The sequence below is a fragment of the Burkholderia sp. AU4i genome, assembly GCF_000466765.1.
GTDB classification, from domain to species: Bacteria; Pseudomonadota; Gammaproteobacteria; order Burkholderiales; family Burkholderiaceae; genus Burkholderia; species Burkholderia cepacia.
Map to the genome: position 1 here is coordinate 1 of NZ_ASSI01000042.1, position 57,671 is coordinate 57,671.

Here is a 57,671-nt window from a genome sequence, read left to right on the forward strand (position 1 = left end):
CGCTCGACAGCAGGTCGGCGCCGGTGAGCGCCGAGTTCGCGCTCGCGCTCACGGCGTCCCACGTGCCGGCGTTGATCGGTGCGCCGGCGTCCATCGCGTAGAAGCCGAGCTTGCCGTCGATGAAAGCGGGCGGCGTCGCGGCGGCCGGCATCGCGCGCACCGGCCACACGAGCGGCAGCGCCTGGCAGGTGCGGCCCGTCGCGGCCCACTCGTCCCACGCGCCGGCGAGGAAATCGACGTAGCGCGCGCTGTGCGCGGCCGCATAGTGCGCGCGATCGAACGGTTTCGGCGCGATGACGTCGCCCAGTCCTGCGGCACGCACCTGCGCGAGCACCGTCTCGGCGCGAAGGGGGTTTTCGAACGAATCGGTGATCGCGCCGTCCTTCAGTTCGACGCCGCGATGCAATTGGTGATCGCTGCTGTAGACCGTGAGCATGGTTGACTGTTGCGGTGAGGGTGGCAACAGTTTATTGACCACAGGCGGCAATAACTTTGCTTTCGACGCGCGCGTTTCGTACAATTTTGAGAAAACCGCCTACGGAATCCCGGAAATGAGCAAAATTCGCGCTTCGGCCGAACTGGATGGCGTGGACCGCGCCATGCTCCGCCTGCTGCAGGACGATGGCGCGCTGTCGAACGCGACGCTCGGCGAGAAGCTGTCGCTGAGCGTCACGCCCTGCTGGCGCCGCCGCAAGCGGCTCGAGGACGAAGGCGTCATCACCGGCTACCAGGCGAATCTCGACCGGCGCGCGCTCGGCATGAACGTGTTCGCGTTCGTGCAGGTGACGTTCAACATGCATTCCGACCAGGATTCCGATCACTTCGAGGAGGTGATGCGACGGCACGACGAAGTGACGTCGTGCCACAAGATCACCGGCGCGGCCGACTACATCCTGCAGGTCGTCGCGGCCGATCTCGATGCGTACGCCGAATTCGTCGAGCGCGTGCTGCGCAAGCAGGCCGGGGTTTCGTCGATCCAGTCGAGCCTCGCATTGCGCGAAGTGAAGTTCTCGTCGCGCGTGCCGGTGCCGGGCGCCTGAACGACGCGGCGAACGCAGGGGCCGTCAGCCGATTCTCCGAATACTCATCCCATGGAGCACCACCTATGACGCGTTTCGTCCCTTCCCTGTCGCTGGCCACCACGCTGGCCTGCGCGTTCGCCCTGAGCGCCTGTGCCGCACCATCCACGCCGCCGGCCCAATCGTCGGCGCCGCCCGCACCGCCGATGGTCGGCAGCGATCGCGACGCGCACGGCTGCATCGGCTCGGCCGGCTATTCGTGGTGCGAAACGACCCAACGATGCGAGCGGCCGTGGGAACTCGCGAAGCAGAAGGGTTTCGCGAATTCGGCGCAAGCGTACGACCAGTTCTGCCGGAACGCTGCCGCCAGGTAAAGTGACGTGACGTCGCGCGATCGTGTCGCGGCACGCTGCCGCGACACGACGAGATACAAACAAGACGCTCCCGAAAAACCGTCACGATCCCGCGCAGTTATCCACACGTTTCCCGGTTCCGCCGACCGTCATTCCGGAAACCCGGACACGCAAAAAACCCCACGAAAACAACGGTATTTTTCGTTTGTGACACAGCAAACGAGTTCGGTTACATTACGCGCCCCTTGCCACCCCGCCCCCCGCAAAACGCGTCGCGCGCGGCCTCTTTCCACGCAGCCTGAAGCGCCTTCCGCCCAGGCTTGCCGCAAGGGCCCGGGCGCGTCGTGCGCCACTGTGACGCAGGCGCTTGCCTGCCCGCGGGAAGCCGATCCGAAGGTGTCCTTCCCGATGGTTTCGCGTGCGCAAATGCAACGCGGCGCGGTGTCGATCCGGAATTCCGGATTCGCGATCCGGATCTCCGGATCGACGTTTCACCGCGGTCGACACGCACGCCGGGCGGCTTGGCAAACCGATGCATCCAAGTTGAAAAAGGGATCTGCTGTGATCAAAACGTTACGGGTAATACTGTCGGCGCTCGCGCTGTGCGTCGCCGCGTCGTCCGCGCACGCCGCCGATACGAAGAAGGTCGACGTCCTGCTGGTGGGCGGCGGCATCATGAGCTCGACGCTCGGCGTCTGGCTGCACGAGCTCCAACCTGACTGGTCGATGACGATGGTCGAGCGCCTCGACGGCGTCGCACTGGAAAGCTCGAACGGCTGGAACAACGCCGGCACCGGCCACTCGGCGCTCGCCGAACTCAACTACACGCCGGAGAAGGCGGACGGCAAGGTCGACATCTCGAAGGCCATCGAGATCAACGAGTCGTTCCAGATCTCGCGCCAGTTCTGGGCGTGGCAGGTCAAGCAGGGCGTGCTGAAGAACCCGCACTCGTTCATCAACTCGACGCCGCACATGAGCTTCGTGTGGGGCGACGACAACGTCCGCTTCCTGAAGAAGCGCTACGAGGCGCTGCAGGCCAGCCCACTGTTCCGCGGCATGCAGTATTCGGAAGACTACGACCAGATCAAGCAGTGGGTGCCGCTGATGATGGAAGGCCGCGACCGCAACCAGAAGGTCGCGGCAACGTGGACGCCGATCGGCACCGACGTGAACTTCGGCGAGATCACGCGCCAGTTCGTCGGCTACCTGAAGACGCAGCCGAACTTCACGTTGTCGCTGTCGAGCGAAGTGCGCGAGATCACGCGCAATGCCGACGGCACGTGGCACGTGACGTGGGTCAAGCTGCACTCGGATGAACCGGCGCAGTCGGTCGACGCGAAGTTCGTGTTCATCGGCGCGGGCGGCGGTGCGCTGCATCTGCTGCAGGCGTCGGGCATCCCCGAGGCGAAGGACTACGGCGCGTTCCCGGTCGGCGGCTCGTTCCTCGTGACGGAGAACCCCGAGGTCGTGAAGCAGCATCTCGCGAAGGCGTACGGCAAGGCGTCGGTCGGCTCGCCGCCGATGTCGGTGCCCCACCTCGACACGCGGATCATCGACGGCAAGAAGATCATCCTGTTCGGGCCGTTCGCGACGTTCTCGACCAAGTTCCTGAAGAACGGTTCGTACTTCGACCTGGCGAAGAGCACCAACCTGCACAACGTTGCGCCGATGATGCGCGTGGGCGTCGACGAATTCCCGCTGGTCCAGTACCTCGCCGGCCAGCTGATGCTGTCCGACGACGACCGTTTCAACGCGCTGAAGGAATACTTCCCGAACGCGAAGAAGGAAGACTGGCGCCTGTGGCAGGCCGGCCAGCGCGTGCAGATCATCAAGCGCGACCCGGTGAAGGGTGGTGTGCTGAAGCTCGGCACCGAGATCGTCAGCTCGCAGGACGGCAGCATCGCGGGCCTGCTCGGCGCGTCGCCGGGTGCGTCGACGGCCGCGCCGATCATGCTGAACCTGATGAAGAAGGTGTTCAAGGACAAGGTCGCGACGCCCGAGTGGCAGCAGAAGATCCGCCAGATCGTGCCGAGCTACGGCACGAAGCTGAACGACAGCCCGGCGAAGGTCGTCGAGGAATGGACCTACACGAGCGACGTGCTGCAACTGGCGCCGCCGCCGAAGATCGACATGGCGACGCCGTCGCAGGCAACGGGCACGGTCCCGGCACGCCCCGCGAAGGCGTCGGCTGACATGGCGCTGTGATGCGCTGAGCGGCAACGCGTGATTTGAACGGCTATCCGCGAGGATGGCCGTTTTTACGTGCGCGGGCCGCGCCTCCTGCATGGTGGTCCTTGCCGCAGGACTCCAGGACGTTGGCGAACGTGACCGACTCAGGCTCGATCAGTGCGAGGAAGGCTTCGCACTGCGGCGGCCCCCGCCAGCCGTCGCAGATGTCCCAAACAGACTGCTGGCTGGTAGCGAACAGAAGGTCGAGATAGGTGCCGTCTCGCAGCGTCACCAGATGACGCGACAGGAATCCCGGTTGATGCCGCAAGTTGCAGGTATCCGAATACGCCACTTTCCACGAAATGCATGGTATGCGAGATCGTGTCGTGGATCTGCACGACTTCGTGGCGTATAACCTGGCGCAGGTCATCGATTTGCACACGGCGGATCGCCGGGACATTCCCACTCATGTTGCCTGACTCCGAGACGAGTACCTGCTCGCCATCGGGACCTTCGAACAGATAACTTCCGACTGCTTTCAACAGCCGCTGTCACTCCACCTGCCATCCTGCTTCGCCCTCGACCAGAGTGCCGCCATGGCTCGTGGTGTCGCCTTCGCGCGCCACCGGCTGGCCTTCGATCTCCGTGCCGGGCGAGCCGGTTTGAATCTCCGCACCGCAACTGATGCGATCGCCGACGCGCGCGATCGCTCGGCCGTTAATGGCAGCGGACTCGGCGCCGCTGACAACGGTTCCGTCGCCGTGGATGGGACAGCTGTGTCGGTGGCCGACGAGTACGATAGGTCGCATATCAAGCTCCTTATGGTTTGTACTACTTTTGAATATCCTGGCGCCTACTAGCGAGCAGGCGAAGACCACCGAAGATGCCGATCGCCAAGGCAGGTAACGAGGCCAGGGCGAGCTTCATAGTCACGACGGTGATGGTGAGACCGACGCAACTGACCACGATCAGCGCGCCGAGCACCTTGGCCAGCCTCGTGCCGTGGAAATGGCTCTGCTTGATCGGCACCGTCGGGTGGTGCGACCGCCACGTCGCCATGGCTGGGCCAAGCGCCGCCTGGAAGTCCTTGTAGCCGGGTGTCTTGCGGTTACCGAGCAAGGTGAGCGTTGGCTGCTCCCGGCGCGTGAGTCGGATCAGTCCGTCCAAGGTATACGCGGTGATACTGTCAAAGGGGACTGTTCCATAGCGCTTGAAGACCAATGAATCGGGTGTGACGTGCACCACGTCTTTGGCAGGCGGGTACACCACGTGGGCCAGGATCAACGGAGTGGCGATACAGACGACTGTCAGCGCCGCGATGGCAAGAAGAGATACTTCGGTGAGCGATGGGAATAGCGCGAGTATCGCCACGACGAACAGGGGAGAAAAAAGCGCCGACAGCGGGGCGACCTGGTGCCACTTGGTGTAGATAACCACGTTAGGTAGGTCGTTGACTCCGTTGGTGTCCGTTTCGAGGCTGGGGTTGTTCATGCAAGCGCACTCCAGAAAATATTTGATCGGCAGCTTCGAGACCGTTGGGGTGTGATGTTGTGTTTCCGGTCGTTCGATAGAGTGGATAATCGCGTCGCCTCACCTCGTGCAGCGCGTCGGCTCTCCCCCATTCAGTGCTTCCGAAGGTGGCGGTGCGCTGCGCACGTTGAACACGCGGCACACCACATACCAGCACAAGGCGGAGAACAGGTTGTACGGGAACAGGATCAGCCACATCGGCAACAGCCAATTCTTCTTGCCTTGCCACTCGCCCGGCTCGCCGCTGCGCCATGGCGCATAGTGGCGCCAGGCTTCGGCCGGGGTCAGGCAGATGCAGTGTAGCGGCACGTACCACCAGTTGGGCTCGCCGGGCGGCGGCAAGTGGTCCAGGCCCTTCTCCATGAACTGGTAGATGTATTCCCACACCTCAGCGATGTAGCGCGGGTCGGGGTCATTGGGCGCATTGCTGTCGACCCAGAGTACGGTGCGATCTTGCTCGTCACCCGGTGCCGGCCGTGGGCCGAAGGCCAATGCGAAATTCGTGCTGAAGGATCGGCCGCCGAACTCGTTGCGCACGAATTCGGCGCCTTCGGTCCGTGCCCAGTCGAACGCAATCAGGGTCTTGTTGCGCTGGTAGTAGACCTTACGCGTTTTGCGATTGAAGTAGAAGTTGGATAACCGCTTGATAAAGAAGATGCGGTACCAGACAAGAATACAAACAAACGCGGGAAACACCATGATTATCGAGTAACCTATCAATAGATCGGCACTGACATTCCCCGTGAAAAATACCAAGTACGTAATGACAAAAACGCCAGCCAAGGTCATGGAGATATACATCTTTCCCATGAATATGGAATCCGCTACCGACGGATTCCGTAGACAGAGGACATCCCGATCAACGCTGACCAACTGATCGCGGATGGCCTGCGCCACACCGGTACGCGTCTGTCGAGAAAATCGCCATGTCATCGCCATCGGTTCAACGCTCCAATTGAAATTGCTCGGTGGCCTGTGCGCTTTCATCCAGGCCCTGATTAGGCATGTAATAGATGCGCAAAGCCATCCGGTAGACCTCCGTAACTTCCTTCTTGAAATGGATGACCAAGCCACTGCGTGTGTCATAGCAGGTCGGGTTACCGACAACGCAGATGTTGCCTTGCTCCAATATCTCGGACCAATGGCTTTGCCCCATGACATAGCCGCGTAGCAGGACCGCGAATTCCACAGTGGTCGTGGTTTGTGGTACCTGGTTTGTCGCGATCCTGCCCCAATCCGGGTATGACCACTCCAACAGTTTGCGGTGCCAGGTGCTGTCGATGCCTTTGATCCCGATGGCCTCGGCGTCTTTCTTGGTCAGCAGCACAGGGGCGTAATAGGCGGCGTACCAGGCCTTGATTTCTTCGTGGACGCCGGGAAACGGCGGCAGTTTCCCGTTGGCGTCCAGCTTGATGTCATCGCGTTTTTCACCATCGTTCAGGCGCTTGCCAAAGATGCCGCGTGCCGCCCAGAGTTCGATGGGGCTATGAATGCGGGCCGCTGCTTGCGCGTGGAGCCAAACCCCGCCGGCAAGAACACCTGCCCCAAAAAGCACAATCGCGGCGGCGGCCCAGCCAGCTACCGGAATCACCGCCGTCGGGGCAGCGATAGCCAAACCGGCCTCTAGGATTAAGGCAGACCCTGCCGCCACTGCTATTCCACCTGTAGCGGTATAGAAGCCAGCAGTACTATCACCGTTCCGGATCTGTCGGACCATCTTCGCAGAGTCCGAAAGGAACCCGGAGACAATCGTCGGATACCCCAACAACCGACTGAACAGATTGCCGGTAATAAAACTCATCACGCCGTTACCGAACGCCATACCAGGCGCGTTGGCGGTGTAGCGCAGCACGATGATCTTATAGGTGGAGCGAGCGCTGGCGCCCGTTGCCACCAACGCTCCAGTCACACCCAAGATGGCGGAAGCGAAGCCCGCCGCGTTTTCGAAGGACGGGTCGCTGCAAAGGCTGGCATAAGCGCTCTTGAGAGCGATGACGTTGAAGTAAAGCATGGCGACGTTCAGTGCGCCGCCACCGGCGGTGGTCGCCAGCGCAGCGATATTAGGGCGTACCCGCTTGATCAACGTCGCTTCGACGGTGACGGTGCGGCTGCCACTGACACGTACGCGCTTGATCTCCTCGAAGTCCGCCATGCCGGACTTCACGAACTTGTCCACCTCTTTGCTGAGGGGATCGGTGAGCGACTTCGTATTGGTGACGCCGTAGCGTGCGCTTAGCAGACCCAAGGCCTTCTCTGCATTGGCTTCGGCAGCGGCGGCGAGCACCTGCTGACGCAGGTTGCGGCTGGCGTCCCAGCGGGTCTTGCCCTGCAGGCGCTTGAGCGTCACGGTGGTCACCGCTTCGGCGGTGAGATCGGTGATGCCGGCGGCGGCCGGGAAGCGCCCGGCCAGACCCTCGATGACGCCATCGGCAGCGCCCAGCAGCACGCCCACCGCATCGGCCTTCTGCTTGAACGGGTTGTATGGGGCGAGCGCGAGATAGAGCGGACTGTCGGGCTGGTCCAACCAGGCGCTCAGCCGTTGAAAGCGGGCGTCCTCGTCGTCCGTGCCCGGCAGGGCCTGGCTCATGGGATGGACCATCAGGGCCAGGGTCATTTCCAGGCCCCGGGCGGACGACTGCTCATCGCGGTCATAGGTGGCCAATGCAGCAGCCAGACTGGTGGGCTCGTTACGATGGCGGGATTCGGCGGTAGCCAGCCATTGGTCGTGGTCGGTGCAGGCCTGGAGCGCGGTGCGCAGGTGGTTGCGTAGTTGCGCTTCGCGTTGATCGCGTTGGGCCAGGAACTGGTGGTATTTGGCGGTATCGATACGATCGCCCAGGCGGTTGCCGATGGGTGACACCCCCTTGTCGGTGAGCACCTGGTAACGCAGTTCGGAGGGCGTGGCCCGGCGCTGCTTGCCCCCCACCTGCTTGTGCTGATACTCGTCGCGTAGCTTGACCAAGTCGTCTGGCTTAGGCTTGTTGACGGGGTACATGCTTTGCAGCGTTTGATCCAGCACCGCGGCGACCAAGTTCTTGTGGTGGTAGTCCTTGCTTTGGGCGCTGAGTTTTTCCACGTCCAGGCGGAAGCAGGTGGGCACGCTGGGCACTTGGGGCTGGTCCTTGCCTTGGCCCGCGGCAGCCTGACCCTGCTGCGTCGGCAGAATGTCGCGCAGTTGATGCTGATAGGCGGCAACCGACAGGCCGAGATCCAGGCTGATGCCTTCGGCGTCGTTGAGCACGACCACCACGGGCACGCGCGGCTGGGTGAAGCGATAGTGCTGGCCCTGGGCCAGGAAGGTGCTGACGGGCAAGTCGTCCTTGCCGGCGTGGCTGCTCCAGTTCAGGGCGATGCGCTGGCTCTTGGGCTTGCAGTCTTCAACCCACTTGCTCAGGGCACTGGCGGGCAGCACGTGCGGCTGGCTGGACGGGGCCTTTTCACCGGAGGTCAGCTCGGCCATGTCGAGCCGGCGCATATGGCGCTGGCGCATGGCCGGGTCGGACGTGATCCTGGTGGTCATGGCGTTGGTCCACAGGTGCGGGCTGTAGCCGATCCAGACCTCTTTGGCCTTGTCCTGGCAGGTGTCGGCCCACACCCAACCCATGCTGTTTCCGGTTTTGTAACGATCCTTGCGGTGATACTGCTCGAGGCTGCCGTACTTGAGTTCCTTGTAGCGCCCTTCACCGTCGTATTCGTGGATGACCAGCTGTTCGCCCTTCGTTCCTTTCATGAACACGTAGACGTAGCCCGGTCGCAGGGCGCGCAGGGTGACAGCGCATGCTGGACGTCCGGCAGCGATAGTTATCTATTGCCACACTCGCGTCTATGGGACAAATTCGAAAACAGTTGCATTCGAAACTAAACCACGGCCAGTCGAATGAAAGGTCACAGACAAAGAACGGTGGCGAGACGAGTATCTGAACGGATTCGGGCAGAAGCGCCGCAAGATCGCCAATTTCGTACCGCGTGGTCAATGCGAATCCGGCATCGGTCTCCGCCGAAAGCCAATGCCGGCACCCAGTGCATGCTGTTCTCGATGCGCCAACACGCTCGCCGGCCTACGCAACTCGCGCTGCGCCGGAACGCAAGTTCGACACGTAGTAACGCCGCACGCCGTCGCGAAACAGCCTGCGCCACCACGTATCCGCTAGAATTGCGCCACGCGCGTTCCTGTCCTGTGATCGCGCCCCGATCCATCACCATCCCGACGAACCATCACGCGAACGGCTGCACCGCGCCCCGCCCTTTCGCGCGGACGCCGCGCGCCACGACCGCGCAATACCGGCGCCCTTACCCGACATGCCGGGGCGCCCAACCGAATTCAGCTGGAGAAAAATCCGTGTTTACCTGCCGAAACCAGAGCTGCGGCACGCAGTGGGAACAGTCCGACGTCGTCATCAAGGACGAAGGCCAGGGGCTGCTGTTCCGCTGCCCGCTGTGCGGCGCCCGCAACTACCTCGAGCGCTTCGAGGACGATGAAGGCAACGTCGCCTACGAACAGATGGAAGGCAAGCCTTACCTCGGAGACCTCGAATGACCCAGCCGACCGCCACGCCCTTCAGCGCGCTGCCGCTGACGCCGGCCACGCTCGCCAACCTCGCCCAGCTCGGTTATGTCGACATGACGCCGATCCAGGCCGCGAGCCTGCCGATCGCGCTGGCCGGCCAGGACCTGATCGCGCAGGCGAAGACGGGCAGCGGCAAGACCGCCGCGTTCTCGCTCGCGCTGCTGGCCCGCCTCGACGCGCGCCGCTTCGACGTGCAGGCGATGATCCTGTGCCCGACGCGCGAACTCGCCGACCAGGTCGCGCAGGAAGTGCGCCGCCTCGCACGCGCCGAGGAGAACGTGAAGGTGCTGACGCTCTGCGGCGGCACGCCGATGCGCCCGCAGGCGCAGAGCCTCGAGCACGGCGCGCACATCGTCGTCGGCACGCCGGGCCGCATCATGGATCACCTCGATCGCGGCAACCTGAAGCTCGACGCGCTGAACACGCTGGTGCTCGACGAAGCCGACCGGATGCTCGACATGGGCTTCTTCGACGACATCGCGAAGGTCGCACGGATGTGCCCGACCACGCGCCAGACGCTGCTGTTCTCCGCGACCTATCCGGACGGCATCGTCAAGCTGAGCCAGCAGTTCCTGCGCAATCCGAAGGAAGTGAAGCTCGAGGAGCGTCACGACAACAGCAAGATCCGCCAGCGTTTCTACGAAGTGACGGAGAACGAGCGTCTGCATGCGGTCGGCCAGTTGCTGAACCATTACCGGCCGGTGAGCACGATCGCGTTCTGCAACACGAAGCAGCAGTGCCGCGACCTGCTCGACGTGCTGCACGCGCAGGGCTTCCATGCGCTCGCGCTGCACGGCGAGCTCGACCAGCGCGAACGCGACCAGGTGCTGATCCAGTTCGCGAACCGCAGCTGCTCGGTGCTGGTGGCGACCGACGTCGCCGCGCGCGGGCTCGATATCGCGCAGCTCGAAGCCGTGATCAACGTCGACGTGACGCCCGATCCCGAAGTGCACGTGCACCGCATCGGCCGGACGGGCCGCGCGGATCAGGACGGTTGGGCGCTGAGCCTCGCGAGCATGGACGAGATGGGCCGCGTCGGTGCGATCGAGCAGGCGCAGAAGCGTGACGTCGAATGGCATCCGCTCGCGGAACTGAAGCCGGCCGACGACGGCGTGCTGACGCCGCCGATGGAAACGCTGCAGATCCTCGGCGGACGCAAGGACAAGATCCGCCCGGGCGACGTGCTCGGCGCGCTGACCGGCGACGCCGGGTTCGACGGCAAGCAGATCGGCAAGATCAACGTGACCGAGTTCTCGACCTATGTCGCGATCGAGCGCGGCGTCGCGCGCGACGCGCTGCGCAAGCTCAATACGGGGAAAATCAAGGGCAAGCGGGTCAAGGTCCGGTTGATGGACGAGGAGTAATGCCTGCGCGCGCCGTGCGACTTGCGCGGCGCGCGCCCGGCATCGTCGGATACTGACGCCTCCCGTTGCGCGTCGATCCGGTTGAGCGCGGCGCAGCGGTGCTCACAACGCTCATGCCGCTCACATCGTTCACGCCAGCGCGGGATACCCGTGCGCGGCGGCCTCCTGCGCGAATCGCTCGATCGTGTCGTAGTCGTTCGGCAACAGCCGCTCGAATCCCTTCAGCCGCAGCACGCGCGCGCGTTCCACATCGGCCGCGACCGCGACGTCGAGCGCATCCTGCAATGCGGCGACCCGTGTGTCTTCCAGCGCCCGCGATGCGACGAACGGCAACCCCGGCGCGGCGGCAGTCATGCCGATGACCCGGATGTCCTTGAGCAACCCGGGCAGCGCGTCGCCCACATACGCGAACGTCACGCAGTCGATCGCCGCGCAATCCGCTTCTTCCGCAGCCAGCGCACGCAATACGTTAAGGTGCGAGCCGAGCGCGGTAACCGAGCCGAAGAAGCGTCCGTCGAGCGCATGCGGTGCGACCGCATGCCGAAGCGCGTTCATCCCGCTGTGAGAGTCGTCGCCGTTGAACGCGGCCCGCAGCCCCCGGCAGGCGGCGAGCGTCGTCGCGCCGCCCGCATGGGCGCGTGCCGACACGACCAGCATGCTGCGGTATCGCGGGCCGTCGCAGCCGTCCGCATCGAAACGCGGTGTCGCGATCAATCGCACGTCGTCGCGCAAGCCCAGCATCCGGTACGGAAAGCCGCAAGTCTGCGACAGCAGCAGATCACCACGCCGCCACAGCGCGTGCAGGTCGCCGAACGGTTCGTCGGGCAGCGCGACGTCGGTAGGGCCGCCTGCGTTCGCGAACGCAGCGAGCGCGTCGCGCAGTAGCGCGCGCCACAGCACGGCATGGCGCGGCGTCACGTTGTACATCGGCAGGGCGGCGATCCATTGGCTCATGCAGGCATTCTACGCAGCGACGGCGGCACAGTGGAACCCGGTTCATCGCGCCGGAACGGGGCACGACCGCCAGGCCGCGCGCCCGAAGCTTATCGGCCGCGCGGCGATAAGCAAATGCGAATCGATTGGTTGGCCGTGCCGGGCGATCCCGGTACCGTCGTGATGCCTGCCCGAGCATCGCGATCGCCGCAATGCCGGACAGGCCGACCGTGATCCGCGAGACACCTGCGCACCGGGCCGAGCGCACCGGTTCCATCGCTCGTTCCCCGCACTGCCCGTTCAATCCTGCCTCAACGCCATGGCCGAATACTTCGACGTCGACCACGCGCGTGCGATCGCCGCGCTCCACGCCCGCTTCACCGCCCGCACCGAATGGCCGACCTGGCTGCTGGTCGCCGTCATCTACGGCGGCTGGCTGGCCGTGCTGCTGCTCGTGCGCAACGGGCACCTGTCGCTCGCAGCCGCGACGCCGCCGCTGATCCTGCTCGGCGCATGGCACATGTCGCTGCAGCACGAACTGCTGCACGGCCATCCGACGCGTTCCGCGTTCGTGAACAAACTGCTCGGCTATCCGCCGCTGACGGTCTGGTATCCGTACACGCTGTATCGCGACACGCACCTCGACCATCATCGCGACGAAGACCTGACCGTGCCGGGCGTCGATCCCGAAACGAATTACGTGACGCGCGAACGCTGGGCGCGGCTGCCGCGCTGGCGTCGCGCGCTGACGGTCGCGCGCAAGACTTTCATCGGACGAATCGTCGTGGGGCCGCCGCTCGCCATCGCCGCGACGGCCGCCGATGCGGTCGCCAGGTTCCGGCGCGGCGACTTCCGCCATCTGCCGATGTGGATCATGCACGTAGCCTGCGTGGTCGTGCTGCTCGCATGGCTGCAACGCGAGATCGGCGTGCCGTGGTGGTACTACCTGCTGGCCGTCACGTGGCCCGCACTGTCGCTCGCGATGATCCGCTCGCTGTACGAGCACCGCGCCGCGCGGCACCCGAAGGCACGCATCACGATCAACGAGGCCGGCTTCGCGATGCGGCTGCTGTACCTGAACAACAACTACCACCTCGTTCATCACGACCTGCCGAAGCTGCCGTGGTACGACCTGCCGCGCGCGTACCGGATGCGGCGCGACGCGTATGCGAAGAAATGCGGTGGCTTCGTGATCCGCGGCGGGTATCGCGCGTTGCTCGCGCGCCATGCGTGGACGCCGACCGATACGCCCGTGCATCCGTTCGACCAGGGCACGGCGTCGCTGTCGACGGGGAGCGGGGTGAAGGTGGCGGTGGTCGACGAGGTGCTGCAGATCAGTACGTGACGTGCGGCGGCGCCGCACTTCTTCGTGAAGCAGCCGGATTCAGCGACGCGGGCGTCAGGCCGTACGGCCGCCGATTCGTCCGCCGCGTCGCATTTTTCTTACGAAATGCCGACGATGCTGCTCGTGCCCGCGCATTGCCAATTGCGCCGCCAATGCCCAGAATGACGGCTCATCCGGGGCTTCCAACAATCATTTGCCCCGGCTCTGCCTCGCGGCCGCGCGCCGCATTCCCCGACGACGATGCAACCGAACTCCCCGCCCGGCGCAATCCGCGCGATCGGCAACGACTGGTCCGTTTCCGCGATCACCGCGGGCTTTCTCGCGGTCCTGATTTCCTACGCGGGCCCGCTCGCGATTTTCTTCCAGGCGTCGCAGGCCGCGCACGTGTCCAATGAAATGGTGTCGTCATGGGTCTGGGCGATCTCGATCGGTGCGGGCATCTCGGGCCTGTTCGCGAGCTGGAAGCTGAAGGTGCCGGTCGTCACCGCATGGTCGGCACCCGGCACCGCGCTGCTCGTCGGCCTGTTTCCGCAACTGACGCTCAACCAGGCCGTCGGCGCCTACATCACGGCCGCGCTGATCATCCTGCTGATCGGCGTGACCGGCTATTTCGACCGGCTCGTGCGTCACATTCCGCGCGGCATCGCATGCGGGATGATGGCCGGCATCCTGCTGCCGTTCGGCACGCACGCGTTCGCCGCCGCATCGGAGCAGCCCGCGCTCGCGTTCGGGATGATCGCGGCCTACGTGATCTTCAAGCGCCTGCTGCCGCGCTACAGCATCGTGCTCGTGCTGCTGACGGGCGCCGCGCTCGCGACGGCGCTCGGGATGACGCATCTCGGCAACGTGTCGCCGAGCATCGCGCGCCCGATCTTCATCGCGCCCGAATGGACGCTCGGCACGACGCTCAGCCTCGCGCTGCCTCTCGTCGTGGTGAGCCTCACCGGCCAGTTCCTGCCGGGCATGACGATCCTGCGCGTGTCCGGCTATCACACGCCCGCGCGCCCGATCATCACGGCGACCAGCGTGATGTCGCTCGTGGTCGCGTGCTTCGGCGGGATCACGATCGTCGTCGCGGCGATCACCGCGGCGCTGTGCACCGGCAAGGACGCGCACGAGGATGCGGGCCGGCGCTACGTCGCCGGGCTCGCGAACGGTGCGTTCTACCTGGTCGGCGGGCTCTTCGCGGGCACGATCGTCACGGTGTTCTTCGCGCTGCCGAAGGCGTTCGTCGCGATCCTCGCGGGGCTTGCGTTGATCGGCGCGATCGGCGCGAACGTGCACGGAATCTTCGAGGACGAGAATCACCGCGAGGCGTCGGTGATCACGTTCCTTGCGACGGCGTCAGGCATGACGTGGCTCGGGCTCGGTTCGGCGTTCTGGGGGATCGTGATCGGATCGTTTTCGTATGCGCTACTGAACAAGGTGCGGCGACAGGCGTGATGCGCCACGCGCGCAACGCTCGCCGCCGCGTCGCTCAGCGCGCGTGCTGGCGCAATAGCTGCACGAGTGCATCGGCCGGCGCCGTCGCCCCGTAAAGCCGCTCCGACACGCCCTCCTCGACGTCGATCTGTCCGGCGTTGTGCACGTCGTAGAGATCGACGATCAACTGCGCATGGCGTTCGCTGAGGCCCGCGCGCAGCAACGTCGCGGTCCAGGTGTCGCGCGGCAGCTCATGCGCGACGATGGCACGGCCGGCCGCCGCGCCGAGCGTATCCGCAATCGTCGTCACACTCACCCGCTGCGGCCCTTCGACGCTGACGATGCGCGGCCCGTTGCCGCCCTCGGGCGCATCGAGCAGCAACCGCGCCGCGACGACGCCCACATCGGGCGCCCAGATCGTCGGGAACACCTTGCCGACAGGATGGTGGAAGGTCGGCAGCACGCCGGTGCCGAGCGCCACCGGCAGGATGCGCGTCCAGTTCTGCAGGTGCTCGGCCGAACGTAGCAGCGTCAATTGCGTCGGGATCGTTCTCAGCCGTTCCTCGAGGTAATGGAACAGACGCGTGATGCCCGTGTTGCCTTCGCGCTCCGCGCCGTAATCCGACAGGGCGAGCAGCGCAGGCGGCGGGTTGGCGGCGAGCGCGGCGGTCGCGACGTCGATCGTACGCATCATCGTCGCCGCCGGATCGGGGTCGGCGACCGGCACCGGGCACAGTATCTGTACGGCCTGTGCGCCGTCGATTGCCGCAGCTATCGCGTTTGCGTCCGTCAGCTCGGCGATCACGACATCGCAGCCGAGCTGCGCGAAGCGTTCACGATGGCGTGCGTCGCGCAACACCGCGCGCACGGGATGGCCGGCGTTGCGCAAGGTCGTCACGGTCGACTGGCCGACGTTGCCTGATGCTCCGAAGATCACGAACACGATCCGCTCCTGGGGGGATGAAGGTGGGGTGATTGTCGGGTCGGGCGGAGGGAACGGCGCGCAGGGAGGGATGAATACAGCAGGAAAGGATGACGGGATGCGGGGCCGCGCACGGATCGCGCTGCGCCCCACCCACCCGTCACGCCGCCGAGGCTAGCGACGCGAGGGCTTCGCGTCCCCCTCGCCGTCATACGCCAGCCTCAACCCACCCCGCTCCCCCGATCGCGCAATCTCCGTCGGTGTCGCACCCACCACGCGATTCATCCAGTTCGCCATGTGACTCTGGTGCGCAAACCCGGCTTCGAGCGCGATCTGGCTGATACTCAGCCGACCTTCGAGCAACAACGCCTTCGCCCGCTCGACGCGGCGCCGCACGACATACTGGTGCACGGGCATCCCGAGCGTTTCGCGGAACAGCACCTTGAAATGCGGGACGCTGATCGACACGAGCGCCGCGAGTTCGGCAAGCGTCATGCGCCGCTCGAGATTCGCTTCGACATAGTCGATCACGCGTGCGGCCGCCTTCGGCGCGAGCGTGCGGCGGCGCTCGCGAAACGCCGGCTGGCCGTCGACCAGCCGCGCGACGAGCGCCGTGCACAGGCTTTCCGCATAGAGCGGATCCGACGCGTCCTCCGCTTCGAGTTCGGCCGCCATCGCCCACGCAATGTGCTGAAGGCGCGGGTCGCGCACCTGCAGCCGGCGGCGGATCTGCCCCTGCGACGGCTTCAGTTCGAGCTGCTCGACGGTGCGCCGCACGAACGTGTCGCTGAGCATGATGTGCAGGATCCGGCAGTCGGCGCTGTCGGTCCACTGGCCGGGCAAGCCGGCCGGAATCACGTCGACGTCGCCATGCGCCTGGATACGCGATACGCGCTCGCCGTCGCACACGCAATCCGCGCGAACGGGCCCGCCGATATGCACGCCGATCCGGTGATGCTCGGCCGCCGGAATCCGGTAGGTGCCCGCGCGGATTTCCAGCAGCGACGCGCCGAAGCCCTGCCAGCCGAGCCCGCGGCTGGAGCGCAGGCTGACCGGGACGCCGTTGTCCGTCGGCGCCGCGAGAATCGCATCGCTCATGGCCTTCCTCCGGTTGATGGGGATGTCGAACGCGCATTGTGACGCGTTTTTGGCCCGCCTGCCGGGCCTGCCGGCGGCTCACGCGGGCCGAGCAGAAAAAGATCATCCGTTTCTGCTCGGGGCCATCCTTGCGTGTGCGCCGGCCGGCGCCGTGCCGCTTACGATGGCCCCATCCGACACCTACGGAGACCGTCATGCCTCACTGCCTCGCGCAACGCACCGCGCTCACCGCGCCGTCGCCCGCCGCCACCCGCCCCTCGTCCGGCCCCCGCTCCCGCAACGACCGCACCACGCTCGCCGCCCGGTGCCTGCGCGTCGTCGGCTGGTACCGGCTCGAACGGCTGCTCGCGTCGATCCCCGACAGCAACGACGACTTCGGGCTCGTCTGACCGGCCGCGCGGCCGGTGTCGGCGCGGCCGGCATCGTCTACCTACTTGCGCCGCCGCTCGTGCGGTGCCACCGTCGCGCCGTCGATCACCGGCGCGCCCTGCTTGATCAGGAAATCGCGGAACAGCCCCGTGACCTGCGAAATGCGCCGGTCGGCGAGCGTGACCACATACCATTCGCGTTCGATCGGGTTGCCGGGGAACGGCAGTTGCCCGAGCAGCCCGGTGCGCAATTCGAGTGCACACGCGTGCAACGACAGGAACGCGACACCGAGCCCGGCTTCGGCCATCTGCTTGATCGCCTCGTTGCTCGACAGTTCGGAGCCCACATGGAAGCGGTGGCCGGCCGTCTTGAACAGGTTCTCGACGGTCGAGCGCGTGCCCGCGCCGCGTTCGCGCACGAGCAGGTGCGCGGATTCGAGATCCTTCAGCGAGATGCGCTTGCGCTGCATCAGCGGATGGCCAGGCGCCGCGACGAACACCATCGGATGCTTCGCGAACTCCACCGCATGCGTACGCAATTCCTTCGGCGCGCTGCCCATCACCGCGAGATCGATTTCATGCGTGGCGAGCATGCGGATGATGTCGTCGCGATTTCCAACCTTGAAATAAGTCTTCACATGCGGACGTGTCGCGGTGAATTTCACGAGCAGCGGCGGAATCAGGTACTCGGCCGTCGTGATCGCGCCGATCCGCAGCGTGCCGCCGAGATCGCCCGTCAGCGCGGCCACTTCGTCGCCGGCCTCGCTCCACAGATGCAGGATCTCGCGCGCATAGCGCGACACGATCTCGCCGGCCGCGGTCAGCTGTACCCCGCGCCCCACCCGCTGCAGCAAGGCGGCGCCCACCGCCTCCTCGAGCAGGCGAACCTGCAGCGACACGGCCGGCTGCGTCAGGTTCAGCTCCTCGGCCGCCCGCGACACGCTGCCGAGCCGCGCAATCATGTCCAGCGCCTTCAGCTGCCGGAACGTCGCGGTCTTTCCTATAAGTGAATACATATGAGTCGCTTATAAACATTAAATTGTTCGAGTGGGTTCGAAACTATATCGTCGGTTCTTGAGCAATGTCATCCGAATCGTCATTCAGCGGGAGCCCCACATGGACAACACCACGCCCAACCTTGCAACGGACCGCGCACCGCGCCTGCCGCGCATCGTGATCGTCGGCGGCGGCGCCGGCGGCCTGCACCTCGCCACGCGTCTCGGCGATACGGTCGGACGCCGCGGGCAAGCCGAAGTCGTGCTCGTCGACCGCTACCCGACGCACTTCTGGAAGCCGCTGCTGCACGAAGCCGCATCGGGCCATCGCGACCCGGCATCGCACACGATCGAGTACGCGGCGCAAGCAAAGCGCCACGGTTTCCGTTTCGTGCAGGGCGCGTTGCAGCGGGTCGACCGCGCGGCACGCACCGCAACGATCGCGGCCGTGCAGGACGCGGACGGCACGGAAATCCTGCCGCAGCGCGAACTCGACTATGACGACCTCGTGCTCGCCGTCGGCAGCGTGACGAACTTCTTCAACGTACCGGGTGCCGCGCGCCATGCGCTGCCGCTCGAAAACCTCGACCAGGCCGAGGATTTCCGCCGGAAGTTCCTCGCGGCCTGCACGAAGGCGAATCACCTGGCCGAGCAGCAGCCCGCGCGACGCGCGGCGCCGATCTGCATCAACGTGATCGGCGCGGGTGCGACGGGCGTCGAGCTGGCCGCGGCATTGCGGCATGCGATCCAGCAGCTGACGACGTACCGCTTCAAGGCGCTGGTATCCGCACGCGACGTGCACATCCGGTTGATCGAAGGCGGCCCGCGCATCCTGCCGGCACTCGACGCGCGGCTGTCCGGCAAGATGCACGCGCAGCTTCGCGCGCTGAACGTGGACGTGCTGACCGATACCCGCGTCGCGGAAGTCGGCGCGGATGCGGTGACGACCGCGACGGGCGAACGGCTCGCGAGCGACATCACGATCTGGGCGGCCGGCGTGGCGGGCCCCGCGATGCTGCGCGAAATCGGCGACATCGCGCTCAATCGTGCGAACCAGGTGATCGTGACCGACACGCTGCAGACGCCCGACGATCCGCACGTGTATGCGTTCGGCGACTGCGCCGCATGCCCGACGGCCGGTGCGAGCGGCTTCCTGCCGCCGCGCGCGCAGGTTGCGTACCAGCAGGCCGTGTATCTGGTCAACGCGTTCGCGCGCCGTGTCGCCGGCAAGCCGGTGGCCGGCTTCACGTTCCGTGATGCAGGCACCGTCGTGTCGCTCGGGCATGCGGGCGCCGTGTACCAGGCCGACCTCGGCGTGCGTTCGCGCTCGCTGATCGTCGACGGGCTCGCCGCGATCGGCCTGTATAAGTTCCTGTATCGCAAGCACCTGTTCAGCGTGGTCGGCGTGAAGCGCGCGCTGTTCCAGTCGCTGAGCCACTGGCTGCAAAGCCGCAACCAGCCGTCGATCAAGCTGCACTGAGCGACGACTCGCACGCAGCATCGCACAACGGCATATCGGGCGGCCATCGCTCGATATGCCGTTTTTTTATATGCATATAACGGTTGCATCCACAACGTGCGCGAGTTTGGTGCATCACATCGAAAACCGTCGATGCGAGGCTTGTCGCTCGAAAAATGTCGCGCGACACGCATCCCGCGCCGGTTCTGGCTGACACCCCGATTCATTAGTCGAATCGTATAGGTCGGATAAAAATATTAATTGGTTGTGTTTTCAGGATCGACGCTAAGGTGTGTGGCATTCCCGTCGGCGAACGGATCATCACGTTTCTGAAGAGGAATCACCGTGGTTATCGAAGCCATCGTCACCCGTCTCGACGCAGCATTCGCGCAAATCGAAGCAACACCGGATTCGCATGAATCGCGTCATCAACGCGACGCGATCATCCAGTGGCTCGACCGGGCATCGGAAGAAGGATATCGACTCGGTCTCGTCACGACGCTGCCGGCTGCACGGCTCAGCGACATGTTCGAAGGCCAGTTCGGCCGCGCGAACCTCGACCGCTTCTCGGTCGTCGTCACCGACGCCAATCAGCAGGACTCCGGATCAAACCAGCATCCTTTCGACGTCGCACTGCAGGCACTCGGCGTACCGCCCGAACGCGCGGTGGGGATCGCGAGCAGCGAACCGGAGCGCCGGGAAGCCGAGCATTTCGGCCTGTCGCGCTGCGTGAACATCACCGACACCGTGCGCTCGATCGCATCGGCCGGCCTGCACTGACCGCCGGCACACCGGCTGGCGACGGCCGGCCACCCTCGATCCGGCGGCCATCCGACGATTGCCCGACCGAATCCTGACATTCTGCTGTCAAAGTCGCTTGCAACACTTCCGGGCTTGATCGATCCCTCCCGGAGACGGGACGACGCGAAACCGCATCGTCCCGCCCGTTGCACACCACGATGACACGCCCGACCCGCACCGCCGCCGCCCTTGCCGTTGCCTGCCTGCTGCTCGCCGCTTGCGGCGGGGACGATTCGACACCGCCCGCGGCCTCGGCCGACAACAGCGGCTCGACGCCCGCACCGCAACCGCAACCCCAGCCCACGCCGGCACCCGCGACCTATTACCAGACGAAGACGCCATACCGTCCGCAGCAGGACGCCGCGACGTACGAAGCACCGCCCGCCGGCTACGCGCCCGTCTACACCGAACTCGTCGCGCGCCACGGCTCGCGCGGGCTGTCGGGTTTCAAGTACGACGGCGCGATCTACGCGATGCTGGTCAAGGCCGAAGCCGACGGCGCCCTGACCGCGCTCGGCGCACAGCTCAAGGCCGATACGTACGCGATGATGAAAGCCAATGCGCTGCTCGGCTATGGCGTGGCGGGCATCTCCACGCCCGGGTACGGCAACCTCACGCAAACCGGCATCCGTGAACACCAGCAACTCGCCGCGCGCCTCGCGCAGCGGCTGCCGGCGCTGTTCGCGGCCGGGAACCGGCAGATCGTCGTCGTCAACTCGGGCCAGGACCGCGCGGTCGACAGTTCGACCTTTTTCTCCGCGTCGCTCGTGGCCGCGCAACCGGCACTGGCCCCGGCGATCACGCTGCCGGCCGCGCCGTCCGGTTATCCCGCGAGCGCGCCGGTCGCGCAGCCGGCCGGCACCAACCGTTTCCTGCTGTACTTCCACTCCCTGAAGCCGGCCACCGACCTCGTGACCGATGCGGGCAATCCGTACTACGCGACCTACCAGGCGAGCCAGGCCTACCAGGCCTATGCGAACGACGCGACGGTGGCCGCAAAGCTCAACGCGATCAAGGCCGCGCCGCAGGCGGCCGACGTCGCGCAAACGGTGCTGTCCGCGCTCGTATCGCAGGCATTCATCGCGAAGCTCGGCACCAGCGGCTACACGTTCGCGAACACGGGCACCTATGCGTTCACGTCGGCGGACGGCAAGTTCACCAACACGCTGAAGGGCGACGGCAAGACGAAGATCGCGACGGCTGTCGATGCGGTGAACGTGCTGTACAACCTGTTGCAGGTCGCGCCCGCGATGACGGCGGAAACGGGCGGCGTCACGATGGAGAAGTACATCGGCGCGGAGCAGGCGCAGTATCTCGCGTATCTGCAGGATGCGGAGGACTACTACCAGAAGGGGCCCGGCATCCAGGAAGCGAACCCCGTCACGTACCGGATGGCGAAGGTGCTGCAGGACGATTTCTTCGGCGAAGTCGATGCGATCGCGCGCGGCGACCTGACCCACGCCGCGAAGCTGCGCTTCACGCACGCGGAGATCATGATTCCGTTTGCGTCGATCATGAACCTGAAGAACGTGTTCGTTCCGACGCCGCAAGCGCAGACGTACACGTACGCGAACAACCCATGGCGCGGCGATCAGGTGTCGCCGATGGCCGCGAACATGCAGTGGGATATCTATCGCAACGGATCGCGTCTCATCGTGAAGATGCTGTACAACGAGCGCGAAACGGATTTCCAGGCTGCATGCGACGGCGCGAAGCTCACGCCCGGCAGTCACTTCTACGACTACGCGGGGTTGAAGCAGTGTTACGGGTATCAGTGACGTGATGCAGGCAACGCCGCGCGCGACAAGCCCGTTTCGAAACCCGGACGCTGCACCTCGCCCGGGTTTCAGCATGCACGCGCCTGCCTGCTAGATCTTGCGGACGCCGTTCTGAAGCAGCGTCCGGTGCAGGAGGTCCACCTGCGACGCCGCGAGCACCCGCTTCGGGATGAGGCGGAACATCACCGCCGACTGATAAAGCAGGATCACAAAACGATCCTCGCTCCAGTGAACGAGATCCGCGAAGCGAAATTCCTCGTGCGAGGTCGGGGAATCGACCACGAAATGGTCGCTGCGCCAGATGACCGTGTGCGGCTGCTGGAGGGTCTTTTGCTGGCTGTAGATCTTGCGAGCGGCACGACGCAACAGCAGATGGTTGAGCAGCGGCACGCCGATCGTGACCACCGCCGCGATTCCCACCATCCACCAGACGTTCCGCCAATCCGGCAACGCGCCGCTTGCCACCCGGAAACCACCGAACAAAAGGACGGCATACGCTATCGACGTGATCGCGAATGCCTTGAGCAGATATTTCCAGTTATATCTGCGCCAAAGATTCAGGCGGTAAGCGTGGACCAGATCGTCCACCGTCGGTTGAAACACGATATCGGTATCGCTCATGTGCGGGCTCGGAATGTTCGCTGTTTTTATGCTTGCGCTGGATTGTTCACCGCGAGCGCCGCGATGCGGACAGTCGGCGACGCGTGCGCAGGGTGACCTGCAAACGAAGCCGCGCGAAAGCGCCGGCCATTCGATGCATGGATCGCCAATATACATGCGCAGAACGCGGACTCAGGCGAATCGCGGATCGGCGACGGCGCTCAACCGGCCCGGCATGCACTTCCGACGCTCACGCAACCCGACCGCCCCCCTGCCCGCTGAGCATCCCGGGCTCGACCAGCATGACCTCGATCCGCTCCTTGCCCTTCCCGGTATTCCGGCGCTTGAGCGTCAGCATGCCGATCTCGCCGGTCGACGCCGGATGCGTGCCGCCGCACGCCATCGTCGCGAAGCCGTCGACCGTCCAGAAGCGGCGTTGCGCGTCGACATCGCTGAAGCCGGTCACGATGCGCAGGTCGCGCATCGACAGATCGGCCGCGGCCGATTCGATCTCCGGAAGCAACGGCGACAGGCTCGTATCGCTCGCGAAGTCGATGCGTGCCTTGTCCTGCCCGATATGCGCGCCGATGCGCTCGATACCGGGCCGGAGCCGGTAGACCAGTTGCAGCACCATTTCCGCCGCGAAGTGCAGGCGCATCAGCCGGTACCGGCGCACCCAGTCGATGCGCCAGGTCACGCGATCCCCGACATTCAGCAAATGATCGTGCGGCAGCGTGTAGACGATGTCGAGACCCTGCTTTTCGGCGCGGATGACCTGATAGCCGCCGAGCGAACCCGCGTCGCTTTCCTGTCCGCCCGAAAACGCGAAGAAGATGGTCGCGTCCACCTGCACGCGTTCGCCGTCGACGTGCGTGACGACGGTATCCAGCGTGGTCCGGTAGGGATCGTCCCAGAATACTTTCTGCGTCATTGCCGCCACGCCTTTCGCCGAGAAAAGCACGCAGGTTAGCCGGATCGCGTCGGGGTGGCTTGTACGATCTTGCGCCCTTGCGCCGGCGCACCGTCCTCAGCCATGGCACGCGCTGCAGTCGCGGTATCTTCTTCACCCTTGCGTTCGACGCTCCACGTATGGATCGGCCGATGCCCCGGCCGCTCCCATTCGGGCGGCATCCACAGATGCTTCAGCCGCTGCAGGATCGGCCCCGGCGCGAATACGTCACGCCACATGTCGACGAATTCGTGCAGGTTCAGAACCAGGAAGTTGTACGAACGAATCTGCTGCGTGATCCCGTAGTCGACCGGCTCCGTTTCCTCGACGTAGGTGCCGAACAGGCGATCGAGGACGATCAGCACGCCGCCGTAGTTCCTGTCGATGTAGCGCGGATTGCGGCCGTGATGCGCGCGATGGTTCGACGGCGTGTCGAACACGTACTCGAACCAGCGCGGCAGCCGCCCGATCGCTTCGGTATGCACGAAGTACTGGTACACGAGATCGACCGCGAGCAGGAACAGCACGACCGCGGGCGGGATGCCGAACCACACGGGCGGCAGGTAGAACAGGAACACGCCGACGAACGCGTTCAGCAGAGACTGCCGCATCGCCGTCGTGAAGTTCATCACTTCACCGCTGTGATGCGGCACGTGCGCGGCCCAGAACCAGCGCACGCGGTGCGACGTGCGATGAAACCAGTAGTAGCAGAATTCCACGACGACGAAGATCGGCACGATCGTGAGGCCGTTCACCGGCACGTCGAACAGCCGGTGCCGGTAGACCCACGCGAAGATCGCACCGGTGAACAGGAGCCCCATCATGGTCTCGGCCACCTGATAGCCGGCGCCGAGCGACAGGTTCGCGACGATCTCCTTCCAGCGAAACGGCTCGCGGCGGCCGCGCCCGGTCATCACTGCGTATTCGATCGCGAACGCGATCAGGAAGACCGGCGTCATGCCGATCAGCAGCACCTGCTTCCAGTCCACGTCGTTACCCAGGAACGCATGGAGCCACGTCATCAACTCGGTCGGCATGTTCGCAGCCTCGATCAGGAACTGCCGGGCAGTATGGTCGCGCGCGGGTCGCTCCGCGTTGACACTTGCCGACGATTACTTGACACTTTCCGCCATGCCCGCCGCCTCCCCGCTATCGACGCAGCGCGTCTACTACTCGAGCACCTACGTGCGGCTGCTGTTCGACTATCTGTCCGAGCAGGGTAAAGACGCCGCATGCGTGCTGGGCGAAGCGCGGCCGCCCGAGGACGACCGCGGGCTCACGCTGTACGCGAGCGCGCACTGGCGGCGCCTGCTCGAATGCGCGGTGCGGGCGCTCGACGATCCGCTGCTCGGCCTGCACGTCGGCCAGCGGATCACGCCGGCCCATCTCGGCGCGCTCGGCTACGCGCTGCATGCGTGCCGCGATGCCGGCGCCGCGCTCGCGCGCTGGCAGCAATACGAACACCTGATCGCGAACGTCGCGCGCATGGAAGTGCGGGTCGAGGCGACGTCGGTCGCGATCGAATGGCACGATGCGCCCGAGCCGCTCGGCCCGCTCGTCGACGAAGTCGCGCTCACGGCCATCGTCCAGTTCGCACGCAACATCACCGGCACGCGTGACGGGCCCGACGAAGTCTGCTTCGTGCACCCGTCGCCCGGCGACGATCGGCCGTACGTCGACTACTTCGGTTGCCCGGTGCGGTTCGGCCAGCCGGTGAACCGCCTCGCGTTCCCGCTGCACCTGCTCACACAGCCGCTGCGCCAACCGGACGACGCGCTGCTGCAGATGATGGAACGCCAGGCAAGCGCGCTGCTGGCCGAGTTGCGGCAGACGGACGATCTCGAACAGTCGGTGCGCGAAGCCGTCGCGCGCCTGCTGACGCATGGTGAAGCGAGCATCGAACAGATCGCGTCGGACCTGCATGTGTCGTCGCGCACGCTGCATCGGCGGCTTGCCGAACTCGGGCTCAACTTCCGGACACTGCGCGAGGACACGCGGCGGCGGCTCGCGATCGACCACCTGAACGATCCGCGGCTGACCCTCGCGGAAGTCGCGTGGCTGCTCGGGTATTCGGAACACAGCGCATTTACGCGCGCCTTTCGGCGCTGGACCGGCGAATCGCCGCAGCAGTGGCGCAGCCGGCAGCCCGCGCGGACGGCGAGCGTCGCCCGCGGCTGAGCGCCACTGAGCGCAGTGCACAACCGCGCCGCCCACGAACTCGCGTCCACCCGCGCGGTCGAACGAGCATCGCCGGAGAATCCCATGAAACGCGTTGCCGCTGTCGCTATCCTGACCCTGCTTGCCGCCGTCAGCTTGCCGGCGGCCGCCGGTGCACCATCCGGCAGCGCCGGGCCGGTTCCCGTTGAAATGCATGCGAACAACTGCGTGCCCTCCCGCAGCGCCACGCCCGACGCGCGCTCGCCGTCGAAGGCGCCGCCGATCCGCGTATGCGTCGGCGATTCCAATACGCAACTGAACCTGCCGTGGTTCCTGACCGATGTGCTCACCGCGGTGGACACGCACCAGTCGGGCGGTGACCTGCTGCGCAAGATGCGCGACGATTTCTGAATCGCGGCCCGCGCGACGCGCGGGCACCGCATCGTTCACTCATCTTGGGACGCCTGCAACACCTGCGTGAACGTGCCGACCATGCCGGCCCACATCGCGGGGTCGGCAATGCTGCGCAGCAGCGCAAGCGCTTCCTTTCGTTCGTCTTTCGAAAGCGGACCATCTGCGCCGCGGATGGTGTTGTAGCGCGGCGTGCCGCGCGACGCGAGCGCGCGATCGAGCACGTAATCGCGGGCCTGCCCGTTCACGTCGATCCGGATCCACAGCGAACCGCCGTCGGCTGCGGCTGCACCATCGGTCACGATGACCGTGGGCACGGTATTTTCTTCCATCCCGAAGCTCCGGCGAGACATGCGACCGTATCGCGCGGCGACCGAACGCGGACCGCGGGCAAGTCGGCAAAGACAGCATCCCGAAAGAATGTTTCCTGTCGAGACACAATGACAAAATTACACCAATTGTTGAATAACAATATTTCGTAATCTCTCATCACATCTTATACTTGCCGCGCACCATCCTCGTGCCAAGAGACGGTGTTTTTTCGTCCCGGCCGCAAGACCATGCGGCCGGGGTTTTTTCGGTGTGCTCCGCCAGTTCATATGCGCCGAATGCGCATGTTCATGGAGGCAAGCCTCGGAATGAACGGCCCATTGCGACGCGGCGGTCACGGGTGTCCGTCGCGATCGTAGGATCGATCGCATCGAGATGGCGGCGCGCATGACGCAGGCGTGCCGTCGATGTATCGACCGGTACGACTTGCCTCTCCCAACACACAACACCAAAGGCGACCGCGGGAATGTCGGCGTTCACGCCAGGCTCGAAACCAGTGTTCCAGCGCAGCGGCGCGTGGCCGCGGGTCGTCTTGTTCGTCGCCGTTATCGTTTGCGTACTCGTGCCGGCCTTCGCGATCGCGCTTGCCGACCGCTATGCGCGCGATACCGTCATCGAACATGAACACGTCGTGGCGAACGACATCGTGGCATCGGTCGACCGCATCCTGGACGGCGCGCGCCTGCGACATGTGGACGAACTCACCGCACTCGTCGGGCGGCCATGCTCGGCGGTATTCCGGACGCTCGCCGAGATAGGCACGCGCCTGCGCTACCTGCGCGCCGTCGCGCTGGTGTACGACGGCCGCGTCATGTGCTCGTCGGCGCTGGGGGCAATCGACTTGCCGCTGGGCGCGTACACGCACGAGCCGGAGCCGGGTTCGACGCTCGTCACGCTGCTGCGCCAGACGCCGTTCCAGCAGGGCATCCCGGTGCTGCCCGTGTTTTACGCCACCGCGCCCGGCGCGGGCGTGCTCTACCTGGTCGAGGGTGACTACGTGGCCGACGCGCTCGCGCACGGCGCCCGCTACGGGACGGAAACCGCGACGCTGTCGATCGCGGGCTCGGGCCATCTCGATCAGTACGGGAAGTTCGCGCCGGAATCGGCAGCGGAACCCGCACGCGGCAGCACGATCGTGTCGCCCCGCTGGCCGTTCACGGTGTCGGTTGCGGCATCCACGCGCTACGCGTCGCAGGTTCGGCACCACTATCGGCTGATCGGCATCACGATCGTGCTGCTGGCGGATGGTCTCGTGATGGCGGCCTACCTGCTGGCGATGGCACCGCGCCGGCTGCTCCTGAAGGCCGTGCGCAACGCGCTCAGGCGCGACGAACTCCATGTCGTGTACCAGCCGATCGTCGAGGTCGGGACGCGCAGGACCGTCGGCGTCGAGGCGCTGCTGCGCTGGCAGCATCCGAAGTGGGGGGCCATCAGCCCGGCGGTGTTCATCCCGCAGGTCGAATCGAGCGCGGTGCTGCCGAAAGTGACCGAATTCGTGCTGCGGACCGCCGTGTCGGAACTCTCCGCGCTGACGCCGTCAACGCCGCTGCGCATCGCCGTCAACATCGCGCCGAAGGATCTCGAGCGCACGCGGTTCGTGTCGATCGTCGAGGATGCGATTCGCGCACTGCCGCCCGGCTTTACGCTGGTGCTCGAAGTCACCGAGCGCATCCTGCTCGAGAAGAACGCGCGGACCACCGCGATCTTCCATGCGCTGAGAGCGAAAGGCGCGAAATTCGCGATCGACGATTTCGGCACGCATCACAGCAATCTCGACATGCTGTCGCGTTTTCCGTTCGACTACGTGAAGATCGATCGCCAGTTCGTCTCGCAACTGAACGGCGGCAGCGCGGGATTGATCGAGGGGATCGCGTCCGTCGCGCATCACTACGACCTGAAGATCATCGCGGAGGGCGTGGAAACGGAAGCGCAGCATCGCGCGCTGCAGACGGTCGGGATTCAGTATGCGCAGGGGTATCTGTATCAGCGGCCGCAACGGGCAGAGCACTTGAAGCGGGATGTCGCGTGGGTGTAGGGCACGTGCGCCGATGCGCACGCTGCCGAATCGCCGCGGGTCGTCTTGTCGCGCACGCGGATCACGCCATATCCGCTTGCGGGTTTCACGCCGACGGCATGCCTTGCGACGGTCCGGCGGTCTCGCGACGCACAGCGGCATAGAACACGCGGAACCACACCCAGTAGGCCGCGCCGGTTCCGGCGAGAACGACGACCGGCATCATGCCGGACATCAGGCTGGCTATTCCGAGCACGTCGCCCACGAGGCGCAGCACCGCATAAGCCAGCAGCAGGACCGATACCATCGACGCAAGCGACGCCCCCAGCAGACGCCGGACGTGCAGCCGACCGAGATCGCGAGGCAGGCCGAGCATCGCGCCTGCGAAGACGATCGCGGCGGGCACGACGATCCCCCCGACGTAGTTCAGCATCACGAGCTTGAGATCGTCGTCGAAATGGTCGAGCAGGATCATCACGGCCTGCGTCATGAAAAGCAGCAATACGCTGGCAAACAACCAGGCCGCGAGACCCGCAATGCGCCGCCGCGCATTGCCGCGCGGCGCCCCGGGCAACGCGTCGTTGCGAAACAGGTGGGTGACGAACCACCACGCAAGCCAGGCGACGAGCGCATAGAGAACGGCATTCACCGGCGCGATGAGCGTCACGATGTGCGTCAGGCTGAGAGAACCACCGCGCAACATGCCCACGAGCGCCTGGAATACCAGCACCTGCGCGGCCTGCCAGACCAGCAGGCATAACGCAAAGGCCGTCAGCGGCAACGCGGGGCGACGGAATGCGAGCTGATCCCGGTACTCTCCGTGCCAGCGGACGATCAGGAACACCAGGCCGCTTCGAAACACCAGGCTCCCGATGAAAGTGGACAGTTGCACGGCCAGCATATTCACGGACGGCGAAGACTTCGTCGACCACACGTAGAGGCCGATCAGAAATTGCGCCGTGGTGATGACCGCCGCGATGAGCGCGGCGATACCGGGTAAGGAAATTTGCCGGGAGGAGGCGTTCATGGGGAGTCCGAGGTAAATGGGTTCATCGGCAATGCGTGCGGCGCCGCACTTCCAGGCAAATCGAACAGCCACGCCCTCCCTGCAGCAACAGGACGGCCGGGCATCCGCCGGGAGAATGCGCGTGTGCGTTTCGTGTGGTGCTTCCGGGCAACGACCCACGGCCCCGACCGGGGCGACGCACCGGTTGCGACCGTTTCCGGCGAACCGGCTGCACGGCCAAGACCCTCGAGCATGTCGCGCAGAAGGGCCCGCCCCGGCAACCCGAGGACGAGCGACAGCGAGCCGAATTCAATCGGGATCGGTGGATGCGTGCGGTTTTGCGGTCGATTGCCTTCGCTCATGTCGAGCGACAGGCCGGTCGACTGCGGCATGGAGGCTTTCACCAGCGGCGACTGGAAACGAGGCAGGCGAAGTCAGGTCGGCATGCGTCATGCGCTCCCACGCAGCTCGCGATGTGTCGGCACGTCATCGCGACCGAAGCAGGACTGCCCGGCCCTGCGGTGGCGAATCGGAGCACGATTGCCGGGCCGGAAATTGAACGCGACAAGCGATGCTTGCCGAGCCGGCCGTTCCGCAATTGCGTCCATCATGCGGTACGCATTCATGGCGCCTCTCTCAGAATGATGTTGTTCTTGACCGGCGATTCTACGAACGATGGTTCCGTGACGTCAATCGGGCGGGATTCATCAGCATGCCGGCGGATGATCGGGATCGGACACGCATGTGTCCCGATAGGCGTCGTCGACGGCACGCAGAAACGCCTTCCGTCCGTTCTCCAATGCCGTGGCCGTGTGCGCGTCCGGCGGGACGGGCATCACGCGGCCATCGGGCGACATCGAATAGCCGAGATCGACGAACGCATCGTCCGGCGCGCGCTTCGTTCCGATCCAGTAGCCGATCGAAACCGAGCTGGCAACGCCGGTCGCGCCGTTGTAACCCACTTCGAATCGTCCGGCCTTGAAGATGCGCGGCCTCATTTTTTCCGCATAGGACAGCACTTCGGCAACCGTTGCGCCATCTTTTGTCCGATGCTGCCTGACCGCCTGTATCCAGTTGGCTTCCGTGGTCGCCGGCAGTGCCTTCACTTTCGGGGAAGCGCATATCGCACGCCCGCTTCCACACAGGCAGGCCGCAACGACGACACAGCCGGCAACACGTGCGACGCGATCAATCGCGAGTTTCATTCAATGATCCTTGACGGGTTCAATCGAGCCCGAATCTTACGATCATCGACCGGATGCCGGAACGGTATCGCGCCTCCCGCGCCGGCGCAGCCCCGCGCAAGCGCTGAAATCGGCCGCCCGGGCATCCACGACGAGCGGATATCTTGACGGCGTTCGAGCAGGGTCCCATTACGGATTCCCCCGTCGATGCCGAGACACCGCATTTCGTTGACGCAAAAAAAACCGGGAACCCGATGCGCATCTGCCGTGCGCCGCTTCAGTCGAACGTACGCACCACGGCGGACGCCTTGGTTGCGATCAACCAGCTGCCGTCCACCTTGTGGATGACGAAGTGATCGTTGAACAGCCGGTTGCCGATTCGCACCCGCACCGTAGCCGTTGAAAGGCCGTCCGACACATGCGCCATCGAGAGGATCGCCTCGTCCCTGGGCGCGCCGGTCGATCGCGGACTCGGCCTCCCGTTGATGAGCGCCGCATACTCGTGCGACGCCAGCGTGCGAAACCGGCCTTCATCGAGCCACTGAATCACGCAGCTCGGGTGAAAAACCTTGTCGAAGTCGCGGCTCTTCGGCTCGTAAGCCAAATTGAAGTAGTCGTCGATCAATGCGACTACGGCCTGGGTCTGGGTCATGGCTGGCTTTCCTCGATAGTGAACCGCTCGTATAGTGAGCGATCGCCCCCGCCGTCGGCTACGGCGACCCGGTTATCGCTGCCATTACAGGAACACATGGATCATGGAAGACCTCGACGGAGGACTGGTAAGTGGCTTGCTTGTCCTTGCGGCCCTGGCCGAATCCGGGAGCTTCGGTCGAGCGGCCTCCCGCCTGGGCAGGACCCAGCCCGCGGTCAGTCGCGCGATCCAGCGACTGGAGGACCGCCTGCGCGCGAAGCTCGTGCATCGCACCAGCCGGCACGTCGAAGTGACGGACGCGGGCCACGAACTGTTGTCGAAGGTGCTGCCGTTACTGCAGGGGATCGAGGAGGCGACCGCCGGCACTTCCGGCCAGGCCTCGGTCGCCAGCGGCACGCTCCGTGTGGCGTGCGATGCCGCATTCGCCCGCCTTGTGCTCGCACCGGAGCTGGCCCGGTTCATGAAGGAACACCCCGCTCTGCACCTGAAGCTGGAGACCCGGAACGACCTCTCGGACCTCGTCAGCGACGGCTTCGATCTCGCCATCCGCTTTGGCCCCCCATCCGTTTCCACCTTGGTCTGTCGAAGGCTGTACAGCCCACGGGTGCTGACGGTGGCCGCACCGTCCTACCTCGAGCGACGCGGCCGGCCGGGGTCGCCGCAGGATCTGGTCGACGACGGCCACGAATGCATCCTGGCCATCGACCCGGCTACCGGCCGCCCCTTCGACTGGGAATTCTGGCGTGACGGCGAAAAAGTGAAAGTGGCCGTAACCGGCAGCCTGACCGTCACGGATGCGGGCACCAAGATCGGCGCCTGCGTTGCAGGCTTCGGGATCGCCCAGGTGATCGACCTCGGAATCGACACGCACCTGCGTGCCGGCACACTGGAGCCGGTGCTGACCGACTGGTGCGACGAGACGTTCCCGCTTTACGTCTACTACCCCAGCCGGAACCACGTTCCGGCCAAGGTGAGAACGTTCATCGACTTCGTCGTCGGCATGATGCCCAGGTTGCAGTCCAATGACTACGGCGCGTGCCGGCAACCGCCATCCGCCGTGCTCGAAACGCTGCGTCGCGAGTAGTCGCCTTCTTTCCGTCGCGCGCCGGACGTCAATCGCGTCGAAAAACCCGAACGCGAGCCGGCACGCGGAAGATCGCGCATCGCGCGCCGGCTTCCTGCCACCTGTTGCCACGCACACCACCGTCGGCACGGCCGCCATTCAAGCGCTAAAATCCGCCGCCTGGGCATTCACGACGAGCAAGCGTTTTGACGGCGTTCGAGCAGGGTTTCATCCTCACCCGCCACTGGCGGGACACCGCATCCGGCATCGAGATCGAGTTCTGGCTGGCAACCGAACACGGTCCGCGCCGCGTGCGCCTGCGCCCGCAGGAAGCCGTCGCGTTCATCCCCGCCGAACAGCAGGCGCTCGCTGAACGCACGCTGGCCGGCGAGCACGACGCCGAGCTGCGCCCGCTCACGCTGCGCGATTTCCGGCAGCGCCCCGTCGTCGGCCTCTATTGCAAGCGCTATCGCCATCTGTCCGGGCTGCAAAAACGCCTCGCCGCAGCGGGCGTCGACGTCTACGAAGCCGACGTGCAACCACCCGACCGCTACGCGATGGAACGCTTCATCACGGCATGCGTGCAGTTTCGCGGCCGGCCCGGCCGCGACGGCACGCTGACCGGCACCGAGCTGAAATCCGCGACCGGCTATCGCCCGGCCCTGCGCTGCGTGTCGCTCGACATCGAAACCAGCGTCCACGGCGAGCTGTATTCGATCGCGCTCGAAGGCTGCGGGCAGCGGCAGGTCTACATGCTCGGCCCGCCGAACGGCGATGCAAGCAGCGAAGCGGGCAACGACGCGGGCACGCGGGACTTCGACCTCGACTATTGCGACAGCCGCGCCGCGATACTCACGCGGCTCAACGACTGGTTCGAAACACACGATCCCGATGCCGTGATCGGCTGGAACCTCGTGCAGTTCGACCTGCGCATCCTGCATGCGCATTCGGAGCAGTACGGCGTGCCGCTGAAGCTCGGGCGCGGCGGCAGCGTGCTCGACTGGCGCGCGCACGGCCAGCAGCCGGATCACTTCTTCGCGGGCGCGGCCGGCCGGCTGATCCTCGACGGCATCGACATGCTGAAATCCGCGACGTGGACGTTCCCGTCGTTCAGCCTCGAATACGTGTCGCAGGCGCTGCTCGGCGAAGGCAAGTCGATCGACAATCCGTACCAGCGGATGGACGAGATCCAGCGCCGCTTCGATCACGACAAGCCGGCGCTCGCACGCTACAACCTGAAGGACTGCGAGCTCGTCACGCGCATCTTCGACAAGGCGGACCTGCTGTCCTTCGCGCTCGAACGCGCGAGCGTGACGGGCCTCGCGGCCGATCGCACCGGCGGGTCGGTCGCGGCCTTCACGCACCTGTACCTGCCCCGCATGCACCGGCTCGGCTACGTCGCGCCGAACCTCGGCGACGTGACCGGGCAAAACAGCCCCGGCGGCTTCGTGATGGATTCGCGCCCCGGGCTGTACGACTCGGTGCTCGTGTTCGACTACAAGAGCCTCTATCCGTCGATCATCCGCACGTTCCTGATCGATCCGGTCGGGCTGATCGAAGGGCTCGCGAATCCCGGTGACGACGCATCGGTGCCCGGCTTTCTCGGCGCGCGCTTCTCGCGTGCCGCACACTGCCTGCCCGATATCGTGCGCCGCGTGTGGGAAGGCCGCGACGATGCGAAGCGGCAGCGCAACGCGCCGCTGTCGCAGGCGCTGAAGATCATCATGAATTCGTTCTACGGCGTGCTCGGCTCGACCGGCTGCCGCTTCTTCGACCCGCGCCTCGCGTCGTCGATCACGATGCGCGGGCACGAGATCATGCACCGCACGCGCGAGCTGATCGAAGCGCAGGGCTACGAAGTGATTTATGGCGATACCGATTCGACGTTCGTGTGGCTCGGCCGCGCGCACGACGACGACGAAGCCGGCGCCAAGGGCCGCGCGCTCGTGGCGCACGTGAACCGCTGGTGGCACGCGCACCTGCGCGACCAGTTCGGGCTCGAGAGCGCGCTGGAACTGCAGTACGAGCGGCACTACCGCCGCTTCCTGATGCCGACCGTGCGCGGTGCGGAAGAAGGCAGCAAGAAGCGTTACGCGGGCCTCGCGGCGGCGGCCGACGGCGGCGAGGATCTCGTGTTCAAGGGGCTCGAAACGGTGCGCACCGACTGGACGCCGCTCGCGCAGCAGTTCCAGCGCGAGCTGTATCGACGCGTGTTCAGCCGCGAGCCCTACCAGGATTTCATTCGCGACTACGTGCAGCGCACGCTGGCCGGCGAATTCGACGACCAGCTCGTCTACCGCAAGCGCGTGCGCCGGCCGTTGCGCGAATACGAGCGCAACGTGCCGCCGCACGTGCGCGCGGCACGGATCGCCGACGAGTTCAACCACGCGCAGGGCCGGCCGCTGCAATACCAGCGCGGCGGCTGGATCAGCTACGTGATGACGACGGCCGGCCCCGAGCCGCTCGAGACGATGCGCTCGCCGATCGACTACGCGTTCTACCTGAGCCGCCAGCTGCAGCCCGTGGCCGACGCGATCCTGCCGTTCCTGCGCGACGATTTCGAACGCGTGATCTCCGGGCAGGGGCAGTTGTTCGGCGACTGACGACGTGGCGGCATGGCCGCACGCCCGTCGCCCGTCGCCCACTGTGGCGCATTCCGGAAACACAGTTCACCCGGAATCGGCATTTATCCCGCCGGCATGGATTCCTAAACTTGCTTCGTCGGTTCGGTGAACCGCCACGCAACCGTCTGAGGAAATCATGAAATCGATCATCGCCACCGTCGTCGTCGCCACCGCTGCCGCGACTGCCCTGCTCGCCGCTCCGGCCGTGTCGTACGCGCAGTCGTCGCACTCGACGCTCACGCGTGCGCAGGTACGCCAGGAACTGTTCGACCTCGAAGCCGTCGGCTACGACCCGGTCGCCAGCAACGGGGACAACTATCCGGGCGACATCGTCGCCGCGCAGGAGCGCCTGACTGCCAAGCGTCTCGCGGAACGCAACAACGCCGCTGCCGCCTATGGGCCGGGCGGCACACCGGGCACGGACTCGGGCGCACCTGCGGTCGCCGCGCCGCGGCCGTAACGCGCTGGCGGAAGTGTCGGCGAAGCGGGCCGTTCCGCGCGGCGGGCCGCACATCCGGCTAGAATACCGGCCTGCTGCGCGTCCTGCCGCGGCCGGAGGACATTCACCATGACCGCACGACGCGGTGCCGCGGTCGTCATTGCGCCCGGCCACGAGACAGCCAGCCTGTCGAAAGCCCAGAAGACGTTCAATACGCTCGTCCAGCAGATCGAAGCGCGGCGCGAACGTCTCGGCGCATGGGACGCCGTGACGCCGGCCTTCCACAAGAAATTCGTCGACGGGCTGCTGCCGCTCGAGCAGGCGGCGACGGCGTTGCGGATCAGCTTGCTCAACCGGCTCGACGACGCGTTCCTGCAAAAGGGCTTGAGCAAGGCCGAGCAGCGCACGCTGTCCGACGTGATCGCGAACATGGCGCGCGACCTGCTCGACGTCAGCGACGACGCGCAGTTGAAGATCCTCTACAACCGGCACCGCGCATCCGGCGACGACGACCGCACGGCAGCCGATCGCGCACGGCCGAAGCAGGCACCGGAACCGGCGCCCGCCCCCGCGCAGGAAGACGATCTCGACACGCTGTCGGCCGACGAACTCGCCGAGCGCATGCAAGCCGAGCTGGACGAACAGTTCAGGCGCGACATGGCCGAGCACGAGGCCCGCGAGGCGCAGCGCGCGAAACGCAAGAAGGCGCCCCGGCAATCGGCGGCGCAAGCGAGGCGCGAAGCCGAGCAGGCCGAATCGAGCAAGTCGATCCGCGACGTCTATCGCAAGCTCGCGAGCGTGCTGCATCCCGATCGCGAAACCGATCCGAAGGAACAGGAACGCAAGACCGTGCTGATGCAGCGGGTCAACCACGCGTATGCGAAAGGCAACCTGCTGCAACTGCTGGAACTGCAGCTGGAGATCGAGCAGATCGACCGGCGCGCGATCGACGGCCTCGGCGAAGACCGGCTGATGCGCTACAACGGCATCCTGGAGGAACAGGTGCGCGAGCTGGACCAGGAGATCCGGCACGTCGAGACCCACTTCCGCCGAACCTACGGCATCGCATCGTCCGTCAAGATCGCGCCCGATACGGTCATGCGGATACTGACGCGCGACATTGCCGGCATGCAGCGCAGCAACCAGGACCTGACCATCGCGGTGCGCGAATTCGACGACCCGGACAACGTCAGGGAATGGCTGAAGGACATGAAGCGCCGGCCGGCATCGTCCCGCTTCGACGACGATTCGTACTGAACGCGCACGCCAGGCGCAACGGCGACACGGCGGCGCGGCGCGGGGCAGCGCACCGCGCCTCCGTCACCCGTTCACGCCCGGTGCCCCGAGATCGGCCCCGCTTCGCCGGTCAGGTTGAACACGCTGTCGATCCACGCGAGAAACGTCGAGAACGTGAAATCCGACCACTGCTGCGTGCGGAACGCCTTCATCACCGGCGTCTCGGCCGGGTCCTGCTGGTTCAGCAGGTTGTCGACGAAGGTGCCGATATCCGCGTCGGTGCCGTTCTCGTGGATCCCCGACCCGGTGAAGCTGACCGCCGTTACCTGATGGTTGGCGATGAAGTCGTTGCGCGCCCACGGCATGAAGTAGCCGAAGTTCGGCAACGGGTTCAGCGTCTGCTTCAGCCCGTCCAGCTCCGTCCCGAACATCGCGAGCGACAGCGCGTCCTTCGTCGCGTCGTCCGGCGCAGCGATCACGGCCGGCACGAACGCGCGATAGTGATACGCGGCGATGATCTTGTCGCGCTGGTAGCTGGAAAAACCGAAGCGATCATGCGGAAAGGTCGCCGACAGCGCCGCGTACGCGCTCCCCATGTTGCCGGGGTCGAACCGGCTGGTCAGCCGGCTGTTCACGGTGATCATCCCGTCGGGGCCCGTCATCCCCCACTCGGTGCGCACGCGGTCGTACAGGCCGACCGACGGATGCGTGGCCGCGTCCGCATCGAACGGCGTGTTGAACACCGTGCCGGCGTCGTCGAGCAGCGAACTGTGCGCCTGCGGCTGCAGCGTGTTGCGCAGCGTCGCGTAGTTCGCGAGCGTGCCGTAACCGCCCGCGCTCATCCCGTACACGAGCAGCCGGTTCGGCTTGCCGAAGCCGTGCGACGTCAGCCACTGCGCGACGGCCTGGATGTTCTTCAGCCCGCTGTAGTGCTGCAGGCGCCAGTCGCCGGACGGCGACGTGTAGTTGCGCACCGCGCTGCCCATGTGGATATCTCCGGTGCAATAGGGCACGAAAACCTGTGTCCATTGCTGCGTTTCGACCTTCGGCTCGCCGACGAGAATGTGCGCGAGATCCATGCGCGTCAGCAGCGGCGACAGGAACGACGACAGCAGGCTCTCGTTCGCGGTGCCGTTCATGTAGTTGTGCGGAATGCCGTCCGGATTGAAGCCGCCGAGGCCGGCCTCGGCACCGGTCGACGTCTGCGTGCAGGTGCCGTAGTCCCAGCACGCGCCGCCCGGCTCCATCATGTACAGCAGGTTGTCCGACTGCGCGCGATTGATGTAGAAGCGCATCGGCGTGCCGTTGCCGCACGATGCGCCGGTGCTCTCGGGCAACGTCACTTCGTACCACGAATAATAAGGAACCGATGGATCCGGCATCGTCGTATCGGCCGCGTGACCGTTCAGTGCCGCGCAACCGAGCAGCGCGGCAACGGCCGCGCGCAGCAGGCATCGTGCTGTGGACATCTCCCCTCCTTGTCGATGGACATGACGCGGCCGCCGGGCGGCGCCCCGGCCGCGCGGATTCGGCGCTCAGTGCACGCCGGACGGTGAAGCGCCGTCGAACAGCTGGACGCGCAGCGCCTGCAGGCGTTGCGCGATGACGGCTTGCTGCTGGTCGGGATCGGGAATGCTCGCCTGAACCTGCCGGACGACGTCGCGGCTCTGCTGTTCGTACGAGAGATAGCGCGGGTCCTGCGCCGGCGACGGACCGACCGTCCGCTGCGCATAGGTGTCCCATTGCGCGCGCATCGACCGGATCGCCGCGCCGCGCGTCGCCGGGTCGGCTTCGGTGTCGGTCAGCAGCGCCGCGCTCAGCGCTTCGGCCTGCACGGGCACGATCTCGTTGCGCGCGACGTGGTCGGGAAGTTCGTCGAGAATCCGGCGCGCGAGCGCGTCGCGTTCGGCTTGCGGCAGGCTGTTGCGGCGATCGCCGTAAGCGGCGACCTCGTCGCGGAAGCGCGCGAATGCAACGACGCGCTTCACTTCCGCGTCCGCATCGGGGCGCCCGGCAAGGCTGCGGCGCAGCGCGTCGACGTCGAGCCGTCGCTCCTCGGGGCCCGGTGTCACGACGCCGGTGCCGGTACCGGTACCGAACGCATCGGCCGCGCCGGACCGTGTGCCCGCCGCCGCGACCGGCGTGCCGGACGACGCGGCTTGCGCCGGTGTCGCCGCTTCGTATCGCCAGATCGCAACGACGGCCACGCCGATCGCCGCGATCGCGCCCGTGCGCCGCCAGAGTGCCCTGTTCTTCTTCACGTCGCCTCCTCGTCACGTCATGCCGTTCTTCGCCGGTGCATCCGCGAGTAGGTTCTAGGTCGAATCCGGCATGCAGTCAAAAGCGGCACTAGAACGCGGGCACTAAACCCGCGCGCAGCGGCGATGGCCGGCACGACGTTTGAAACGCATTTCGTTGTCGTATCGGCACGCGCGTGATGTCGAGCGTCGTGCCCGTCCGGCGGTGGTTCGCGCCGGCACGCGCGATGTGCGCCGCGACACCAAGCAAGCAACGATCCACCTTCACGGGGCGCGACGCTCACGCGTGCGCGTGGCCGATACGGATGGCCGGATAAGACCCGTCGAACGACCCGCTGAGCGCTTGGTCGTCATTTTGGCCGGCCCTATGCTGGTTTCCGACACGCGCCGAACGGTCGGCGCGGCACATACCCCACCCAGCCGAGCCCGTTCCATGAGCCGTGCAGACCTTCCGCATCGCGCACCCGCCGCCGTCCACGACTATCCGACCTATCGCGACGCGCTCGCTGGCCGCCGCCTTCCCGCCGCATTCGTCGATCTTGACTGCCTCGACGCGAACCTCGCCGACCTGAAACGCCGGGCGCGCGGCGTGCCGATCCGGCTCGCGACGAAATCGGTACGCTCGCGCGAACTGATCGGCGCGGTGCTCGCCGCCGGCCCGTTCATGCAGGGGCTGCTGTGTTATTCCGCGGGCGAAGCCGCGTGGCTTGCGGACGGCGGGTTCGACGACATCGTCGTCGCCTATCCGACCGTCGAGGCCGACGACCTTCGCGCGGTGGCCGCGCAGCTCAGGCGGGGCCGCTCGATCACGCTGATGGTCGACGCTGCCGCCCAGGTCGACGCGATCGACCGCCTCGCACGCGCGGAAAGCGTGACGATCCCGCTCGCGATCGATCTCGACATGTCGTCCGCGTATCCGGGGCTGTATTTCGGCATGTACCGCTCGCCGGTGCGCGACGTGGCCAGCGCACTCGCCCTCGTGAACCGCATCGGCGAGCGGCGGCACGTGCGGCTCGACGGGCTGATGGGTTACGAAGGACAGATCGCCGGCGTGGCCGACACGGAGCCGGGCAACGGCGCGCGCAACGCGCTGGTACGCCACCTGAAGCGCCGCTCGGCGCGCGAGATCAACGCGCGCCGCCACGCGGCCGTGCAGGCGCTTGCGGCGGCCGGCTACAGGTTGCGCTTCGTGAACGGCGGCGGCACCGGCAGCTTCGAAAGCACGCTGGGCGATGCGTCGGTCACCGAGCTCGCGGCCGGCTCCGGCCTCTACGCGCCGGCGCTGTTCGATCACTATGCGGCGTTTCATGCGCAACCGGCCGCCGGCTTCGCGCTGCCGGTCGTGCGGATTCCGCAGCCGGGCATCGTGACCTGCTCGGGCGGCGGTTATATCGCATCGGGCCCGGCCGGCAAGAGCCGGCTGCCCCGCCCGTGGCTGCCGGCCGGTTGCACGCTGATCGACAACGAAGGTGCGGGCGAGGTGCAGACGCCCGTGCGCGTGCCGCGCGGCGTCGCACCGGCGATCGGCGATCCGATCCTGTTCCGACACGCGAAGGCCGGCGAACTGTGCGAACGCTTCAACACGCTGCTGCTGATCCGCGGCGGCCGCGTGGTCGGCGAGGCGCCCACCTATCGCGGCGAAGGCAAGAGCTTTTTCTAGCGGGCCGCGCGGCCCGTCGTTCAACCGTTCAACTCATTCGATCGACAACCACGGAGACAATGCCATGTGGCGTAACTGGTCGGGATATGTCTGCAGTCCTGATGCAACCGTGTCGACGCCCGCGTCGCACGCCGCGCTCGCGGCGGTGCTGCGCGACGCGGCAGCAACGGGCGCCACCGTGCGCGCGGCCGGCGCCGGTCACTCGTTCTCGCCGCTCGTGCAGACCGACGACGTGATCCTGTCGCTCGACGCGATGCAGGGCGTGATCGACGTCGACCGCGACCGGCGCGTCGCGCGCGTGCATGCCGGCACGCGGCTGTGGGCGCTGGGCCCGGCGCTCGCCGCGCACGGCCTCGCGATGGAGAACCTCGGCGACATCAACGTGCAGTCGATCGCCGGCGCGACCAGCACCGGCACGCACGGCACCGGCATCACGCTCGGCAACCTGGCGACGCAGATCGACAGCCTGACCTTCATGTGCGCGGACGGCAGCGAGATCCGCGCGAGCGCCGACACGCATCCCGAGCTGTTCGCCGGCGGCCGGATCGGGCTCGGCGCGCTCGGCGTGCTGACCGAGATCGGCCTGCGCCTCGTGCCCGCGTTCAACCTGCGCCTCGAGCGCGGCGGCATGCAGCTCGACGACTGCCTCGCGCAGGCGCACGCGCTGATCGCGAAGCATCGCTCGTTCGAGTTCTACTGGTTCCCGCACACGGACACCGTGCTGACCAAGGCGTGGGACATGACCGACGAGCCGGCCGACGCGGTGCACTGGGCGAGCCGCGCGTCCGAGTCGTTCCTCGAGAACACGGTGTTCGGCGCGCTGTGCGGGCTCGGCCGGCGCGTGCCGTCGCTGTGCCCGGCGCTGAGCCGGCTGTGCGCATCGACCGTGTCGGCCGGCCGGCACGTGGATGCGAGCTACGCGATGCTGTCGACGGTGCGCCGCGTGCGCTTCAACGAAATGGAGTGGTCGGTGCCGGCCGACCGCGGCGCCGACGCGCTGCGCGAAATCCGCGCATTCATCGCGCGCCGCAGCTTCCCGCTGATGTTCCCGATCGAATACCGCTGGGTGCGCGGCGACGACATCTGGCTGAGCCCCGACTACGGACGCGACAGCGTACGCATCTCGGCGCACCAGTATCGCGGGATGCCGTTCGACGCGTATTTCTCGGGCGTGCAGGCCATCTGCCGCAATCACGGCGGGCGGCCGCACTGGGGCAAGGTGCATGCAATGAAGGCCGCCGAGCTGGCGGCGTGCTACCCGCACTGGGACGATTTCCTCGCGCTGCGCGAGCGGATGGACCCGCACGGCCGCTTCCTGACGCCGTACCTGCGCACGCTGTTCGGCCTGCCGCAAAGCGCAGGCGCAAACGCAAGCGCCGCTGCTCGCGCCACGCCGGCCCGCCGCGGGACACACCCGATGCACGAAACGGCCGGCGTCGCGCAAGATCGGCCGCGATCCAGCCAGGAGGCCTCATGAGCACAGCCACGCTGCACGCGGCCGCGCAGTCGCGTCCCGATCCGTCGACCGGCGCCGTCGTCCGCCTTGCGCTCGCGTTCGCGGCCGCCACCAACGGCCTGATCCTGTCGCCGTTCCTCGTCGCGGCGGTGATGACGCGCTTCCGGCTCGACGAAGGCACCGCGACCGCGCTCGTCAGCGCCGAGATCCTCGGCATCGCGATCAGTTGCGCGCTGCTGTCGCACCGGATCGCGCGCGCCGCGCGGCCGTTCACGCTGGCCGGCCTGGTCGGCGCGATCGCCGGCCAGGCCCTCAGCGCGGTCGCGCCCGGCATCGTGTCGGCGGCGCTCGCACGCGGGATGACGGGGCTGTTCGAGGGGATGCTGTTCGTCGTCGTCGCGTCCGGCGTGTCGCAGCGCGCATCGACCGACCGCCTGTGGGGGCAAATCAACCTGCTCGCGGGCGTCGTCAACGGCGGCATCCTCGTGCTGATCTCCGCGCTGCCGGCCGCGTGGCTCGGGCGCTGGGTGTTCGCGCTGCTGGCCGCCGTCGTCGCCGTGCTGGCGCCCGCGATCCGCGGCATCGACGCGTTCGCGAGCGCGCCCGCGCAGGCCCGCTTGCGCGCCGGCACGCTGCCGTGGCGGCCGGTGCTCGCGATCTGGGTCGTGACGGCGCTCGTCTATGGCGTGCAGGCGTCGCAATGGGCGATCGCCGGTTTCGTCGGCGAGCGTGCCGGGCTGTCGCCCACGACGATCGGCGTGCTGCTGTCGGTGTCGTCCCTGCTCGGCTTCGTCGGCGCGGCGATTCCGTCGCATCCGGCCAGCCACCGGCACCGCCTCGCGCTGATCTGGGCCGCGCAGCTCGCGATGATCGCGTCGATCGAATGGTTCTTCGGCGCGCGCGGCGGCAGCGCGTACTTCCTGAGCCAGTTCGTGCTGAACAGTGCGTTCTTCGTGATCGTGCCGTTCCTCACCGGCATGCTGTCCGACGTCGACCCGGACGGCTCGCTGGTCGCGCGCACGCTCGTCATCACGTTCTTCGCGGCGGGCATCGGCACCGCGCTGTCGGGCGCGCTGCTCGGCCGCTTCGGCGGCACGCGCGTCGCCCACGTGCTGTGCGTGGCCGTGCTGGCCGCCGCCCCGTTCGTGCGGCTGGCACTGCGCCGCGCGGCACCCGCTGCCGTGGCCGGCGCGGCGCCCTGACCGCAGTGCGCCATGCCGTGGCCGCGACGCACCACGAGAATGGCCGCCGCGGCCTTGGCCCGCGCAAATTTGGCTTTCTACAGTCGTTCCCGACGGCGCGAGCCGTCCATCCCCAGCTCGATGTGGAGTCCAGAAGAATGAATCGTCACGATAGCGTTCGCGCCGCGTGCTGCGCGATGATGGTCCTGGCCGGTACCGGTGCGCACGCGCAAGGCAACGTGACGCTGTACGGCGTGATCGATGCCGGTATCCGCTACGAAACGCACGGCGTGTCCTACGGCGCCGACGGCACGCCGGTGTCGACGGGCCGCAAGATCTCGATGGCCGACGGTGGCGGCCTGACGGAAAGCTACTGGGGGCTCAAGGGCAACGAGGATCTGGGCGGCGGGCTGTCCGCGCAGTTCAACGTTGAAAGCCACTTCGGCCCCAACAGCGGCGCCATCGTGCCGGCCGGCTCGCCGAATTTCTTCCAGGTCGCGTATGTCGGGCTGACGTCCACTACGCTTGGCCAGCTCTCGCTCGGGCGCCAGTACAACGTGCCGTTCGAGATGGCGTCGCTGACCTTCGGCTCGAACCTGTGGGCCGGCCCGCAGGACCCGTACTTCAACCTGTTCAAGCCGGAGCAGACGATGCTCGCAGGCGCGCGCACCAGCAACATGATCCAGTACGGCGCGCAACTCGGCAGCTTCTACCTGCTCGCGCAATATGCGCCGGGCGGCCACGCAGGCGGGGGCGTGCGCGGCGGCCAGCTCGGCGCGGCCGCCGCGTATGCGCCGGACAAGGGGCCGTTCACGGTCGGCGCATCGTTCATGCGCAGCTGGGACGACGTCACGCACGGGAAATTCGACATCTACACGGGCGGCGGCTCGGTCACGATCGGCAACGCGACCGTCAACGCCGGCTACATCGAGAACGCACGCGACAACGACTTCACGTCGTTCGAGAACGGCCCGTTCAGCCCGACCGATCTGGCGGGGCTCGGCATCATCTCGCCCGCGCAGGTGGTCGACCCGACCGTGCCCGGCGGGTTCCGCCGCCGCAAGATGGCGCTCGCGGGGCTGACCTACCGCTTCACGTCGGCGTTCACGGCGGCCGTCAACGCGTGGTGGACGCAGCAGTCCGGCTATACGGCGGATTTCGACGGCCGTGCGCGCCAGTTCCAGGTGATCGCCGGCTACAGCCTGTCGAAGCGCAGCATGCTCTATGCGGAAGTCGACTACGCGATCTACCGCGGCGGGCTGGTCGGCGCGCAGCTGGTCGGCGTGAACGGGCAGGCGCCGAGCACCGGCACCACGCAGCTCGGTGCGACGGTCGGCCTGCGTCACTACTTCTGAAGCGGGGCCGCGCGGGATGTGGGCGATCGCGGCCGGGGCGGCACCCGGTCTCCGGCCGGGCGGGACGAGTACAATCCATGGAAAAAAATACGGAGCATCCATGGACGATACCGACCGTTATACGACGGCGAATCTGCCGGTCCATCTGTTGCGGTGCCTCGCGGAGACAAGCAAGGAACTGGGCATCGACCCCACGCGGCTGTGCCTCGGGCTCGGCTTCGACGTCGCCGACCTGTCGAATCCGTCGTGCCGGATTTCATTGCGCCAGGCGAGCACGATGATCCGCCGCGCGCTCGAGATGGCGCCGGGGCGGGCGCTCGGCCTCGAACTCGGCACGAGCGAGACGATCGCGTCGATCGGGCTGGTCGGCTATGCGATGCTGACGAGCCCGACGCTGAAGGACGCGATCGTGACCGGTATCGGGCTGCAGCGCCACACGGGGCCGCTGATGCGCTTCGACGTGATGTCGGATGCGCACACGCTGTCGGTTCGCGCGACCAACGTCTTCCTCGAGCCCGACATCGAGGCGTTCCTCGTCGAGGAGGCGTTCGGCAGCTTCATGAAGATCGGGCGCTCGCTCGTCGGCCCCGCGTTCCAGCCGAAGGTCGTCGATCTCAGCTACCCGCCGCCGGCCTATGCGGAGCAATACGCCCGCGTGTTCCCGTGCCCGGTGCGGTTCGAACAGGAGCAGAACCTGTTTTCGTGCGACGCCGCGCTCGGCAACCGCCCGATCGCGACCCACGATCCGCTCGCGCATCGCCAGGTGCTCGAATTCCTGCAGGACGCGCTGCCGCCCGAACCCGAAGGCACCGAATTTCTCGAATCGATCGAACGGATCATGCGGCGCGACCTGCGGCATGCGCCGTCGCTCGCCGAGATCGCCGCGCAGCTGTGCATGAGCGAGCGCACGCTGCGGCGGCGGCTGGCGGACCAGGGCGTGTCGTACCAGACGGTGATCGACACGATTCGCCGCAAGCGCGCGTTCACGCTGCTGAGCAATCCGCGGCTGTCGATCGAGGACGTCGCGCACGAAGTCGGGTTCAGCGACGCGCACAACTTCCGGCGCGCGTTCAAGCGGTGGACGGGGCACGGGCCGAGAGAGGGGCAGCGGGCGGCGGTGTAGCGGCGCGGGGCGCCGCGGGGCCGCGCCGCCTCATTCGGCCGGGTCAGACGGCCACTCGTGCCCTGAGAGCGTGTGCCGGCTGTCACCCGGCCGCGTCTTCGACATAACCCTTGCGCAGTTTCTCCGCCACCAGCTTGTCCATTTCGCGGCGCGCACGTTCGACGCTTTCGAATTGCTTCAGGTTGACTTGCCCGTTCGTGCCGATACGACCGTACGTCACGCTCAACTCGGTACCGCGCAGGCTGGCGCGCCAGAACTTGCTTGACGCGCCCTGCATGTATCGCAGGGCCCGCACCCGTTCCGTCGGCGCACTGGCCGCTGCCACCGCTTCCTCGCCGGCCGCGGCGGCCTCCCGGGCCGGAGTCCGGACGGGAAACACCGGGAGCTCGATTTCCTGGTCCAGCGCGCGATCTTCCCCATCCGCGAGCATCGCCTCGATGCGTGCAAGCACCCCCGCCGAGTCATCCAGCCAGTCCTTCCCGGGAATGTCGAGTACACGCCAGCCGAATGCACGCAGAATGCCGGTCCGGAACACGTAGCGCTCCGCGGTATCGGCCACGATGCTGGATGGGTTGTCGAGCAGGATCGCCAGCGCATAGCCCTGCTTCGTCGCATCGACGATCGCCAGGTCGCAGCGGAATTGCGATCGACCGACGTCGACGTCTACCCGATGGCCGCGTGCGCGCAGCGCGTCGGCCAGTGCGTCGCGAATGGCGTCGGGCGAGGTCCGCCGCGTGAAGGCATCGCGCGCGCCCTGATTCAACGCACCGAGCACCGCCTGCGCACGATCGAACTGACCCGTGGCGCTCGCCTGGGCAAACTGCAGGAACGCTCGCAACGCGGCCGCGCCATCGTTGTGCACGTTGGTGATCGCGTCGGCCTGGATCGTCGACACCACGGCCATCCGATGCCTCGCGCGGCTGAAGATGACATTGAGGCGCTTCTCTCCCCCGCGCTGGTTGATCGGCCCGAAATTCATCAGCATCCTGCCGTCGGGACCCGGTGCGTAACAGATGCTGAGGATGATCACGTCGCGCTCGTCACCCTGGACGTTTTCCAGGTTCTTGACGAACAGGCCATTGAACTGGTCGTCGTCTTCGCGCACGTACTCGCGCTCGAGCCGCGCGGCAAAGTCGGCGTCCTCGGCAGCCAGCGCCTCCAGCGCCGTTTCGATCGCGCTCTGCTGCGCCTCGGAGAACGCGACGATACCCAGGCTCAGGCCGCCCTCCCGGCGCAGGAGCTCGCGCACGACCCGCGCGATATAGCGCGCTTCGGGCACGTTTCCGCGCTCGACGTATACGCCGTCGTCGAGCCGGTGAAAACTGATCGGCCGCGCCAGCAGCGCATCGGCACCGACGACGCCTGCATCGTCCTGATCCGATCGCAACGACCGCACGCCGTCCTCGTTTTGCTCGAGCACCCGATCGGGAATCGTGACGAGGCGGCCATCGTAGAACGCCGCATTGGAAAAGCTGATCAACGCTTCGTGTCGGCTGCGGTAGTGCCATGCGAGCAGCGTCGCGGGCAAATTGCGCGCCGCCTGATTCAGCAGGCTGTCGGAGTCGAGACTGATTGCGATGCGCTCGCCCTCTTCCTCGATCACGATCTCGTCCTCGCCTTCCGCGCCCGCCGCCGTGAAGAAACTCGTGGGCGGCAGCTGCATTTCGTCGCCCACGACCACGACCTGCCGGGCGCGGCTGAGCGCCGGTACGGATTCCTCGGTGGGAATCTGGCTGGCCTCGTCGAAGATCACCACGTCGAACAGGTCGGGAGACAGCGGCAGCGTATCCGACACGGAGAGCGGGCTCATCAGCCAGATCGGCTTCAGGTCGTTGACGACCATGCCCGTTTCGTCGTCGGCGAGATCGCGAATCGAGCGGTGCCGCATGCTCTTGCCGAATTCGTGTTCGAGCTCGCGCCGGCCGGTCGCGTAGCGCTTCTTGAAGGTCTTGCCGTCCGCATCGAGCTGCGTGGCCGACAACGAAGACTGTCGTACGTGCTCGGCGAACTGCCGGTGCAACGTCGAGCTCACCACCTGCGCGTTCACGGCCAGCAGTTCGCGCTGAATCCGGGCGGCGGCGCGTGCGGCCTGGGCAAGCGCCGCACCGCCAAACCGCGCGAGCACCGGGTTCTCGCGCTCGAGCCGGCGCAACGCCTCGTCGGCAATCAGCGCCTCCAGCTCGGCAGGCGCATGATCGACGGACTGAAGCGTGGCCGCATACGCGGGATCGGCCGCGTGCACCGCGCGCAACAGCGGCAACAGGTCGGGCAAGTCGTCCAGGCCTTCCCGCAGATCGCGCAGCGATTCGGCGATATCGCCCAGCGACGCGTCGTCGCTCATCACGAGGTTCTCGCGGATGCGCCCCGCCAGCTTGTCGAGCGCCTCGCGTGCGCCGGCCTCGACACGTGCGGCAGAAAGCGGATCGACGGCCCGGCGCAGATGAGCGATCCGTTCGCGCAGATCGTCGTCCGATGCCAGACGTGCTTCCAGCTCGGCCAACGCGCGCAGGAAGGCGCCCATTTCGCTCACGCCGTAGCGCTTGCGGCATTCGACATCGGCCGAGTCGAGCGCGGCGGCAGCCGCCTGCTCGGCGGCCAGTTGCTCCAGCACCTTGACGTAACCGGGATGCACCGCATGCTGCCCGAAGTCGTAGCGACGCCGGAGTTCGCCGCGCAGCCGCCACCATGCCGGCTGCAGCCATCGCAGCGCCGACGTCTCGAACCGGCGCGCGAGCGCCAGGGCGGACGCCGTATCGCCCGGCGACAGCTTGTCTCGCCAGTGCACGGTCGCGGCCTGCGCGGCCGTCAGCGCGTCGGCATGTGCAGCCAGTGCGTCGCGGTCGTCGCGCAGCGCCGCCTGCGCGGACGATGCCGGGTCGAGCACGTCGAGGTGCGCGGCGAGGCCGGTGTCGATCAGCCACTGGCAGTCGGTCGCGATCGTGCAGGCGCGCGCCAGTGTGGTTTCATGTCCGATCGACGCCGCCGTGTTGTCGAGCACCGGATCGAGCGCGTCGAACAGCGCGTCGGCGTCCCGGCACAGCTGCTCGGCCCGTCCGAATGCGCGTTCGTCGGCCAGCAGCCCTGCCGAGAGCCGTGCGAATGGTTGCGAAGCCAGACTGTCCGCGCCGAACCGTTCGCGCATCGCACGATGCACGCGCTGGGTCAGCTCGCCATGCCGATCCCAGACAGCGAGCGCCGGCAATCGCTCGCGCAACGCGAAACCCGCTTCCGGTGCGACCGGCAGCGCGACCAGACGGCGCAACAGCGTGCGTACGCTCGCACCCAGCGCGTCGGGTGCCGCGGCCATCGCCGCTTCGAACGCGTCGATGCGCTGCTGCTGCAGGTCGAGCGCATCGATCAGTGCCGCTCGCCGTGCGTGCAACGATTCGCTGTCGTGCGATTGCGCGATCCAGCGCTCGTAACAGGTCTTCAGATCGGCAATGAACGCCTTCTTGTCGGTCTGGGAATCGTGGATCAGGCAACACAGTGCGTCCAGCCCGCTCTGCTTGAGCCGATGGAACACGACGTCCAGCGCCGCGCGCTTCTCGCACACGAACAGCACGCGCTTGCCGCGCCCCGCGTAATCCGCGATGAGGTTGGTGATGGTCTGTGACTTGCCCGTGCCGGGTGGCCCTTGAATGATGAAGCTGCGCTGGCTGCGAGCCAGACTCACCGAGGCATTCTGTGTCGCATCAGACGCCACCACGTTCCACTGTTCACCCGCCGGCAGCGGAGCAGGGGCGATCGTTTCCACCTCGCGCGGCTCGATCGAGAACACCTTGTCGAACGCGGGGTTCGCGCCGGTTTCGTCCAGCAATTGCGCGTAATCGCGCACCAGCGACATCTTCCGGTAGTTGAAGTTGGCCAGCGTGACCTGCGTCAGATCGAGATCCCACGCATAGCGATGACCCTCCGTCTCCTGCAGCACGTAACCTTGCCGCTCGTCGACGCGCTCGGCCGCCGTGTCCGCCATCTGCGGCCGACGCAGGCTGGCACCCGGTGCGGCACCCGCCTCGAAGCGCTGCGGCAGCTCGCTCGGCCGCACCCATTCCTCGAACAACGCGCGGCCGAGCGGGCGATAGTCGTCCTGGCTGTAGCTGAACGACGGCAGCCGGCTGCTGCGCGACTCGCCCGCGCGCGCCGCAGGCTTGCGGCGCCGGTACTGCTGCAGGCGCTGCAGCGCCTTCTGACGCACCAGCCGAACGGACGCCTTGTCGACGAGCCGGAGCTCGACCGCCGGTTCGGAGCGCCGGATCTGCGCGAGGATATCCGCGTGAATCTCGGCCAGCGTGATCTTGCCCAGATCGACCGTCTCGGGCAGCCGAATGTCGTAGAGCTGACTCAGGTGGTGCCGCAACACCGGATTGAATTCGGCGTCGCCGCCCGTGCACTGGATCACGTACTGATCGCGCACGCCCTTGCGCTTGACGAGCTCGACCGGCAACCAGAGCAGCGGCGACACGATGCGGTCGTCGGGTGCCTCTTTCAGGTTGTGCCAACGCAGAAACGCGACCACGAGACGCAGGTTGCTGAAGCCGAACTCCGCACGTTCACGGCGCGTATCGGCAATCAGCCGGTCCAGCGAGGCCGGCAAGTAGGGTTGGTCTTCGAAGCGCAGCCATTGCTGCAGCGGCACGGCCTTGCCGGCCACCAGGTCGGCCGCGAACGGTCCGCCCCACGTGCAGATGTGTTACGGACGCACGCTTTCGATCTGCAGCATCAACGGCACGCTGGCCACGGTCAAGTTGACGGTCGCGGCGGTCGGGCGGAAATGCAGCAGCCGGTTGCGACGCGACAGATCGAACAGGCGGTCGCGCAGATGCGTCAGCACGGCGCCGCGACGCGATGCCGCGCCGGTCGTCCCCGCCAGCGCGCGCTCGACGTCGAGGCCGAGCGGTTGCTCGCGCCACGTGCGCAAGCGCATCGCGAGCGCCGCCACATCGGTCGCGCGGTCGTGGCGATTCACTTCGGTCATCTCGACGATCACCGCAGCGACGATCGGATGCAGCCGTTCGTGAAGCACGAACAGATTGCGCCGATGCGCGACGAACCCGTTCAGGTCGCTCCCTGTCTCGAAGTTCAACCCGCATGCGAGGCTGGCGAGCACCATGCCCAACAGGAAAACGTCGGTGATCTCGTCATGATGGCCGAGCGATCGCTCCCAGCTCGCATACCCGGGCAAATAGACGGGGCGCTCGATGGGGGCTGCCGCATCCGTCTGCAGCGCGAGGTCGGTCTGATCGTGGCGGCCATCCGGTGTGTGGTCCAGCCGCAGCGCGCCGACGATGTTCAGGCCGGAAGCAGGGTGCGGCTGCACGCGATGCACGGCGCCGAGGTCCATCTGCGGCGTTTCGCCCTCGGCGTGTCGCAGCGCCAGCCCGCCCTCTTCGCCGATCACGATGCTGTCAGCGTCGAGCCGGGCCACCTTGCCCCGAGCATGCAGCGCGGCCACCTGCCCGAACAGCGGCAGCACCAGCACGAGTACGTCGTCGGTCGGCAGTGCCGCGCCGGCCTGCGCGGCGATCAGTGTGCGCAGCGTGCGCGGCGCACCGTCGTCGATCGTGTCGTTCATGCGTCCTTCTCCCCGGTCAGTTGCCGCTTGTAGCGTTCGAGATCCCGCTTGCCGAGGCCCGCGTCGCGCCGAAGGTTGAGTTGCAGTGCGTCGAGGCTGCCGAGCGACCGGGCGACCTGCCCGGCGCGCAGCAAAGCCACGTCGCGCTGATCGGGATCCGCCAATGCGAGATCCATCATCAGCGCATTGAGATAGCCGCGCACACTGTCGTCGACGCCCGCCGCCGCGAATGCGTCGGGGCCGGCGGCGGGCTCGTCGTCACACCAGTCCGGAAACAGCATGCGCACCTGGGCCAGCACGGCGTCGCTCGCCAGCGACGCGCCGTCGAGATAGTGCGCAATGAACCCGCGCGTCAGCGCCTGCAGACGCGCCTGGCCGGGCAGGTCGAGACGCTCGAGCGAAAGCGGGCCGTGCAGGCGTGCGTCGATCCAGTCGTCGAGACCGGCCTCGCCGTCCCACCACAGAGCGAGCGCACGTGCGCGGATGAAGGTCTCGGGATGGCTCAACGCGGCACTGGCGCCGGACTCGTTCGATTCGATTTCAGCGGCCTGACGCAAATACGCAGCGGCATCGACCGTACTGATGCCCGTCTGCACCTTCACGAGCGTCGATACGGCGGGCGCCACCGCGCCGGCCGCAATGGCGCCGCCCCGATCCGCGAAGAGTTCGGTATGCAGCGCGTAACGCCGAAAAGTCTCGCGATGACTGTCGGCTCCGGCCGGGCTGGCCACCGCGTCGTTGAGAATCCGGTCCGCCGTCAGGAAACGGCCGTCGGCGCGCGACCACAGCAGATGGTGCGCGAGTTCGTGCCCGAGGATCGCCAACAGTTCCTGCGAAGACAATCGCTCCAGTACGGGCCCCTGCAACAGGATGTGGATCTCGCCCGGCACGAAAACGAGCGACGCATTCATCTGGTTGCCCGGCGACTGGTAGAGCGTGGCCGGTATATCGACGATACCGAGTCGCTCCATGGCCAGCGCCAATGCGGCATGGACGTCGCCGTGCGCGTCGGCGTCGATCCGGTAGGTTTCGCGCAACAGCGACGCGCGCAGCGATTCGAGCTGTTCGGTGTACGTTTCGCGCTCGTCGGTCCAACGCCAGACGTCCGGCTCATGCCGGCACAAATAATCCGCTACGGCTTCGTGGTAGACGAGGGGCGCCAGCGCGCCGCGGTTCGGGGCGTGAGAGTCCATGCGAGGCACTCCGGTTGGGAAGTGCCGATTCTACCGACGGAATACGGCGCCGCAACTGTCGTAAAGAGGCCGTCGCGACCGTCCGTTCGGGACTTCGGGACAGGACGCTCGTCGAATCGACTCGACGGGCGAGCGTCACGCATGACACCGGGCCGCATCCGGCGTCCCGGCGCCCGGACCGTCGGCGTCACACCGGTTCGTGGCCGGTGTGCGGCGCCGCCCCCCCCTGCTGCAACAACACCGCGTCGCGCTTCTCCAGCAGATGCCGCCGCAGGATCGCCGCGAGCGCCTTGCCGTCGCGCGCCTCGAGCGCCTTGATCATCTCCTCGTGATCGTGCACCGCGCGGTCCCACTTCTCGACGTGCTGGTTCGAGCGGAACCGCATCGACATGATCCGCCGGTTGATCGACTGGTACGTGGCGCGCAGCGCCGAGTTGCGCGCGGCCTCGTTGATGCGGTCGTGGATTTCCTGGTTGCGGCTGTAGTAGCCGGGCAGGTCGTTCTGCAGCCGGCATGCGAGCATCGAGTAATGCAGCGCCTTGATCTCCGCGAGCTCCGCGTGCGTGATGCGCTCGCAGGCCAGTTCGCCTGAAAACGCCTCCAGCCCCGACATCAGCTCGAACGTCTCGCGGATCTCCGATTCGCTCATCCGGTACACGCTCGCGCCGCGATTCGGCGACAGCACCAGCAGCCCCTCGGCCGCCAGCACCTTGAACGCCTCGCGCAGCGGCGTGCGCGAGATGCCGAGCGTCTCGCACAGCTCGCGCTCGTTCAGCCGCATGCCCGGCGTGAGCACGCCTTCAACGATGAATTTGCGCAGGTGCTCGACGACCGTGTCGTGCAGCCGCTGCCGCTCCAGTTTCGGCAGTGCCGGCGCGCCGCCGGCCTGCTCCAGATCATTCAAATCTTGCATGCAAAATCCTTCCTTCTTGCTTCACGCGATTCTACTTCAACTCGCCCGACCCGAATATCTCCCCGCCAACGCCGGGTAAACACCGGCATTTTCGGTGAAATCAGTGCTTGGGTTTGCCGCGATCGCTCTGCTAAAGTATTTTGCATGCAAAATTCAAAATGCAACCAAGGAGACAGAACGACCATGCTGCAACTCGACTTTCATCCGTCCGGCCGACATTTCCTGCAGATTCCCGGGCCGAGCCCGGTGCCCGACCGCATCCTGCGGGCGATGAGCTATCCGACCATCGACCACCGTGGCCCCGAATTCGGCGCGCTCGGCCTCAAGGTGCTCGCCGGCATCAGGAAGATCTTCAAGACTACGCAGCCGGTGATCATCTATCCGGCGTCGGGTACCGGTGCATGGGAGGCCGCGCTGACCAACACGCTGAGCGCCGGCGACACCGTGCTGATGTACGAGACCGGCCACTTCGCGACGCTGTGGAAGAAGATGGCCGACGCGCTTGGCCTGAAGCCCGAATTCCTCGGGCTGCCGGGCATCGAAGGCTGGCGCCGGGGCGTGCAGCCCGAGATGATCGAAGCGCGCCTGCGCGCCGATACCGCGCACGACATCAAGGCGGTATGCGTGGTGCACAACGAAACCTCCACCGGCGTCACCTCCGACATCGCGGCCGTGCGCCGCGCGATCGACGCGACCGGCCACCCGGCGCTGCTGATGGTCGACACGATCTCGGGGCTCGCGTCCGCCGACTATCGCCATGACGAATGGGGCGTCGACGTGACGGTGTCGGGTTCGCAGAAGGGGCTGATGCTGCCGCCCGGCATCAGCTTCAACGCGGTGTCGCCGAAGGCGCTCGCGGCAAGCGGGCACGCGACGCTGCCGCGCGCGTTCTGGGGCTGGCACGAGATCATCGAGGCGAACAGGAACGGCTACTGGCCGTACACGCCGAACACCAACCTGCTGTACGGGCTCGCCGAAGCGCTCGACATGATCCTCGGCGAAGGGCTCGACGCGGTGTTCGCGCGCCACCAGCGGCTCGCGGAAGCCACGCGCCGCGCGGTGCGCGCGTGGGGCCTCGAGATCCAGTGCGCGGACCCGGCCGTCTACAGCCCCGTGCTGACCGGCGTGATGATGCCCGACGGCGTCGACGCGGACGCCGTGCGCAAGCTGATCTACGAACGCTTCGACATGTCGCTCGGGCAGGCGCTCGGCAAGATGCGCGGCAAGATGTTCCGCATCGGCCATCTCGGCGACTGCAACGACCTCACGCTGATGGCCACGCTCGCCGGCTGCGAGATGGGGCTGAAGCTCGCCGGCGTGCCGGTTGCCGCGAGCGGCGTCGTCGCGGCGATGGACACCCTCGCATCGAACACGCACGCCCCCGCGCTGCGCGCGGCGGCCTGAGCGCCGGCGGGCGGCGCGCACGTTTCCCGCACGCCGCCTGACGCGCCCTTTCCGCTTCACGGGCGGCCGCGCGGTCGTCGCGACACGCACCGGCCGCTGCCGGCGCCCGCCCCGCTTCATCGGCACGACCCACCTCGATGCCGGCCTCGACGCCGGCACGGGCAGCCAGCCAGACAACATCCAGGAGACGAAACATGAAGCTGTTCCGAGCGACCGGCATCGTGCTGGTGATGCTGTGCGTGATGTACTTCATCACGTACCTCGATCGCGTGAACGTGAGCACGGCCGCTGCCGGGTTCGGCAAGGAATTCGGGCTGAACAGGACGGAGATCGGCCTCGTGTTCTCCGCGTTCGCGTATCCGTATCTCGTATTCCAGATCATCGGCGGCTGGGTCAGCGACCGCTTCGGCGCGCGCCGCACGCTGCTCGCCTGCGGGCTGCTGTGGGCCGTCGCGACGCTGCTCACCGGGATGGCCGGCGGCCTCGCGTCGCTGCTCGCCGCGCGCCTGCTGCTCGGGCTCGGCGAAGGCGCGACGTTCCCGGCGGCCACGTCGGCGATGTCGCGCTGGGTGCCGCGCGAGAAACGCGGCTTCGCGCAGGGCGTCACGCACGCGTTCTCGCGCGTCGGCAACGCGGTCGCGCCGGCCGCCGTCGTCGCGGTGATGGCCGTGTACGGGTGGCGCGAATCGTTCTACATCTGCGGCGTGATCAGCCTCGTGTGGGTCGCGGTGTGGGCGCTCGTCTATACCGAACACCCGAAGGACCACCCGCGCATCACGCAGGCCGAACTCGACGCGCTGCCGCAACCGAAGCCGAAACCCGCCGCCGTGCCCTGGGGCCCGTTGTTCCGCCGGATGATGCCCGTCACAATCGTGTACTTCTGCTACGGCTGGACGCTGTGGCTGTTCCTGAGCTGGATTCCGCAGTACTTCCTGCACAGCTACGACCTCGACCTGAAGAAATCGGCCGTGTTCGCGTCGGCGGTGTTCTTCGCGGGCGTGATCGGCGACACGCTCGGCGGGATCGTCACCGACCGCATCCTCGCGCGCACCGGCAGCCTCAAGCGCGCACGCAGCCGGATGGTGTCGATCTGCATGCTGCTCACGCTGCTGTCGCTGTTGCCGCTGCTGTTCACGCATCACCTGTACGTGTCGATGGCGTGCCTCGCGGCCGGCTTCTTCTTCGCCGAAATGACGATCGGCCCGATGTGGGCCGTGCCGATGGACATCGCGCCGCAATACTCGGGCACCGCGAGCGGGATGATGAATTCCGGCTCCGCGCTCGCGGCGATCCTGTCGCCCGTGATCTCCGGCTTCGTGATCGACCGCTTCGGCAGCTGGGAGCTGCCGTTCATCGGCAGCATGGTGCTGATGGGCGTGGGCGTGCTGCTCGCGTTCCGCATGCAGCCGGAAAGCCGCTTCGCCGACGCACCCGCCGAACAACCGGCCGCCAATCGCTCGCCGGCCTGATGCCAACGGGCCGCTACCGTTCGCGGCGCCCGCCTTTTCCCCGACTGCAACGATGACCCAGGCTACCCACGACCTCGCCATCCGGCTCGCCGCCGGCTGGCAACACGGCATCGCGTTCGCCGCGCTGCCTTCAGCTCTCGTCCCCGCCGATGCCGACGCCGCCTATGCGGTGCAGGCGCAACTGCTCGCCGAGCGCCGCGCCGCGATCGGCGCGTGGAAGGTCGGCGCGAAACAGCCCGACGGGCCGATCCAGGGCGCGCCGCTGCCGGACGACTGCCGCCATGCGAGCGGCGTCACGCTGCCGCGCGGCGCGTTCCGGCCGCTCGGCCTCGAACTGGAGATCGCGTTCCGCTTCGGCCGCGACTTCGCGCCGCGTGCGCCCGCCTATGCCGACGATGAAGTGTTCGACGGTATCGCGCAGATGGGTGCCGCGATCGAGATCGTCGCGAGCCGCTTCCGCGAATGGCCGGACGTCGCGCCGGCCGCCCAGCTCGCCGACCTGCAGAACCACGGTGCGCTCGTGCTGGGCAAGATGACCGGTTATCGCGCCGATTTCCCGTACGCCGCGCCGGCACCGGCGTTCACGTTCGACGGGCACGACATCGCCGGCACCACACCTGGCACCAACCCGGCCGGCGACCCGCGCCGCCTGCTGCCGTGGCTCGTGAATCATGCGTCGCGACGCGGCATCGCGCTGCCGGCCGGCACCGTCGTCACGACCGGCTCGTACACGGGCATGCATTTTCCGCGGGCCGCGGGCACGGCCGTCGGCCGCATCGCGGGGCTGCCGCCCGTCAGCGTCACGCTCGCCTGATCCCTCACCCGATCCTCGCCCGATCCGTTCCCACCCGATACCGACCGCCGCCATGACATCCGCCGTCTCGCCTTCGCTGGTTCGCCCCGTCCATCTCGTGCCTTCGCAAGGCGCCGCGCTGTCGCCGCTGTTCGAGCGGCTGCGCCGTGAAATGCGCGGCGACGTCTACGCCGATCGTGCGAGCCGCGGTCGTTATGCGACCGACGCGTCGATCTACCAGATCATGCCGCTCGGCGTCGTCGTGCCACGCGACCAGGACGACCTGCGGATCGCGCTCGACATCGCGCGCGACCGCAAGATTCCCGTGCTCGCGCGCGGCGCCGGCACCAGCCAGTGCGGGCAGACGGTCGGCGAGGCGCTCGTCGTCGACAACAGCAAATGGCTGAACCGGATCGTCGCATTCGATGCGCAGGCCCGCACCGTCACCGTCGAGCCCGGCATCGTGCTCGATCACCTGAACGCGTGGCTGAAACCGCACGGGCTGT

At 66.7% G+C, this 57,671-nt stretch carries 49 protein-coding genes and 2 pseudogenes (1 of these 51 running past the window's edge); 27 read left to right on the plus strand and 24 right to left on the minus strand.

Translation table 11 applies throughout. From position 1 onward, the window contains the following. A pseudogene (locus L810_RS08655) lies at positions 1 to 436 on the minus strand (histone deacetylase family protein); the annotation flags it as partial. Positions 437 to 551: 115 nt separating this feature from the next. Between L810_RS08655 and L810_RS08660 the strand changes: the two are divergent. From L810_RS08660 to mqo, 3 genes are all read left to right on the plus strand, one after another. Next, positions 552 to 1,040, plus strand: a complete 489-nt coding sequence (locus L810_RS08660; protein WP_042973821.1) for an Lrp/AsnC family transcriptional regulator — start codon at positions 552 to 554, stop codon at positions 1,038 to 1,040. 65 nt (positions 1,041 to 1,105) lie between these two features. Next, on the plus strand, positions 1,106 to 1,393 hold the full coding sequence (locus L810_RS08665) for a subtilisin-like serine protease (RefSeq protein WP_021157988.1): 288 nt from the start codon (positions 1,106 to 1,108) through the stop codon (positions 1,391 to 1,393). Positions 1,394 to 1,915: 522 nt separating this feature from the next. Beyond that, a complete protein-coding gene (gene mqo / locus L810_RS08670; RefSeq protein ID WP_175892689.1) occupies positions 1,916 to 3,577 on the plus strand; it encodes a malate dehydrogenase (quinone) in 1,662 nt (553 codons plus the stop codon). Between the two features lie 31 nt (positions 3,578 to 3,608). Here the strand turns inward: mqo and L810_RS08675 are convergent, their stop codons facing one another. The 5 genes from L810_RS08675 to L810_RS08695 form a co-directional block, all read right to left on the minus strand. Beyond that, a complete protein-coding gene (locus tag L810_RS08675) occupies positions 3,609 to 3,869 on the minus strand; it encodes a hypothetical protein (protein WP_124469656.1) in 261 nt (86 codons plus the stop codon). Between the two features lie 223 nt (positions 3,870 to 4,092). Further along, the gene (locus tag L810_RS08680; RefSeq protein ID WP_021157990.1) at positions 4,093 to 4,350 is read right to left on the minus strand and encodes a PAAR domain-containing protein; all 258 of its coding nucleotides are present in this window, start codon (positions 4,348 to 4,350) and stop codon (positions 4,093 to 4,095) included. A gap of 22 nt (positions 4,351 to 4,372) precedes the next feature. Then, positions 4,373 to 5,032 carry a hypothetical protein gene (locus L810_RS08685; RefSeq protein WP_042973826.1) on the minus strand — a complete coding sequence of 220 codons (660 nt, stop codon included), beginning with the start codon at positions 5,030 to 5,032 and terminating at the stop codon, positions 4,373 to 4,375. Positions 5,033 to 5,131: 99 nt separating this feature from the next. After that, positions 5,132 to 6,010 (minus strand): hypothetical protein, encoded by an 879-nt coding sequence (locus L810_RS08690; RefSeq protein ID WP_042973827.1) that lies wholly within the window; start codon positions 6,008 to 6,010, stop codon positions 5,132 to 5,134. Between the two features lie 4 nt (positions 6,011 to 6,014). Beyond that, positions 6,015 to 8,876: a T6SS effector BTH_I2691 family protein gene (locus tag L810_RS08695; protein WP_306415654.1), complete on the minus strand. Its 2,862-nt coding sequence runs from the start codon at positions 8,874 to 8,876 to the stop codon at positions 6,015 to 6,017. Between the two features lie 534 nt (positions 8,877 to 9,410). On the opposite strand from L810_RS08695, the gene L810_RS08700 reads away from it, so the two are divergent. Together L810_RS08700 and dbpA are read left to right on the plus strand one after the other, a co-directional pair. Continuing rightward, positions 9,411 to 9,608 (plus strand): hypothetical protein, encoded by a 198-nt coding sequence (locus L810_RS08700; RefSeq protein ID WP_021157994.1) that lies wholly within the window; start codon positions 9,411 to 9,413, stop codon positions 9,606 to 9,608. Further along, complete coding sequence (gene dbpA, locus L810_RS08705; protein WP_021157995.1) at positions 9,605 to 11,002, plus strand: ATP-dependent RNA helicase DbpA; 1,398 nt, start codon at positions 9,605 to 9,607, stop codon at positions 11,000 to 11,002. Before L810_RS08700 ends, dbpA begins: the two co-directional genes overlap by 4 nt. A gap of 129 nt (positions 11,003 to 11,131) precedes the next feature. On the opposite strand, the gene L810_RS08710 is transcribed toward dbpA, so the two are convergent. Next, positions 11,132 to 11,956, minus strand: coding sequence for a phosphate/phosphite/phosphonate ABC transporter substrate-binding protein (locus L810_RS08710; RefSeq protein WP_021157996.1), 825 nt, complete (start codon positions 11,954 to 11,956; stop codon positions 11,132 to 11,134). Between the two features lie 298 nt (positions 11,957 to 12,254). On the opposite strand from L810_RS08710, the gene L810_RS08715 reads away from it, so the two are divergent. Together L810_RS08715 and L810_RS08720 are read left to right on the plus strand one after the other, a co-directional pair. After that, the gene (locus L810_RS08715) at positions 12,255 to 13,280 is read left to right on the plus strand and encodes a fatty acid desaturase (protein WP_021157997.1); all 1,026 of its coding nucleotides are present in this window, start codon (positions 12,255 to 12,257) and stop codon (positions 13,278 to 13,280) included. A 240-nt stretch (positions 13,281 to 13,520) separates the two neighbouring features. Next, positions 13,521 to 14,723, plus strand: a complete 1,203-nt coding sequence (locus tag L810_RS08720; protein ID WP_021157998.1) for a benzoate/H(+) symporter BenE family transporter — start codon at positions 13,521 to 13,523, stop codon at positions 14,721 to 14,723. Positions 14,724 to 14,757: 34 nt separating this feature from the next. Here L810_RS08720 and L810_RS08725 read toward each other — a convergent pair whose 3' ends face one another. Both L810_RS08725 and L810_RS08730 read right to left on the minus strand, forming a co-directional pair. Next, positions 14,758 to 15,645 (minus strand): NmrA family NAD(P)-binding protein, encoded by an 888-nt coding sequence (locus L810_RS08725; protein WP_021157999.1) that lies wholly within the window; start codon positions 15,643 to 15,645, stop codon positions 14,758 to 14,760. Between the two features lie 153 nt (positions 15,646 to 15,798). Beyond that, on the minus strand, positions 15,799 to 16,722 hold the full coding sequence (locus tag L810_RS08730; RefSeq protein ID WP_021158000.1) for an AraC family transcriptional regulator: 924 nt from the start codon (positions 16,720 to 16,722) through the stop codon (positions 15,799 to 15,801). Positions 16,723 to 16,916: 194 nt separating this feature from the next. On the opposite strand from L810_RS08730, the gene L810_RS08735 reads away from it, so the two are divergent. Next, positions 16,917 to 17,111, plus strand: a complete 195-nt coding sequence (locus L810_RS08735; RefSeq protein WP_021158001.1) for a hypothetical protein — start codon at positions 16,917 to 16,919, stop codon at positions 17,109 to 17,111. 41 nt (positions 17,112 to 17,152) lie between these two features. Here L810_RS08735 and L810_RS08740 read toward each other — a convergent pair whose 3' ends face one another. Next, positions 17,153 to 18,106, minus strand: coding sequence for a LysR family transcriptional regulator (locus L810_RS08740; protein WP_021158002.1), 954 nt, complete (start codon positions 18,104 to 18,106; stop codon positions 17,153 to 17,155). A gap of 100 nt (positions 18,107 to 18,206) precedes the next feature. On the opposite strand from L810_RS08740, the gene L810_RS08745 reads away from it, so the two are divergent. From L810_RS08745 to L810_RS08755, 3 genes are all read left to right on the plus strand, one after another. Then, entirely contained in the window at positions 18,207 to 19,565 is a 1,359-nt protein-coding gene (locus tag L810_RS08745; protein WP_021158003.1) for an NAD(P)/FAD-dependent oxidoreductase, read from the plus strand. Between the two features lie 324 nt (positions 19,566 to 19,889). Next, entirely contained in the window at positions 19,890 to 20,324 is a 435-nt protein-coding gene (locus tag L810_RS08750) for a hypothetical protein (RefSeq protein ID WP_021158004.1), read from the plus strand. 179 nt (positions 20,325 to 20,503) lie between these two features. Beyond that, positions 20,504 to 22,123, plus strand: a complete 1,620-nt coding sequence (locus L810_RS08755) for a histidine-type phosphatase (RefSeq protein ID WP_021158005.1) — start codon at positions 20,504 to 20,506, stop codon at positions 22,121 to 22,123. Positions 22,124 to 22,213: 90 nt separating this feature from the next. Here L810_RS08755 and L810_RS08760 read toward each other — a convergent pair whose 3' ends face one another. From L810_RS08760 to L810_RS08770, 3 genes are all read right to left on the minus strand, one after another. Continuing rightward, positions 22,214 to 22,744 (minus strand): YcxB family protein, encoded by a 531-nt coding sequence (locus L810_RS08760; RefSeq protein WP_021158006.1) that lies wholly within the window; start codon positions 22,742 to 22,744, stop codon positions 22,214 to 22,216. A 229-nt stretch (positions 22,745 to 22,973) separates the two neighbouring features. Continuing rightward, on the minus strand, positions 22,974 to 23,654 hold the full coding sequence (locus L810_RS08765; RefSeq protein ID WP_021158008.1) for an alanyl-tRNA editing protein: 681 nt from the start codon (positions 23,652 to 23,654) through the stop codon (positions 22,974 to 22,976). A 35-nt stretch (positions 23,655 to 23,689) separates the two neighbouring features. Beyond that, a complete protein-coding gene (locus L810_RS08770) occupies positions 23,690 to 24,709 on the minus strand; it encodes a sterol desaturase family protein (RefSeq protein ID WP_021158009.1) in 1,020 nt (339 codons plus the stop codon). 94 nt (positions 24,710 to 24,803) lie between these two features. Here L810_RS08770 and L810_RS08775 point away from each other — a divergent pair, with 94 nt between their 5' ends. Beyond that, a complete protein-coding gene (locus tag L810_RS08775) occupies positions 24,804 to 25,850 on the plus strand; it encodes an AraC family transcriptional regulator (protein ID WP_021158010.1) in 1,047 nt (348 codons plus the stop codon). Positions 25,851 to 25,934: 84 nt separating this feature from the next. Continuing rightward, positions 25,935 to 26,240, plus strand: coding sequence for a hypothetical protein (locus L810_RS08780; RefSeq protein ID WP_042973829.1), 306 nt, complete (start codon positions 25,935 to 25,937; stop codon positions 26,238 to 26,240). A gap of 35 nt (positions 26,241 to 26,275) precedes the next feature. On the opposite strand, the gene L810_RS08785 is transcribed toward L810_RS08780, so the two are convergent. Next, positions 26,276 to 26,572 (minus strand): hypothetical protein, encoded by a 297-nt coding sequence (locus L810_RS08785; RefSeq protein WP_021158012.1) that lies wholly within the window; start codon positions 26,570 to 26,572, stop codon positions 26,276 to 26,278. A gap of 464 nt (positions 26,573 to 27,036) precedes the next feature. On the opposite strand from L810_RS08785, the gene L810_RS08790 reads away from it, so the two are divergent. Next, positions 27,037 to 28,605 (plus strand): EAL domain-containing protein, encoded by a 1,569-nt coding sequence (locus L810_RS08790; protein ID WP_042973830.1) that lies wholly within the window; start codon positions 27,037 to 27,039, stop codon positions 28,603 to 28,605. Between the two features lie 85 nt (positions 28,606 to 28,690). On the opposite strand, the gene L810_RS08795 is transcribed toward L810_RS08790, so the two are convergent. From L810_RS08795 to L810_RS08805, 4 genes are all read right to left on the minus strand, one after another. Further along, positions 28,691 to 29,611, minus strand: coding sequence for a hypothetical protein (locus tag L810_RS08795; protein ID WP_021158014.1), 921 nt, complete (start codon positions 29,609 to 29,611; stop codon positions 28,691 to 28,693). Beyond that, positions 29,608 to 29,982 carry a hypothetical protein gene (locus tag L810_RS46950; RefSeq protein WP_021158015.1) on the minus strand — a complete coding sequence of 125 codons (375 nt, stop codon included), beginning with the start codon at positions 29,980 to 29,982 and terminating at the stop codon, positions 29,608 to 29,610. Before L810_RS46950 ends, L810_RS08795 begins: the two co-directional genes overlap by 4 nt. Positions 29,983 to 30,297: 315 nt before the next feature. Continuing rightward, the gene (locus L810_RS46955; RefSeq protein ID WP_021158016.1) at positions 30,298 to 30,795 is read right to left on the minus strand and encodes a hypothetical protein; all 498 of its coding nucleotides are present in this window, start codon (positions 30,793 to 30,795) and stop codon (positions 30,298 to 30,300) included. 256 nt (positions 30,796 to 31,051) lie between these two features. Further along, the gene (locus L810_RS08805) at positions 31,052 to 31,426 is read right to left on the minus strand and encodes a nuclear transport factor 2 family protein (protein ID WP_021158018.1); all 375 of its coding nucleotides are present in this window, start codon (positions 31,424 to 31,426) and stop codon (positions 31,052 to 31,054) included. A 103-nt stretch (positions 31,427 to 31,529) separates the two neighbouring features. On the opposite strand from L810_RS08805, the gene L810_RS08810 reads away from it, so the two are divergent. The 4 genes from L810_RS08810 to L810_RS08825 all read left to right on the plus strand — a co-directional run bounded on the left by L810_RS08810 (position 31,530) and on the right by L810_RS08825 (position 36,809). Beyond that, positions 31,530 to 32,510: a LysR family transcriptional regulator gene (locus L810_RS08810; RefSeq protein WP_021158019.1), complete on the plus strand. Its 981-nt coding sequence runs from the start codon at positions 31,530 to 31,532 to the stop codon at positions 32,508 to 32,510. 185 nt (positions 32,511 to 32,695) lie between these two features. Then, the gene (locus L810_RS08815; RefSeq protein WP_021158020.1) at positions 32,696 to 35,092 is read left to right on the plus strand and encodes a DNA polymerase II; all 2,397 of its coding nucleotides are present in this window, start codon (positions 32,696 to 32,698) and stop codon (positions 35,090 to 35,092) included. A 157-nt stretch (positions 35,093 to 35,249) separates the two neighbouring features. Continuing rightward, positions 35,250 to 35,573, plus strand: a complete 324-nt coding sequence (locus L810_RS08820; RefSeq protein WP_021158021.1) for a DUF4148 domain-containing protein — start codon at positions 35,250 to 35,252, stop codon at positions 35,571 to 35,573. A gap of 108 nt (positions 35,574 to 35,681) precedes the next feature. Then, a complete protein-coding gene (locus L810_RS08825) occupies positions 35,682 to 36,809 on the plus strand; it encodes a J domain-containing protein (RefSeq protein ID WP_021158022.1) in 1,128 nt (375 codons plus the stop codon). Positions 36,810 to 36,880: 71 nt separating this feature from the next. Here the strand turns inward: L810_RS08825 and L810_RS08830 are convergent, their stop codons facing one another. Both L810_RS08830 and plcR read right to left on the minus strand, forming a co-directional pair. Further along, entirely contained in the window at positions 36,881 to 38,257 is a 1,377-nt protein-coding gene (locus L810_RS08830; protein WP_021158023.1) for a pectin acetylesterase-family hydrolase, read from the minus strand. Between the two features lie 66 nt (positions 38,258 to 38,323). Beyond that, entirely contained in the window at positions 38,324 to 39,049 is a 726-nt protein-coding gene (gene plcR, locus L810_RS08835; RefSeq protein WP_021158024.1) for a phospholipase C accessory protein PlcR, read from the minus strand. A 430-nt stretch (positions 39,050 to 39,479) separates the two neighbouring features. Here plcR and L810_RS08840 point away from each other — a divergent pair, with 430 nt between their 5' ends. The 5 genes from L810_RS08840 to L810_RS08860 all read left to right on the plus strand — a co-directional run bounded on the left by L810_RS08840 (position 39,480) and on the right by L810_RS08860 (position 45,821). Further along, on the plus strand, positions 39,480 to 40,706 hold the full coding sequence (locus tag L810_RS08840) for an amino acid deaminase/aldolase (RefSeq protein ID WP_021158027.1): 1,227 nt from the start codon (positions 39,480 to 39,482) through the stop codon (positions 40,704 to 40,706). 64 nt (positions 40,707 to 40,770) lie between these two features. Further along, positions 40,771 to 42,183 carry a D-arabinono-1,4-lactone oxidase gene (locus L810_RS08845; protein ID WP_021158028.1) on the plus strand — a complete coding sequence of 471 codons (1,413 nt, stop codon included), beginning with the start codon at positions 40,771 to 40,773 and terminating at the stop codon, positions 42,181 to 42,183. Then, positions 42,180 to 43,364: an MFS transporter gene (locus L810_RS08850; protein ID WP_021158029.1), complete on the plus strand. Its 1,185-nt coding sequence runs from the start codon at positions 42,180 to 42,182 to the stop codon at positions 43,362 to 43,364. The genes L810_RS08845 and L810_RS08850 overlap by 4 nt, the downstream gene beginning before the upstream one ends. A gap of 137 nt (positions 43,365 to 43,501) precedes the next feature. Then, positions 43,502 to 44,698 (plus strand): porin, encoded by a 1,197-nt coding sequence (locus L810_RS08855; protein ID WP_021158030.1) that lies wholly within the window; start codon positions 43,502 to 43,504, stop codon positions 44,696 to 44,698. Between the two features lie 100 nt (positions 44,699 to 44,798). Further along, positions 44,799 to 45,821 carry an AraC family transcriptional regulator gene (locus L810_RS08860; RefSeq protein ID WP_021158031.1) on the plus strand — a complete coding sequence of 341 codons (1,023 nt, stop codon included), beginning with the start codon at positions 44,799 to 44,801 and terminating at the stop codon, positions 45,819 to 45,821. 82 nt (positions 45,822 to 45,903) lie between these two features. On the opposite strand, the pseudogene L810_RS08865 reads toward L810_RS08860, so the two are convergent. From L810_RS08865 to L810_RS46960, 4 genes and pseudogenes are all read right to left on the minus strand, one after another. Next, positions 45,904 to 51,393, minus strand: a pseudogene (locus L810_RS08865) (AAA domain-containing protein). Continuing rightward, entirely contained in the window at positions 51,390 to 52,586 is a 1,197-nt protein-coding gene (locus tag L810_RS08870; RefSeq protein ID WP_021158034.1) for a M48 family metalloprotease, read from the minus strand. Before L810_RS08870 ends, L810_RS08865 begins: the two are co-directional and overlap by 4 nt. Positions 52,587 to 52,773: 187 nt before the next feature. After that, entirely contained in the window at positions 52,774 to 53,499 is a 726-nt protein-coding gene (locus tag L810_RS08875; protein ID WP_021158035.1) for a GntR family transcriptional regulator, read from the minus strand. Continuing rightward, entirely contained in the window at positions 53,487 to 53,684 is a 198-nt protein-coding gene (locus tag L810_RS46960; RefSeq protein WP_155631378.1) for a hypothetical protein, read from the minus strand. Before L810_RS46960 ends, L810_RS08875 begins: the two co-directional genes overlap by 13 nt. On the opposite strand from L810_RS46960, the gene L810_RS08880 reads away from it, so the two are divergent. The 4 genes from L810_RS08880 to L810_RS08895 form a co-directional block, all read left to right on the plus strand. After that, a complete protein-coding gene (locus tag L810_RS08880; protein ID WP_021158036.1) occupies positions 53,683 to 54,903 on the plus strand; it encodes a pyridoxal-phosphate-dependent aminotransferase family protein in 1,221 nt (406 codons plus the stop codon). The two genes, L810_RS46960 and L810_RS08880, sit on opposite strands and share 2 nt — an antisense overlap. 194 nt (positions 54,904 to 55,097) lie before the next feature. Continuing rightward, positions 55,098 to 56,372 carry an MFS transporter gene (locus L810_RS08885; protein WP_021158037.1) on the plus strand — a complete coding sequence of 425 codons (1,275 nt, stop codon included), beginning with the start codon at positions 55,098 to 55,100 and terminating at the stop codon, positions 56,370 to 56,372. 52 nt (positions 56,373 to 56,424) lie between these two features. Continuing rightward, complete coding sequence (locus tag L810_RS08890) at positions 56,425 to 57,186, plus strand: 2-keto-4-pentenoate hydratase (protein WP_021158038.1); 762 nt, start codon at positions 56,425 to 56,427, stop codon at positions 57,184 to 57,186. 52 nt (positions 57,187 to 57,238) lie between these two features. Next, positions 57,239 to 57,671: the 5' end (the start) of an FAD-binding and (Fe-S)-binding domain-containing protein gene (locus L810_RS08895; protein WP_042973833.1), read on the plus strand. Its footprint extends 2,606 nt past the window's final position; the window shows 433 of its 3,039 coding nt (coding positions 1-433); it begins with the start codon at positions 57,239 to 57,241; the stop codon falls past the right edge of the window.

Excerpts from the sequence above, each read along its gene's own strand:
- L810_RS08745 (WP_021158003.1), top strand. The coding sequence starts at position 18,207 with ATGGACAACACCACGCCCAACCTTGCAACGGACCGCGCACCGCGCCTG.
- L810_RS08710 (WP_021157996.1), bottom strand. The coding sequence starts at position 11,956 with ATGAGCCAATGGATCGCCGCCCTGCCGATGTACAACGTGACGCCGCGC.
- L810_RS08885 (WP_021158037.1), top strand. The coding sequence starts at position 55,098 with ATGAAGCTGTTCCGAGCGACCGGCATCGTGCTGGTGATGCTGTGCGTG.
- L810_RS08880 (WP_021158036.1), top strand. The coding sequence starts at position 53,683 with ATGCTGCAACTCGACTTTCATCCGTCCGGCCGACATTTCCTGCAGATT.
- L810_RS08690 (WP_042973827.1), bottom strand. The coding sequence starts at position 6,010 with ATGGCGATGACATGGCGATTTTCTCGACAGACGCGTACCGGTGTGGCG.
- L810_RS08860 (WP_021158031.1), top strand. The coding sequence starts at position 44,799 with ATGGACGATACCGACCGTTATACGACGGCGAATCTGCCGGTCCATCTG.
- L810_RS08730 (WP_021158000.1), bottom strand. The coding sequence starts at position 16,722 with ATGAGCGATGCGATTCTCGCGGCGCCGACGGACAACGGCGTCCCGGTC.
- L810_RS08770 (WP_021158009.1), bottom strand. The coding sequence starts at position 24,709 with ATGCCGACCGAGTTGATGACGTGGCTCCATGCGTTCCTGGGTAACGAC.
- L810_RS08715 (WP_021157997.1), top strand. The coding sequence starts at position 12,255 with ATGGCCGAATACTTCGACGTCGACCACGCGCGTGCGATCGCCGCGCTC.
- L810_RS08680 (WP_021157990.1), bottom strand. The coding sequence starts at position 4,350 with ATGCGACCTATCGTACTCGTCGGCCACCGACACAGCTGTCCCATCCAC.
- L810_RS08875 (WP_021158035.1), bottom strand. The coding sequence starts at position 53,499 with ATGCAAGATTTGAATGATCTGGAGCAGGCCGGCGGCGCGCCGGCACTG.
- L810_RS08850 (WP_021158029.1), top strand. The coding sequence starts at position 42,180 with ATGAGCACAGCCACGCTGCACGCGGCCGCGCAGTCGCGTCCCGATCCG.
- L810_RS08830 (WP_021158023.1), bottom strand. The coding sequence starts at position 38,257 with ATGTCCACAGCACGATGCCTGCTGCGCGCGGCCGTTGCCGCGCTGCTC.
- L810_RS08775 (WP_021158010.1), top strand. The coding sequence starts at position 24,804 with ATGCCCGCCGCCTCCCCGCTATCGACGCAGCGCGTCTACTACTCGAGC.
- L810_RS08735 (WP_021158001.1), top strand. The coding sequence starts at position 16,917 with ATGCCTCACTGCCTCGCGCAACGCACCGCGCTCACCGCGCCGTCGCCC.
- L810_RS08840 (WP_021158027.1), top strand. The coding sequence starts at position 39,480 with ATGAGCCGTGCAGACCTTCCGCATCGCGCACCCGCCGCCGTCCACGAC.
- L810_RS08785 (WP_021158012.1), bottom strand. The coding sequence starts at position 26,572 with ATGGAAGAAAATACCGTGCCCACGGTCATCGTGACCGATGGTGCAGCC.
- L810_RS08720 (WP_021157998.1), top strand. The coding sequence starts at position 13,521 with ATGCAACCGAACTCCCCGCCCGGCGCAATCCGCGCGATCGGCAACGAC.
- L810_RS08855 (WP_021158030.1), top strand. The coding sequence starts at position 43,502 with ATGAATCGTCACGATAGCGTTCGCGCCGCGTGCTGCGCGATGATGGTC.
- L810_RS08795 (WP_021158014.1), bottom strand. The coding sequence starts at position 29,611 with ATGAACGCCTCCTCCCGGCAAATTTCCTTACCCGGTATCGCCGCGCTC.
- L810_RS08665 (WP_021157988.1), top strand. The coding sequence starts at position 1,106 with ATGACGCGTTTCGTCCCTTCCCTGTCGCTGGCCACCACGCTGGCCTGC.
- L810_RS08890 (WP_021158038.1), top strand. The coding sequence starts at position 56,425 with ATGACCCAGGCTACCCACGACCTCGCCATCCGGCTCGCCGCCGGCTGG.
- dbpA (WP_021157995.1), top strand. The coding sequence starts at position 9,605 with ATGACCCAGCCGACCGCCACGCCCTTCAGCGCGCTGCCGCTGACGCCG.
- L810_RS08685 (WP_042973826.1), bottom strand. The coding sequence starts at position 5,032 with ATGAACAACCCCAGCCTCGAAACGGACACCAACGGAGTCAACGACCTA.
- L810_RS08740 (WP_021158002.1), bottom strand. The coding sequence starts at position 18,106 with ATGTATTCACTTATAGGAAAGACCGCGACGTTCCGGCAGCTGAAGGCG.
- L810_RS08660 (WP_042973821.1), top strand. The coding sequence starts at position 552 with ATGAGCAAAATTCGCGCTTCGGCCGAACTGGATGGCGTGGACCGCGCC.
- L810_RS08805 (WP_021158018.1), bottom strand. The coding sequence starts at position 31,426 with ATGACCCAGACCCAGGCCGTAGTCGCATTGATCGACGACTACTTCAAT.
- L810_RS46955 (WP_021158016.1), bottom strand. The coding sequence starts at position 30,795 with ATGAAACTCGCGATTGATCGCGTCGCACGTGTTGCCGGCTGTGTCGTC.
- L810_RS08870 (WP_021158034.1), bottom strand. The coding sequence starts at position 52,586 with ATGGACTCTCACGCCCCGAACCGCGGCGCGCTGGCGCCCCTCGTCTAC.
- L810_RS08825 (WP_021158022.1), top strand. The coding sequence starts at position 35,682 with ATGACCGCACGACGCGGTGCCGCGGTCGTCATTGCGCCCGGCCACGAG.
- L810_RS08760 (WP_021158006.1), bottom strand. The coding sequence starts at position 22,744 with ATGAGCGATACCGATATCGTGTTTCAACCGACGGTGGACGATCTGGTC.
- L810_RS08790 (WP_042973830.1), top strand. The coding sequence starts at position 27,037 with ATGTCGGCGTTCACGCCAGGCTCGAAACCAGTGTTCCAGCGCAGCGGC.
- L810_RS08820 (WP_021158021.1), top strand. The coding sequence starts at position 35,250 with ATGAAATCGATCATCGCCACCGTCGTCGTCGCCACCGCTGCCGCGACT.
- L810_RS46950 (WP_021158015.1), bottom strand. The coding sequence starts at position 29,982 with ATGCCGCAGTCGACCGGCCTGTCGCTCGACATGAGCGAAGGCAATCGA.
- L810_RS08755 (WP_021158005.1), top strand. The coding sequence starts at position 20,504 with ATGACACGCCCGACCCGCACCGCCGCCGCCCTTGCCGTTGCCTGCCTG.
- L810_RS08810 (WP_021158019.1), top strand. The coding sequence starts at position 31,530 with ATGGAAGACCTCGACGGAGGACTGGTAAGTGGCTTGCTTGTCCTTGCG.
- L810_RS08765 (WP_021158008.1), bottom strand. The coding sequence starts at position 23,654 with ATGACGCAGAAAGTATTCTGGGACGATCCCTACCGGACCACGCTGGAT.
- L810_RS08845 (WP_021158028.1), top strand. The coding sequence starts at position 40,771 with ATGTGGCGTAACTGGTCGGGATATGTCTGCAGTCCTGATGCAACCGTG.
- L810_RS46960 (WP_155631378.1), bottom strand. The coding sequence starts at position 53,684 with ATGGTCGTTCTGTCTCCTTGGTTGCATTTTGAATTTTGCATGCAAAAT.
- L810_RS08780 (WP_042973829.1), top strand. The coding sequence starts at position 25,935 with ATGAAACGCGTTGCCGCTGTCGCTATCCTGACCCTGCTTGCCGCCGTC.